44 protein-coding genes and 1 pseudogene (1 of these 45 running past the window's edge) are annotated in these 57,671 nt (G+C 75.2%); 22 read left to right on the top strand and 23 right to left on the bottom strand.

Annotation, left to right across the window (positions count from 1 at the left end; all coding sequences use genetic code 11):
* Positions 1-55: 55 nt before the first annotated feature.
* From ACFWIC_RS27265 to ACFWIC_RS27290, 6 genes are all read left to right on the top strand, one after another.
* The gene (locus tag ACFWIC_RS27265; protein WP_380520226.1) at positions 56-1,450 is read left to right on the top strand and encodes an amino acid adenylation domain-containing protein; all 1,395 of its coding nucleotides are present in this window, start codon (positions 56-58) and stop codon (positions 1,448-1,450) included.
* A 3-nt stretch (positions 1,451-1,453) separates the two neighbouring features.
* Positions 1,454-1,678, top strand: a complete 225-nt coding sequence (locus tag ACFWIC_RS27270) for an MbtH family NRPS accessory protein (RefSeq protein ID WP_329951317.1) — start codon at positions 1,454-1,456, stop codon at positions 1,676-1,678.
* A complete protein-coding gene (locus ACFWIC_RS27275) occupies positions 1,675-1,956 on the top strand; it encodes a phosphopantetheine-binding protein (protein WP_355403711.1) in 282 nt (93 codons plus the stop codon). The genes ACFWIC_RS27270 and ACFWIC_RS27275 overlap by 4 nt, the downstream gene beginning before the upstream one ends.
* Complete coding sequence (locus tag ACFWIC_RS27280; RefSeq protein WP_380520227.1) at positions 1,953-3,443, top strand: condensation domain-containing protein; 1,491 nt, start codon at positions 1,953-1,955, stop codon at positions 3,441-3,443. The genes ACFWIC_RS27275 and ACFWIC_RS27280 overlap by 4 nt, the downstream gene beginning before the upstream one ends.
* The gene (locus ACFWIC_RS27285) at positions 3,440-5,434 is read left to right on the top strand and encodes a N,N-dimethylformamidase beta subunit family domain-containing protein (RefSeq protein WP_380520228.1); all 1,995 of its coding nucleotides are present in this window, start codon (positions 3,440-3,442) and stop codon (positions 5,432-5,434) included. Before ACFWIC_RS27280 ends, ACFWIC_RS27285 begins: the two co-directional genes overlap by 4 nt.
* A 133-nt stretch (positions 5,435-5,567) precedes the next feature.
* Positions 5,568-5,963 (top strand): hypothetical protein, encoded by a 396-nt coding sequence (locus ACFWIC_RS27290; protein ID WP_380520229.1) that lies wholly within the window; start codon positions 5,568-5,570, stop codon positions 5,961-5,963.
* 70 nt (positions 5,964-6,033) lie between these two features.
* Here the strand turns inward: ACFWIC_RS27290 and ACFWIC_RS27295 are convergent, their stop codons facing one another.
* A complete protein-coding gene (locus tag ACFWIC_RS27295) occupies positions 6,034-6,777 on the bottom strand; it encodes a hypothetical protein (RefSeq protein WP_380520230.1) in 744 nt (247 codons plus the stop codon).
* Positions 6,778-7,278: 501 nt separating this feature from the next.
* On the opposite strand from ACFWIC_RS27295, the gene ACFWIC_RS27300 reads away from it, so the two are divergent.
* Positions 7,279-8,391 (top strand): hypothetical protein, encoded by a 1,113-nt coding sequence (locus tag ACFWIC_RS27300; protein ID WP_329951323.1) that lies wholly within the window; start codon positions 7,279-7,281, stop codon positions 8,389-8,391.
* A 69-nt stretch (positions 8,392-8,460) separates the two neighbouring features.
* Here the strand turns inward: ACFWIC_RS27300 and ACFWIC_RS27305 are convergent, their stop codons facing one another.
* Together ACFWIC_RS27305 and ACFWIC_RS27310 are read right to left on the bottom strand one after the other, a co-directional pair.
* Complete coding sequence (locus tag ACFWIC_RS27305; protein ID WP_380520231.1) at positions 8,461-9,864, bottom strand: cellulose binding domain-containing protein; 1,404 nt, start codon at positions 9,862-9,864, stop codon at positions 8,461-8,463.
* A 400-nt stretch (positions 9,865-10,264) separates the two neighbouring features.
* A complete protein-coding gene (locus ACFWIC_RS27310; protein ID WP_329951325.1) occupies positions 10,265-11,065 on the bottom strand; it encodes an endonuclease in 801 nt (266 codons plus the stop codon).
* Between the two features lie 585 nt (positions 11,066-11,650).
* On the opposite strand from ACFWIC_RS27310, the gene ACFWIC_RS27315 reads away from it, so the two are divergent.
* The gene (locus tag ACFWIC_RS27315) at positions 11,651-11,899 is read left to right on the top strand and encodes a DUF5302 domain-containing protein (RefSeq protein ID WP_329951326.1); all 249 of its coding nucleotides are present in this window, start codon (positions 11,651-11,653) and stop codon (positions 11,897-11,899) included.
* Positions 11,900-11,989: 90 nt separating this feature from the next.
* On the opposite strand, the gene ACFWIC_RS27320 is transcribed toward ACFWIC_RS27315, so the two are convergent.
* Genes ACFWIC_RS27320 through ACFWIC_RS27385 form a run of 14 tightly spaced genes read right to left on the bottom strand, consistent with a single transcriptional unit; the run spans position 11,990 to position 33,673 of the window.
* A complete protein-coding gene (locus ACFWIC_RS27320; protein ID WP_380520232.1) occupies positions 11,990-13,219 on the bottom strand; it encodes a hypothetical protein in 1,230 nt (409 codons plus the stop codon).
* A gap of 45 nt (positions 13,220-13,264) precedes the next feature.
* A complete protein-coding gene (locus ACFWIC_RS27325; RefSeq protein ID WP_380520233.1) occupies positions 13,265-14,977 on the bottom strand; it encodes a hypothetical protein in 1,713 nt (570 codons plus the stop codon).
* On the bottom strand, positions 14,974-17,544 hold the full coding sequence (locus ACFWIC_RS27330) for a GTPase-associated protein 1-related protein (RefSeq protein WP_380520234.1): 2,571 nt from the start codon (positions 17,542-17,544) through the stop codon (positions 14,974-14,976). Before ACFWIC_RS27330 ends, ACFWIC_RS27325 begins: the two co-directional genes overlap by 4 nt.
* A 1-nt stretch (position 17,545) precedes the next feature.
* Positions 17,546-18,727 (bottom strand): hypothetical protein, encoded by a 1,182-nt coding sequence (locus ACFWIC_RS27335; RefSeq protein WP_380354037.1) that lies wholly within the window; start codon positions 18,725-18,727, stop codon positions 17,546-17,548.
* Positions 18,728-20,980, bottom strand: a complete 2,253-nt coding sequence (locus ACFWIC_RS27340) for an Hsp70 family protein (protein ID WP_380520235.1) — start codon at positions 20,978-20,980, stop codon at positions 18,728-18,730.
* The gene (locus ACFWIC_RS27345) at positions 20,980-23,079 is read right to left on the bottom strand and encodes an AAA family ATPase (RefSeq protein WP_380520236.1); all 2,100 of its coding nucleotides are present in this window, start codon (positions 23,077-23,079) and stop codon (positions 20,980-20,982) included. Before ACFWIC_RS27345 ends, ACFWIC_RS27340 begins: the two co-directional genes overlap by 1 nt.
* Positions 23,076-24,734, bottom strand: a complete 1,659-nt coding sequence (locus ACFWIC_RS27350) for a hypothetical protein (RefSeq protein WP_380520237.1) — start codon at positions 24,732-24,734, stop codon at positions 23,076-23,078. Before ACFWIC_RS27350 ends, ACFWIC_RS27345 begins: the two co-directional genes overlap by 4 nt.
* Entirely contained in the window at positions 24,731-25,519 is a 789-nt protein-coding gene (locus ACFWIC_RS27355) for a 4Fe-4S single cluster domain-containing protein (RefSeq protein WP_380520238.1), read from the bottom strand. Before ACFWIC_RS27355 ends, ACFWIC_RS27350 begins: the two co-directional genes overlap by 4 nt.
* Positions 25,516-26,625, bottom strand: a complete 1,110-nt coding sequence (locus ACFWIC_RS27360) for a hypothetical protein (protein ID WP_329951335.1) — start codon at positions 26,623-26,625, stop codon at positions 25,516-25,518. The genes ACFWIC_RS27355 and ACFWIC_RS27360 overlap by 4 nt, the downstream gene beginning before the upstream one ends.
* A complete protein-coding gene (locus tag ACFWIC_RS27365) occupies positions 26,616-27,569 on the bottom strand; it encodes a protein phosphatase 2C domain-containing protein (protein WP_380520239.1) in 954 nt (317 codons plus the stop codon). The genes ACFWIC_RS27360 and ACFWIC_RS27365 overlap by 10 nt, the downstream gene beginning before the upstream one ends.
* Positions 27,566-28,351, bottom strand: coding sequence for a VWA domain-containing protein (locus ACFWIC_RS27370; protein WP_380520240.1), 786 nt, complete (start codon positions 28,349-28,351; stop codon positions 27,566-27,568). Before ACFWIC_RS27370 ends, ACFWIC_RS27365 begins: the two co-directional genes overlap by 4 nt.
* Positions 28,348-29,172, bottom strand: coding sequence for an RES family NAD+ phosphorylase (locus ACFWIC_RS27375; RefSeq protein WP_380520241.1), 825 nt, complete (start codon positions 29,170-29,172; stop codon positions 28,348-28,350). The genes ACFWIC_RS27370 and ACFWIC_RS27375 overlap by 4 nt, the downstream gene beginning before the upstream one ends.
* Entirely contained in the window at positions 29,172-30,011 is an 840-nt protein-coding gene (locus tag ACFWIC_RS27380; protein ID WP_380520242.1) for a hypothetical protein, read from the bottom strand. Before ACFWIC_RS27380 ends, ACFWIC_RS27375 begins: the two co-directional genes overlap by 1 nt.
* Positions 30,008-33,673 carry a CHAT domain-containing protein gene (locus tag ACFWIC_RS27385; protein WP_380520243.1) on the bottom strand — a complete coding sequence of 1,222 codons (3,666 nt, stop codon included), beginning with the start codon at positions 33,671-33,673 and terminating at the stop codon, positions 30,008-30,010. Before ACFWIC_RS27385 ends, ACFWIC_RS27380 begins: the two co-directional genes overlap by 4 nt.
* A gap of 919 nt (positions 33,674-34,592) precedes the next feature.
* On the opposite strand from ACFWIC_RS27385, the gene ACFWIC_RS27390 reads away from it, so the two are divergent.
* On the top strand, positions 34,593-35,408 hold the full coding sequence (locus tag ACFWIC_RS27390; RefSeq protein ID WP_329876985.1) for an alpha/beta fold hydrolase: 816 nt from the start codon (positions 34,593-34,595) through the stop codon (positions 35,406-35,408).
* Positions 35,409-35,497: 89 nt separating this feature from the next.
* Here ACFWIC_RS27390 and ACFWIC_RS27395 read toward each other — a convergent pair whose 3' ends face one another.
* Together ACFWIC_RS27395 and ACFWIC_RS27400 are read right to left on the bottom strand one after the other, a co-directional pair.
* Positions 35,498-35,704 (bottom strand): hypothetical protein, encoded by a 207-nt coding sequence (locus tag ACFWIC_RS27395; RefSeq protein WP_380520244.1) that lies wholly within the window; start codon positions 35,702-35,704, stop codon positions 35,498-35,500.
* Positions 35,705-35,796: 92 nt separating this feature from the next.
* Entirely contained in the window at positions 35,797-37,017 is a 1,221-nt protein-coding gene (locus ACFWIC_RS27400; protein ID WP_380520245.1) for a glycosyltransferase, read from the bottom strand.
* 501 nt (positions 37,018-37,518) lie between these two features.
* Between ACFWIC_RS27400 and ACFWIC_RS27405 the strand changes: the two genes are divergently transcribed.
* Complete coding sequence (locus ACFWIC_RS27405; RefSeq protein WP_380520259.1) at positions 37,519-38,154, top strand: DUF4360 domain-containing protein; 636 nt, start codon at positions 37,519-37,521, stop codon at positions 38,152-38,154.
* Positions 38,155-38,676: 522 nt separating this feature from the next.
* A pseudogene (locus tag ACFWIC_RS27410) lies at positions 38,677-38,853 on the top strand (helix-turn-helix domain-containing protein); the annotation flags it as partial.
* A gap of 78 nt (positions 38,854-38,931) precedes the next feature.
* Here the strand turns inward: ACFWIC_RS27410 and ACFWIC_RS27415 are convergent.
* Positions 38,932-39,684: a class I SAM-dependent methyltransferase gene (locus ACFWIC_RS27415; protein WP_380520246.1), complete on the bottom strand. Its 753-nt coding sequence runs from the start codon at positions 39,682-39,684 to the stop codon at positions 38,932-38,934.
* A gap of 212 nt (positions 39,685-39,896) precedes the next feature.
* Here ACFWIC_RS27415 and ACFWIC_RS27420 point away from each other — a divergent pair, with 212 nt between their 5' ends.
* From ACFWIC_RS27420 to ACFWIC_RS27430, 3 genes are all read left to right on the top strand, one after another.
* Positions 39,897-41,435, top strand: a complete 1,539-nt coding sequence (locus ACFWIC_RS27420) for a hypothetical protein (RefSeq protein ID WP_380520247.1) — start codon at positions 39,897-39,899, stop codon at positions 41,433-41,435.
* Positions 41,429-42,058, top strand: a complete 630-nt coding sequence (locus ACFWIC_RS27425; protein ID WP_355402648.1) for a hypothetical protein — start codon at positions 41,429-41,431, stop codon at positions 42,056-42,058. Before ACFWIC_RS27420 ends, ACFWIC_RS27425 begins: the two co-directional genes overlap by 7 nt.
* 203 nt (positions 42,059-42,261) lie before the next feature.
* The gene (locus tag ACFWIC_RS27430) at positions 42,262-43,281 is read left to right on the top strand and encodes an LLM class flavin-dependent oxidoreductase (protein ID WP_380520248.1); all 1,020 of its coding nucleotides are present in this window, start codon (positions 42,262-42,264) and stop codon (positions 43,279-43,281) included.
* 151 nt (positions 43,282-43,432) lie between these two features.
* On the opposite strand, the gene ACFWIC_RS27435 is transcribed toward ACFWIC_RS27430, so the two are convergent.
* The 3 genes from ACFWIC_RS27435 to ACFWIC_RS27445 form a co-directional block, all read right to left on the bottom strand.
* Complete coding sequence (locus ACFWIC_RS27435; protein ID WP_380354078.1) at positions 43,433-43,915, bottom strand: hypothetical protein; 483 nt, start codon at positions 43,913-43,915, stop codon at positions 43,433-43,435.
* A gap of 43 nt (positions 43,916-43,958) precedes the next feature.
* Positions 43,959-45,380 carry a hypothetical protein gene (locus ACFWIC_RS27440; RefSeq protein ID WP_380354080.1) on the bottom strand — a complete coding sequence of 474 codons (1,422 nt, stop codon included), beginning with the start codon at positions 45,378-45,380 and terminating at the stop codon, positions 43,959-43,961.
* A gap of 160 nt (positions 45,381-45,540) precedes the next feature.
* A complete protein-coding gene (locus ACFWIC_RS27445) occupies positions 45,541-46,959 on the bottom strand; it encodes a hypothetical protein (protein WP_380354083.1) in 1,419 nt (472 codons plus the stop codon).
* A gap of 896 nt (positions 46,960-47,855) precedes the next feature.
* Here ACFWIC_RS27445 and ACFWIC_RS27450 point away from each other — a divergent pair.
* The 8 genes from ACFWIC_RS27450 to ACFWIC_RS27485 form a co-directional block, all read left to right on the top strand.
* The gene (locus ACFWIC_RS27450; protein ID WP_380354085.1) at positions 47,856-49,124 is read left to right on the top strand and encodes a hydroxymethylcytosylglucuronate/cytosylglucuronate synthase; all 1,269 of its coding nucleotides are present in this window, start codon (positions 47,856-47,858) and stop codon (positions 49,122-49,124) included.
* 95 nt (positions 49,125-49,219) lie between these two features.
* Positions 49,220-50,209, top strand: coding sequence for a cytosylglucuronate decarboxylase (gene blsE, locus ACFWIC_RS27455; RefSeq protein WP_329951345.1), 990 nt, complete (start codon positions 49,220-49,222; stop codon positions 50,207-50,209).
* Positions 50,197-51,210 carry a CGA synthase-related protein gene (gene blsF, locus ACFWIC_RS27460; RefSeq protein ID WP_380520249.1) on the top strand — a complete coding sequence of 338 codons (1,014 nt, stop codon included), beginning with the start codon at positions 50,197-50,199 and terminating at the stop codon, positions 51,208-51,210. Before blsE ends, blsF begins: the two co-directional genes overlap by 13 nt.
* A gap of 151 nt (positions 51,211-51,361) precedes the next feature.
* Positions 51,362-52,528 (top strand): arginine 2,3-aminomutase, encoded by a 1,167-nt coding sequence (gene blsG / locus ACFWIC_RS27465; protein WP_329877012.1) that lies wholly within the window; start codon positions 51,362-51,364, stop codon positions 52,526-52,528.
* Positions 52,525-53,706, top strand: coding sequence for a DegT/DnrJ/EryC1/StrS family aminotransferase (locus tag ACFWIC_RS27470; RefSeq protein ID WP_380520250.1), 1,182 nt, complete (start codon positions 52,525-52,527; stop codon positions 53,704-53,706). The genes blsG and ACFWIC_RS27470 overlap by 4 nt, the downstream gene beginning before the upstream one ends.
* On the top strand, positions 53,703-54,944 hold the full coding sequence (locus ACFWIC_RS27475; RefSeq protein ID WP_329951348.1) for an ATP-dependent carboxylate-amine ligase: 1,242 nt from the start codon (positions 53,703-53,705) through the stop codon (positions 54,942-54,944). The genes ACFWIC_RS27470 and ACFWIC_RS27475 overlap by 4 nt, the downstream gene beginning before the upstream one ends.
* Positions 54,945-55,082: 138 nt before the next feature.
* Positions 55,083-56,375: an MFS transporter gene (locus ACFWIC_RS27480; protein WP_329951349.1), complete on the top strand. Its 1,293-nt coding sequence runs from the start codon at positions 55,083-55,085 to the stop codon at positions 56,373-56,375.
* Positions 56,376-56,652: 277 nt separating this feature from the next.
* Positions 56,653-57,671 carry the 5' portion of a hypothetical protein gene (locus ACFWIC_RS27485; RefSeq protein ID WP_380520251.1) on the top strand. 865 nt of this gene lie beyond the right edge of the window, so only the first 1,019 of its 1,884 coding nucleotides appear in the window; the start codon lies at positions 56,653-56,655; the stop codon falls past the right edge of the window.

Here is a 57,671-nt window from a genome sequence, read left to right on the forward strand (position 1 = left end):
GGGGGGGGCCCGCCGGCGCCCGGGCCCGGCGCCCCCGCCGGGGGGGGGCCCCCGGGTGGGGGGGGGGGGCCCGGCGGGGCCGGGCCCCCCCTCGCCCGCCCACCCCGCCTACGTCCTCTACACCTCCGGCTCCACCGGCACCCCCAAGGGCGTCGAGGTGCCGCACGGCGCGCTCGCCAACCTGCTCGCCGCCCTGCGCGACCGGCTCGGCAGCCGCCCGGAGGACCGCTGGCTCGGGCTCACCTCGCTCTCCTTCGACATCTCCACCGTCGAGCTGCTGCTCCCGCTGACCACCGGCGGCCGGGTCGTCCTCGCCCCCGAGGGCGCCCACCGGGACGGGCCCGCGCTGCTCCGGCTGATCGGGCGCGAGCGGATCAGCCACGTCCAGGCCACCCCCAGCGGCTGGCGGGTCCTGCTCGACGCCGGCCTCCGGGGTACGGCGCCCGGTCTGACCGCGCTCACCGGCGGCGAGGCGCTGCCCGCCCCGCTGGCGGCCGAACTGGCCGCCGCCACCGCCCGGCTGGTCAACGTCTACGGCCCCACCGAGACCACCGTCTGGTCCACCCTCGCCGAACCCGTCGAGACCGACGGCCGGGTCAGCATCGGCGAGCCGCTCGCCAACACCCGCGCCCACGTCCTGGACGAACGCCTGCACCCCGTCCCCTCCGGGCTGGCGGGCGAGCTGTACCTCGGCGGTGCGGGCGTCGCCCACGGCTACCGGGGCCGCCCCGGCCTCACCGCCACCCGCTTCCTCCCCGATCCGTACGGGCCGCCCGGCGCCCGGCTCTACCGCACCGGCGACCTCGTCCGGCTGCATCCCGGCGGCGCCCTGGAGTACGTCGGCCGCGCCGACACGCAGGTCAAGCTGCGCGGCCACCGGATCGAACTCGGCGAGATCGAGGCCAGGCTGGCCGAACACCCGGCCGTGGCCCGGGCCGCCGCCACCCTGTACGGCCCCGACGGTGACCGCAGGCTCGCCGCCTACGTCGTCCCCGCCGGTCCCGCCGGTCCCGCCGGTCCTCCGCCCGGGCCGGACGAGCTGCGCGCCCACCTCGCCGCCACGCTGCCCGCCGCCGTCCTGCCGAGCGCCTACGTCGTGCTCGCCGCGTTCCCGCTCACCCCGAACGGCAAGCTGGACCGCGCGGCCCTGCCCGAACCGGTCACCGTCCGGCCGGAGCCGGCCGCCCCGGCCACCGCCCCGGCCACCGGGCCGGACGAGCCCGACGACACCACCGCCGCCGTGCTCGCCATCTGGCGCGAGGTACTGCGGCTGGACGACCTCGGGCCGGACGAGGACTTCTTCGACCTCGGCGGCCACTCGCTGCTGATGACGTCCATCGCCGCCCGGATCCGCCGACAGCTCGGCGTCACCGTCCCGCTGGACGTCTTCTTCGACACCCCGACCGTGCGCGGCGTCGTCGCCGCCGTCGCCGACCTTCGCAAGGAGTAGCCCGTGAGCACCGCAACCGCGTACCAGGTGGTCGTCAACGACGAGGAGCAGCACGCCCTCTGGCCGTCCGGCGCCCCGCTGCCCGCCGGCTGGCGTGCCGAGGGGTTCGTCGGGACGGAGGAGGAGTGCGCCGCCCACGTCGACCGGGTCTGGCCGGACATCCGCCCGCTCAGCCTGCGCCGCCGCCTCGCCGAGCAGGCGGCCGCCACCGGCGGGGCCGCCCGGTGAACGCCGCCGCGCCCGCCCCCGCCGACGCCCTGCGTCGCCGCCTCGCCGCGTTGCTCTCCGACGCCACCGACGGGCAGCTCGGACAGGACGAACTCCTCGCCTCCGACGCCTCGTTGACAGCCCTCGGGGTCTCCTCGCTGGCACTGCTGCGCCTCGCCGACGGCCTGGAGGAGGAGTACGAGGTGCTGATCGACCTCGGTGACCCGGCGCTCCACGCGGAGGGCCTGGACGGCCTGGCCGAACGCCTCCGCCGACTCGGGGTGGAGCCCACCGGATGAGCGGACCCGCCGAAGCCGGGCCGGCCGTGGACGTGGACGGGTCGGCCGTGACCGACCCGCCCCCGGCCGGTCCGGGCGACCTCACCGTCGCCTTCACCGGCACCCGCACCGGCCTCGCCCCGCTCACCTGGGGCCAGCGCGCCATCTGGCACGCCATCGGCCGCACCGTGCCCAACGACCACTACTTCAACCTGGGCCGGGTGCTCCCGCTCGCCGACCGGGGAGCCCCCGTCGACGTGCCGCGGTTCGCCGAGGCCGTCGCCGCGCTGCTCACCCGGCACGAGGCGCTCCGCACCCGACTCGTCCTGGACGAGGACGGCGAACCGCGCCAGCACCTCCTCGACGGCGGCGAGATCGGCGTGACCGTCCACGACGAGCCCGATCCGGCCCGAGCCGGGCAGGCCGCCGAGGACCTGCTCGCCGTGCTCGGCGGGCGGCGGTTCGACTACACGCAGGAGTGGCCGGTCCGGATCGGCGCGGTCCGCAGCGGCGGCCGGATCACCCACGCCGTGCTGGCCCTCTGCCACCTGGCCTCCGACGGCCACGGCGCCGAGGTGCTGCTGCGGGACCTGCGGTTGCTGGTCCGGCGCGGCTCCGCGGGCCGGCCCTGCGCCGACACCCCGTTCGACCTCGCGCACGAGCAGCACGGACCGGCCGGCCGGCGCCGGGGCGCCGCCGCGCTGGCCCGCTGGGAGGCGGACCTGCGCCGGGTGCCGCCGACCATGTTCGCCGACCCGGTCGCCGAGCCGCGCACGCCCCGGTTCTGGACCGGCCGGCTGGTCTCCGCGGCCCTTCCGCCGGCGGTCGACGCGCTGGCCGCCGCCCACCTGGTCAGCGGCTCCACGGTGCTGCTCGCCGCCTCGGCGGTCCTGGTCGCCGCCGACCAGGGGCACCCGGCCGCGGCCGTCCTGCCCATCGCCGGGAACCGGGCCGCCCGGGACCACCGCGACCTCGTCGGCACGCTCTCCCAGGACGCCCTGGTCGTCCTGGACCTGCCGGCGGACCCGGACGGCCGGATCGTCTTCACCGACCTGCTCCCGGCCGCCTGGCGGGCCGCGCTGGCCGGCTACCGGGCCGCCGCCTACGACCCGGTGGAGTGGGACGCCCTGCTCGCCGGGATCGCCCGCGAGCGCGGCACCGAGGTCCACCCCTACTGCTGCTTCAACGACATGCGACTGGTCGAACGCCCGCTCCGCGAGGGGGCGTTGCCGGCCGGGGAGGAGCTGGCCGCGCTCCGCCGGCGGACCGTCCTCGACTTCCCGGCCACCCAGGAGCGGGTCGCCTGCCGCTACTGCCTCCACCTGACCGGGGACGACACGGCCCTCACCGTCACCCTGACCGCCGACACCGCCTACCTGCCCCCGGACGCCGTCCACGCCCATCTGCGGGCGATCGAGGAGGTCGTCGTCGCCTCCGCCGCCGGCCGGCCGCCCCGGCTCGCCGACCTGCCCGGGCTGCTCGCCGGGTACCGGGACGCGGACTCGTGACGGCGGGCCCGGTCCCGAGGCCGCTCGCCCGCGCGGAGGGCACCTCGTGCGTGCAGGGCGGGCGGCTCCGCTTCCACCTCGCCCCCGGCGACGACGGCGACGACGACGGGGGCGAGGGCGGCCGGGGCGGCCGGCCGTTGCGGGGGCGGGTCGTCGTCACCGACGCGGTGACCGGCGAGGTCCGGCTCAAGACGGCCGTCACCGGGCGGCTCTTCGACCTCACCGTGCCCGTCGGCTGGCCGAGTTCGCTCTACCGGGCGAGCTTCCACGACGAGCGCCCGGAGCAGCCCGCTCCCGAGCGGGACGCCGAGCACGAGGTCTGGTTCGTGGTGCGCGCCGCCCGGCCCGGCGCCGTCTCCGGCACCCTGGTCTCGATCCCGTTCGCCACCTGGCGCGCCTACCACCGGGCCGGGCAGCCCGGCCGGGGCCTCTACTACGCCGAACAGCCGGACCGCGCCGCCCGGGTCCCGCTCGACGCGCCCGGCGGCGGTCCGCCGCCCGAGCGCTGGGAGGAGCCGCTGCTCCACTGGCTGCCCCGGGCCGGATACCCGGTCGAGTACTGCTCCGGACTCGACCTGCACGACCGGCCCGGTGGCGCCGAACTCCTCTCCTCCTACCGGCTGTTGGTCGTCAACGGGCACGACGAGTACTGGTCCGCCGAAATGCGGGACACCGTCGAGGAGTTCGCCCGCCGGGGCGGCAACCTGGCCTTCTTCGCGGCCAATACGGCGTGGTGGCAGATCCGCCTGGAGGACGGCGGCCGCACCCTGGTCTGCCACCGGGACGCCGCCGCCGACCCGGTCACCGCCACCGACCCGCGCCGTGCCACCGTCGAGTGGTCCAGCTCCCCGGTCGACCGTCCGGAGAACACCATGACCGGCGTCAGCTTCCGTCACGGCGCCGGCGCCTGGGGCGACGGGATGGCGGTCATCGGCCGCGAGTCGTACACCGTCCGCTTCGCCGACCACTGGGTCTTCGACGGCACCGGCCTGGCCGACGGCGACACCTTCGCGCGCGGCGCCCTCGGCTACGAGACCGACGCCGCCGAACTCGACTGGTCCGCCGGCGTCCCGCGGGCCACCGGCCGCGACGGCACCCCCCGCTCCTTCGCCGTCCTCGCCACCGCCGACCTGCGGCACTGGCGTGCCCACGGGCAGGGTGGCTGGGCCACCATGGGCGTCCACCGGCTCGGCGCGGGGACCGTCTTCAACGCCGCCACCATCAACTGGGGTCGGGCCCTGGGCGATCCGGTGGTCGACCGGATCACCCGCAACGTCCTCGACCGCCTCGGCGGCGCCGCCGCACCGCGCTGGCACACCGTCGGTCCGGCGGAGGGGCTGCGCGCCCTCGCCGTGTGCGAGGGACTGCTCTTCGCCGTCGCCGGGGACGGCACCACCCTGCTCCACCGTGAGCCCGGCGACCAGAACCTCCCCTGGACGCCCTGCCCGCCCGTGTCCGGGCCCGCCGCCGGGGCGCGGACCGGCAGCGCCCCCGGGCCCGCCGCCGCACCGGTCGCCCCGATCCGCTGCCTCACCGCCCCGCGCGAGGCCGCAGGCCCGGTCCCGCTCGCCCTGCTGGCCGTCACCGAGGACGACCGGCTGCTCACCCGTGACCCCGTCCCCGGCCCGGCCCCCTGGGCCGCCGCCGGTCACGTCCCGCGCGGGACGGCGGCGCTCGCGGTCTGCGACGGCACGCTGTTCGCCGTCACCCCGCACGACGACACCCTGCACCACCGGTCCGCCCTCGCCCCCGAGGAGCCCTGGCGTCCGCTCGGTCCCGCCGCCGGGGCCACGGCCCTCGCGGTGCTGAACGGCCGCCTGCACGCGCTCACCCCGGCCGGCCTCGCCACCCGCCCCCCGACAGCCGGGCCGGGTGTCCCGTTCGTCCCGGCGGAGGGCTCGTTCCCGCCGGCCGTCGCCCTCGCCGCCCACGCCGGCCGCCTCCTCGCCGTCTCGGCGGACGGGCGTCTGCTCAGCCGTCCGGCGGGGTGAGCGCGGGGGTGCGGACCGGCAGGGCCGGGCGTGCGGTGAATCCGGCTGTACGCGGCCCTGCCGGACCGCTATCTTCGCGTTCCGAGAGGTGCTGCTCGCCGACCCACCGGCTTCCGACCACTGATGGAGTGCTGTGACCGACTACGAGACGGCCCGGCTGGTCAGCTTGATCGTCGGATCCGCGAACGTCCTCGTCCCGCTGGCCGGAGCCGTCGTGGCCGGCACCTTCCTGCGCCGCAGGGGGCGGAACGCCCGCCTGGCGATGATCGGCTGCCTCGTCATGGCGGTGAGCCCGATCGTCGTCTCGGTCGTGCTGGCCTTCGCGACGGAGAGCCTCTACGACGAACTCGGGCTCGCCATGGCGATCAACGCGCCGGTCCTGCTCGCCCTCCCGTTCCACCTGGCCGGACTCGGCCTGATCGTCGCCGGAGCCCTGGCCGCGCCCGCCCCCGCCCCGCAGGCGGTGTACCTCGCCGGGCCGCTCCCGGCCGTCGACCGGCCGCCCACCGACGCGGCCCCGAGCGTCTGACCCGTCGGACTCCCGTCCTGCCGGGCACGGAGCGGGCCCCGGCGTTCCCGCCGGGGCCCGCTACCGCCGGTCAGGACGGCGGCAGCCGGCGGGCGAAGGCGTCACCGAACGTGTTGGTGTCCCCGGGGACGAGCGTGCCGTCGGTGGACGCGAACAGCACGGTGGTGCCGAGCGCACCGACGACCGGTCCGGACGAGAGACCGGGGTTCTGGGCACCGTCGGCGGAGACGCTGACGCGCTCGGTGCGCCCGGTCCACAGGTCGTGGCGGAAGACGTCCTCGCCGCCGTTGGTGTCGCCGGCGACCAGGTTGTCGGCGTAGGACGTGAAGTACACCCAGCGGTTGCCCGACGCGATCACCGCGCCGAAGGAGTCGTCCAGCGTGGTGGTGCCGGGGAGGCCGGGCGGGATCTGACGGACGGTGCCGGTCCGCAGGTCGCGGACGCGGATCTCGTAGTGCCGGTCGAAGCCGCTGTCGCCCGGCCGGTTGGGGACGAGCTGGGAGTAGGCGGCGAAACGCCCGTCGGGGCTGAGCGCGCCCGTGGAGGAGCCGCTGAGCTCGCCGTTCTCGTCGAGGCTGCCTCCGACGGTCTTCCCGGTGGCCAGGGTGTGGACGTAGAAGGGGTACAGACGGGGCTTGAGGATCTCGGTGCCCGCCCCGGAGGCCCGGCCGTCGGCCCGGGCCCGGCGGGGGGCCCGCTCGGGGGCGTGGGCGGGCCGGCCGGGTACGTGGTCGTCGGGGGCCGGTACCGAGCCAACCGTCCGGGGAGGGACGCGGTCAATGGGCCGGCCGTGCCGCCGACGACAACGCGCCACGGCCCCGATTCCGGTGTGCCGGTGGCCCGAGCGGCGGGGCGCACCGGCTGCCGTCGCGCCCCGGCGGCCGTCCGTTTCCGGCCACGTCCGGGAGCCCGGGCCGGGCGCGCCGGCGCGGGACGCCGGAGTGGTGGTGGGGCGCGGGGGGACGGCGCGGGCGGGTGTGCCGGTGGCGGCCGGGCACGGGGCGCCGCGCGGCGCGGGCCGGTGGGGCCGCGGGGACGGAGGGTGCGGGAGGGACTGCCGGGGCCGGCCCGTGATCGGCCGACAACGCACCCGGCGGCCCATGCCGGAGGTCTGTGCCGCCGGATGACGCCCCCCTACGATGTGAGCGCCGTCGGGCCTGACCCCCGACACTGCCGGCCGAGGCCGGGTACCGCCGCGCCCGTGGGCCGGCCGTCCCGTCGGCCGCAGCCCGACCCGGCGACCGGGAACGGGCCCGCAGTGCAGGCAGCACCGCGCAGGCCGCCCGTCACTCCTCACCACCCAGGGGGTACGCCCATGCACGTCGGCACCGTCGCACCGTCGTTCAGACCCGTCCGCGCCGTCCTGCTCGTCCTCGCCGTGCTGGCCGCGCTGGTCGGCGCCAGCCTTCCGGCGGCCGGCCGGGCCCACGCCGCCGTGCCGGACCGGTGGGGCTTCGCGTTCCTCGACAACCCGACCCCGCCGCCCGGGTACGTCCCGGACACCACCCGGCAGTGGGGCAACTGGCCCTCGCCGGCCACCAACCCGGTGAAGGTCGACCAGACCGGCGTCGGTTCCTACGTCGTGCACTTCCCGCTGATCGCGGGCCCCGGCGGCATCGCCCACGCCACCGCCGTCGGCCGGACCGGCAACTGGTGCCAGATCAAGGGCTGGGGCTCGGCCGGCACCGGCCAGGACGTCGCGGTGGCCTGCTACAGGCCCGGCGGGGCGCCCGCCAACACCCTCTTCACCGTGCTCTACACCACCAGCAGCGGCACGCCGTCCCCGCCCGGCGGCGGCTACGGCTACGTCTACTCCAACTCCACCGGGGCGGTGCTGACCCAGTACAACTCCACCGGCGCGACCAACGCGGTGAGCTGGGGCGGTAGCGGGTCCGGCATCTGGAAGGCCTGGCTCCCCGGCCTGGGCTCGGCCGGCTACGACGGGAACATCGAGGTCACCGCCGTCGACGCGGCCCAGGGCGCGCGCTGCAAGGTGGCCGACTGGGCACCCGCCTCGTCCGGCCAGACGGTCGTGGTCGCCTGCTTCAACGCGGCGAACGCCCCGTACGACACGCGGTGGACGCTGAGCTACTCCCTGAAGCGGGCGGTCCACGGGCCGGCGTTCCCGCCGAACCGCTTCGGCTACCTGTGGTTCAACGGCGGCCTGCCCCCCGGCGGCAACTTCAACTCGACGGGCCCGGCCAACACGCTCGCCGGATCGGTGCCCTACACCGTCACGCTCCCGAACGTGGGCGTCCCCTCGGACACCGCGCAGGCCACCGCCTTCGGGCCCGGTCCCGACTGGTGCGGCCTGGCCCTGCCGTGGAACCGCAGCTCGGGGACGGTGAGCCTCTACACCATCTGCTTCAACGGCGGGGGCTCTCCGGTCCCGGGCCGCTTCTTCACCGCGTACACCTCGGCGGTCTGATCCCGCCGGAACGGGCCCGGGGCGGTTCGCCGCCCCGGGCCCGACCGCGTCCGGCAGCCGGACGGCGGGTCAGGGGGTGGAGGGGACCGAGTCGGTGAAGGTCGTGCCGGCGGCCCGGTAGGCGGTGACGGCGGCGCCGACCTGGGCGGGGGTCAGGACCCGGTCCTTGACGTGGAGGACGTAGTCGACGCTCTCCTCGTAGGCGCGCGGGGTCGTCGAGGCCAGGCCGGCGAAGTCGGTCAGCCACTGGTTGAAGTGGATCGCCACGGGCCGCTCCGGGAGGAAGCGCGCCTCGTGCCGGGCGAACTCGGCGCCGTCCACGTAGTAGACGACGGCCTCGTCGTCGATGGTCAGGACGAGGTCGTGCCAGCCCGCGTAGCCGGCCCGGACCGCGGTGTGCCGGTTGTCGGCGCCGTCGGGGCCGTAGGTCTCCCAGGAGGTGGCGTAGAAGACGTCGGCGGGCTCGCCCCAGCCGCCGTTGGGCAGGTACTCGAAGTCGTACTCGGCGTAGTCGTCGGCCATCGGGGCCTTGAGGTCGTTGATCGCGAAGAAGCTCTGGACCAGGTGGTCGCCGTCCGGGCCGCTCACCGGCGCGTCGGCGAAGCGGACCCGGGCCGCGTAGGTGCCGTTCCTGAACTTCTGCGCCCGGCTGTGGAACTCGGTCTGCCGGGTGGATTCGCCGGTCCCTGCGGTGGTGGTCCGCAGGGTCATCACCGAGTTGCCGCCCTCCTTGGCGAAGGAGACGTTCTCGGGCGCCCAGGTCGCGCCGGAGACCCCGGGCCCGCCGCCGCCGGAGCGCACGTTCCAGCCGTGCGCGCCGATCGCCGGGTCGGTGTGGCCGGTGTAGTCGAAGTCGTCGAACAGCGCGGCGCCGACGGGGGGCGTGGTCGGTCCGGGAGTGTTGCCGACGGGGGCGGTGCCCCACACCGCGACCCCGTTCACGCTCGCGGTGACCCTGGACCAGTTCGCGTACGCGGTCTGGGCCGGCCCGAAGGAGTAGTCGTCGCCCTGGTCGAGCGGGAGCCAGCCGGTGCGGTGGAAGCGTAGCTGGAGGTCCCCGCTGTCGGCGCCGGGGGCCAGCGAGCCGGCGCCCGCGGTGAAGCCGATCTCCAGGTAGCGGTCGGCGGGCGCGCCCGGCTCGACGATCGTGCCGAAGGTGCCGGTCACGTTGGCGCAGCCCTTCACGGCCCAGTCGCAGGCGAAGGAGTAGGCGGCCGGGGCGCTGTCCGCCCTGAAGTAGTAGCGCACCTTCACCTGGCTCAACGCGACCGCCGTGGAGCCGGTGTTGACCACCTTGAGCCAGGGCGCGGCCTGGGAGGCGCCACTGCCGCCGTTGCGGTACTGCACCGTGACGGCGTCGCCCGCCGCGGCCGCCGGCAGGGCGGTCAGTGCGCCGACGCCGAGCCCGGCCGCGACGGCGGCGGCGAGCGCCGCCCGGACGCGTGGGCGCGGGGTGGTCGTTCCGTTCTTCATGGGGGTTCCTCTCCTGCGGTGGGGGACGGTGCGCGGCACCGGCGGAGGGGAGCCCGGGTCACCTCGGGGGAGCATGGGGGAGGAGGCGGCGGGCCGCGCGATCAGAAAGTGGCATAGACCAATTTGGCCGTCAACCCCGTTCGGGCCCGATCGGCCGGAAGCCGGGCGCACGCCGCCGGGAGTGGCTGATAGTGCCCGCCGGACGCCCGCGCGGCCGACGCCGACCCGGCCCGCCACGGCAACGGTCTCGCCTGGCCCTCGTCGTCGCCACCGAAGCGCACCACGGCACCTTCCGGCCGGCGCCCAACCCCGCCGACGGCCTCACCGCCCGGCTGAGCCTCCCCCGTCGCTGAACCGCGGCCGGGCCCCGCCCGGAGGACGGAGGCCCGGCGCGGGTGGTCTACCAGATCGCCGCGACCCATTCCGGGTGGTCGACGAACGGGTTCCGGTTCTTCTGGTAGGTGTCGAAGACGATCTGGTTGCGGCGCTTCTCGAAGTCGCTGGGCGGGTCCTGCTCGTTCCACTGCTTCAGGACGGAGAGCCGGCCGTGGAAGCGGGTGCTGCCGTTGATCGAGTCGTTGGGCTCCAGGTCGGGCCAGGAGTCGTCGCCCTCGTAGCGGACGGCCATGTAGAGGATCATGCGGGCGACGTCGCCCTTGTCCGCGTCGCGCGGCTCGAAGGAGTCGGCGTCGGTGTAGCTGCCGGGTGCCCCGCCGACCGCGCTGCCGCCCTTGTCGAAGTCCTTGTTGCCGCGGGTGCTGTTGACCTGGACGTCGGCGGCACGCAGGTGGTGCAGGTCGGTGCCGGGGCCGGCCGAGGTGCCGAAGTTGCCGTGGGACTGGGCCCACACGTGCTCGCGGTTCCAGTTGCCGACGCTGCCGCCGTTGAGGGACTTGGCGCGCGAGGTGCCGCTGTAGAGCAGGATCACGTTGGCGGTGTTGTTCGGGTCCTGGTCGAGCACCTTGAGGGCGTTCCAGACCGCGTCGTAGGAGATCTTGGTCTGGCCGGTGCCGATGATGGTGTGCAGCGAGGCCTTGAGGCCGGCGCCGGTCTTGCCGATCGCGTTCTTGTAGTACGTGCTGTCGTACGGGCCGGCGGCGGCGCTCGCGGTGGGCGCGGCGACCGCGGGGAGCGCGAGGCCGACGAGGACGGTGGCGGCAGCCGCCAGCGCCTTCCATCTGCGTATCTGTGCAACGGACATGAGGGGCTGTCCCTTCCCGGACGACGCGAGCCGGGCCGCGGGCCCCGGGTGGGCCGGGCCGCGATCTACGCGTGTTGACGTGGCGTTAACGGGAGGATGACATGTCCTCGGGGTTCGCCGTGTAACCGGCAGGAGGCCGTTCCGTGACGTTCTCGCATACGGTGGCCGCGCTCGGCCCGGATCCTCCCGGTAGGCGTGCCCACGAGCGGTTCTGACGGTGCGTCCGGTCCGTCGGGGCCGGTGCGGGGGCTCCCGGGGGGGGGGTGGTGCGCGTGGTGGTGCGCGTGGTGCTGCGGGGCGGACCGGTGTCGTGACGGGTGCCCGGTCGGCGGGGGTGGCCGTGGGGGTGGGAGGTGGCGGGGCGTGGGGAGGGGCGGGAGCGGATCGAGCCGTGCCGCCCGCCCGCGGTGGTCCACGCCACCGTGCGGCGCCGTCCGGGTGCCGGGTGTCGGGTGCCGGAGCGGGGGACGGAGCGGGGGCCGGCTCCGCCGGTGCGGGGCGGGTGGTGGCCGCCGGGGGGTCCCCGGACGTGGGATGGTGTGTCCGGGGCCGTCGATCGGCTCCACCCGATCCAGGAGGTCATGTATGAGCAGCGACGCAGCGTCGACCGAGAGCGCCGAGAACCCGGAGAACCCGGAGGCGGGCCGGCCGGCCGAGGCCCCCGCGCCCCCGGCCCAGGATGATGTCAAGGCCCGCTTTCTGGCCGCGCTGGAGCGCAAGCACGGCGCCAAGACCGACGGCACCTCCGGCGGTCCGGCGGGTGACTCGAAGATCCACGGTGCCCACGGCGCGGCCGGCGGCAAGCGCAACTTCCGCCGCAAGAGCGGCGGCTGACCACATCGGTTCCCGGCGGGCCCGCCGGGCCGGGAGGTCCGGCCCTACCGGTCTCCCGCCCCGGCGGACCGGCCGGGGCGGCGGCCGGTGTCAGGAGGCGGCCGGCCGGAGCGGGGCGGTGTGCGGTGCGAGGAGATGGCGGGTGACCGTGCGGGCCCGCGCCGCGTCGCGGACCACGAGGTGGATCTCCCAGGGGGCGCCGCGGGAGAGTTCGGCCTCCACGGCGGCCCAGACCGCGGCGATGCTCGTCTCGGGCGGCAGGCCGCCCCGGCCGGCGCCGAGGAGGGGGAAGCAGATCGAGCGCAGCGGCGGGTCGAAGGCACGGTGCTCCTCGCCCAGGAGCGCGAGCGCGCGGGTGACGGACCGGGTGACGTCGGCGGGCTGGACGTCGTAGTCGTTGGTGCCGGGGCGGGGGACGGCCACGGCGGCGTGGTAGATCCGGCGGAGGCCCTGCCGTTCGAGCGCGCCGGCCCCGGTGGGGGCGACCGTCGAGGCGAGGACCGGACGGCCGAAGCTGCGGTACTGGTCGAGCCACTGGCGCAGTTCGGTGGAGATCCGGTCCTCGATGAGGTCGCCGGTGGGGCCGCGCACCGCGCAGGCCCGGCGCAGCACGGCCGACACCGAGTTCTTGTAGGCCTCGGCGAGCGCCAGGTAGACGTTGCTGGGGGAGACGACGACGTCCACGTCGCGGAGCAGGTCGACCGAGTGGGTGTGCAGGTGGACCGCGACGGTCCGGCCCCGGAGCGGCAGGTGCAGCACCTGGTGTTCGGCGGCCGGCGCCTCGACCGGCCCGGGTGCGGCCACCCGGCGGTCCGGCCCGGCGGGCGCCTCCGCGAGCCGGCCGATCTCGTCCGCGACGGCGGCCAGGACGAGGAGTTCGTGGTGCCGGCGGAAGCGTTCGACACTCACGTTGTAGACGGCGGCGGCGCGCTTGCGGCGGTCGGCGGCCGGCGAGTCGGTGGTGCCGGGGGCCAGGCCGAGGGTGTGCCGGGCGGCCTCCTGGAGGGTGCCGGTGTCGAGTTCGGCGACCGCGCGGCGCAGCAGGTCCTCGACGGTGCGCGGGTGCCGTGCTTCGGGTGCGGCGGCGAGGGCGCCGAGCAGGGGGAGGTCGAGCGCGCGCAGCCGGACGGGGCCGGCCCGCCGGACGGCCCGCAGCTCGGCGAGCACCGTGTCGTGGTCGAACGCCGGTGGGCCGGGCGCCGGAGCGTCGGACGGCGGTGGGTCGAACGCCGGTGGGTCGGGGGCCGGGGGAGCAAGAGCCGGAGGGTCGAGAACCGGAGGGCCGGATGCCGGAAGGTCGTCGCCGGTGCGGTGCGGCATGGCCCCAACGATGGCACGGAGCAGGGGGGTTCACAAGCCGGATCGTCAGGTCGCACGCGCCCCCGGGGAGGCGGTGCGGGCGTCGCTCCGGGGCCGGACGGCCGCCGCGGCGGCCCGCGCCCGGGCCCGCGCCCGGCGCCCGTCGGCGAGGCACCAGTCCAGCAGCGGGGCGACGCTCGGGTGGACCGACCCGTCCTCGGTGAGGACGGCGGCGGTGAAGAAGAACCGCGCCTCGCCGAACTCGTTGCGCATCGCCTGGACCAGGTTTCCCAGCCCGAGCGCCCGTTCGAGCCACTCCGCCGCGCGGTCGCTGTCCCGGACACCGGCGCCGGGCACGGGCCGTCCGTCGAACGGCCCGGTCCCGCCCGGCGGCCCGGTCCCGCTCGGCGGCCCGGTCTCCTCCAGCAGCCCGGTCCCGTCCAGCAGGTCGGTCTTGCTGATGGCGACGGCCAGCCGCGAGCGGTGCAGCGGGACCCCCATCGCCAGGATCGCCTGGACGGCCTGGTCGAAGACGGGCTGCGGCGGGACGCTGGAGGCGAGGGTGCGGTCCAGCCGGGCCTGCCGGTCGGGGTCGAGGAGCTCCCAGAAGTCCGGTACGGCGAGCGGGTCGAGGACGAACAGGAAGGTGCGGGCGGCACGCGCGTACCGGAGGGCGTCGGTGTCCTCGCGGCTGACGAAGTGTTCGCCCGCGGTGTCGAAGAGGTGCAGCAGGCGCGGGGGCCGGGCCCGGTCCAGGAGGACGGAGTGGGCCCGGTGCCGGGCCCGCGGGGTGCTGCGGGGGTGGCCGCGGATCTCCAGCACCTCGCGCTGCAGCCGGTAGCGTTCCGCCGTCTCCTCGTCGGCGAACCGGGCGTGGGCCCGTCCGTCGGGGTCGGTCCGCCGGAGGACGGTGAGCATGGCGGCCATCAGCTGGGTCTTGCCGGCGGCCCGGCCTCCGATGAGCGGCAGCGCGTGTTCGGCGAGCCGGCCGGTCTCGGTGCTCAGCAGCCGGCCGCAGTGCGGGTGGGTGCAGTACCCGGGCAGCCGGTAGCGGCCGGCCGGCAGCGTGGTGGGCAGCCGTTCGTCGCACTGGCAGCGGCGGCGGAGGATGCCGTACCGGCCGGGCCTCAGGTCGCTGTGGCGCCGGCGGCAGGTGGGGCGGGAGCACTCGTACGCGGGGCGGCGCACCCGCTCGAAGCAGTGCGGGCAGAGCACGCCCTGCCGCAGCCGCCGGGCGCCGAGGGCCGCGTGGTCGAGGCCGGTGAGGACGAGGACGGCGAGCCCGCCGCCGGTCCCGAGGGCCAGCACCACCAGGGCGTGCACCAGCAGCGCCGCGGCGAGCAGCGGGAGCGTGACCAGGGCGGCGGACAGGGCGCCGGTGTAGCCGGCGAGGGCGAGGAGGACGTCCCGGCCGATCCGCAGCTCGTCGGTGACGGCCCGCAGGGCGTCGGCCGTCCGGCGGCGGTGCACCCGCCGGCCGTGGACGGCGACCAGCCGCAGGTCCCGCCGGGCGGGGCCGAAGGCGTAGGCGCGGTGGGCGGGCTGCGGCTCGTCCTGCGGGCGGTGGACGGGGAGGGTCTGGTACTGGGGATCGCTGCGGCGCAGCACGTCCACCAGCACCCGGCCGTACGACCGGAGCAGCTGGTCCAGCAGCCGCAGGGCGCGGGCGGCTGCGACGAGCGGGGCCAGCACCAGGGAGACCGCGAGGCGGACGAGGAAGCGGACGAGGGGGACGAGCAGGTCGAAGAGGACCGTCACGAGTTCCGTCAGCGCGTTCACTCCGCCGCCCCGGGCCGCCGCGGTTCGGGGGGCGTGACGGGCGGGACCCGCGGTGCGGCGGCGGCGGGCGGAGCCGGGTCGGCCGCCGCCGGGCCGCCGGGGCGGGAGCCGCCGTCGGCCGGCGTCCGGCGGGCGGTCCCGAGCGGGGACGCCATCCACCGCAGGACCCGCCCCACGGCGGTCGACCGGCGCTCGGCCGACCGCCGCTCCAGCAGGTCGGCCTCGGCGGGGGCGTACGGGCGCAGCGCCCGCGCCAGGCGGTCGGTCTCGTCCGGCGGCCAGTGCTCCCGGGCGTGGTGCAGGGCGGCGACGATCAGGTCCAGCTGGGCGCCGGGCGGGCGGTGGTGCGCCAGGTAGCCGGCGGCGGCGGCCAGGTGCCCGAGCAGGGTGTCGGAGGGCGGGCCCGACCGGCCGACCCGGGCGGCCTCGGTGCGGATCCGTTGCAGGTAGGCCCGCGCGGCCCCGTCCGACAACCGGGTCAGGAGGTGCAGGCGTTGGGCCAGCCGGTCGGGCCGGACGACCGGCCGCTCGGCCAGCCCCCGGGGGAGCCGCCGGAGCAGCAGCGCCCGGGCCGGCGGCCAGCGCACCGGCGGCAGGTCGTCCAGCACCTCGGCGAGTTGATCGGCCGTCCTCGCGCGGTCCAGGCGGTCGCGGACCTCCAGGGCGCGGGCGACGCACGCGGCGCTGTCGGGGTCCGGCCAGCCGGACCGGGGCGGGTCGGCGAGCAGCTCGTACAGGCGCAGGCAGTCGTCGAGGCCGGCGTCGTCGGTGATCTCCCGGATCAGGCTCCGGCCGAGCCACCGGCGGGCCCCCTCCTCCCAGGGCAGCCCGGGCGGCAGCGCCGGGACGGCGGCGAGCGCCTCGGCGTACGACCAGTACGTGCGGGGCGGCCAGAGGCGGTGCAGCAGCGACAGGTCGAGCGGGACGTCCGGGCCCCGCAGGGCGACGACCCGCCGCAGGGTGGCGACGGCGAGCTCCGGGCTCCGGTGGGCCCGGGCCACCAGGAAGTGCTCCAGGAGCCGGGCGTGGCCGGCCACGTCCTCCTCGCGCAGCAGGCCCGGCGGCAGGCCGAGGAGGAGGTCGGGGAGCTGGCCCCGCTGCGATTCCGCCAGCACGCCGAGGGTGTGCACCAGGCCCTGCCGGAACTCCGGCCACTGGCGGGCGGCGGTCGTCAGCAGCTCCTCCAGCCCCCGGAACGGCCGGCCGGTGACGGTCGCCCCCAGCAGCTCCGAGGTGAGCTCGGCGCTGCGCCGGACGAGTTCGCCGGACGGCGGGCGCAGGCCGGCGGCGGACGCCCACCCGAGCAGGCGCAGCGCCCCGGCGGCGTCGGCGCGCCGGAACCGGTCCAGCCACCGCCCGGTGACCCGTGCGCGCCGGACGGGGTCGGTGAACCCGACCGGCGGGAGGGCCTGCCCGTCGCCCTCCTCGCAGCGGAGCATGTCGGACTCGTGGACCTCGTCCAGCAGCTGCTCGGCGAGTTCCCGGTCGTCGCCGCGGGCGGCGGCCCGGCCGAGCGCCCTCAACTGCTCACGGTCCAGGCGGTACTGGCGGTGGACGTCGCGGACCGCGGCGGTGAGCGCGGGAGCCGGCGGCGGCTCGGGGCCGGTCAGCCAGGCGATCAGCGCGACGAGGTCGGCCGGGGTGAGGGGGGTGCCGCCGGCCGTCGCCGCGGCCGCCGCCGGGCCGTGCCAGTCCTCGGCGGTGCGTTCGCGGCCGCTCAGGTAGTCGTCGGCCCAGGACCAGAAGGCCCGGGCGGAGGACGGGCCGACCCGGGCCAGCAGCCCGGTCAGCGGGTGCACGGGCAGCGCGGGGACCAGACCCCGGACGAAGTCGAACAGGTAGTAGACGTCCTGGTCGTCGGGCCCCAGGTCGATCCGGTTCTCGGGGAGGCTCCCGATCAGGTGCAGCCGGCCGCGCCCGGGCCGGTGCAGGTAGGTGGCGAAGGAGAGCCGCCGGGCGAGCGGGGGCGGGAGCAGGAAGCAGACCGCGGCGAACCAGTGCGCGATCCGGTCGGTTCCGGTGTCCACCACGAGCACCGACCGGTCCTCGGCCAGCGCGGCCCGGGCGGCCTCCAGCAGGGCGGGCAGCAGCGCGGCGTGCGGGTGGGAGGCCAGGAAACGGCCGACCGAGCGCGGTGTGAGCGGGCCGGCGCCGGGCCGGGCGTCCAGGGCCGGGAGCCTGGTCCGGTCGGCCGGTCGGGACGACCAGACCGGCGAGCCCCAGAGCTCGATGCCGAGCAGGCCGCCGGCGTCCCGGGCGAAGTCGGGGCTGGTCAGGGCATGGGCGAAGTAGTTGCCGAAGCGCTGGGAGGAGTCCCGTCCGACGTACTGGACCCGGGCCGCCAGGGCCGTCGCCCCGGGGACGAACACCAGGTTCACCGGGCACCGGGCCAGCTCCTCCGGAGCCTGCGCGTACAGCAGCGAGGCCGGCGGCTCGTACGCGGTGAGGGCCTCCACCTCGCGCATCGTCCCGGCGGAGACGTCCGCGCTGACGGCGTTGAACTGGTAGCCGGCGAAGCCGCTCAGGCCCTGCTCGCACGAGGTGTAGTAGAGCTGCTGGAACGGCATGTCACCCCCGCCCCCGGCGGGGCACGGCCCCGAACTCGCTGAGCAGCCACAGCAGCGGGTCGGCGACCCGGTAGGGCTGGATGCCGGTGGGCGCCACCAGCGCGTCCGGGGTCGGTCCGGCGCCCAGCGCGGAGACCCCGAAGTAGCGGTAGCGCCGGTAGTGGTTCTCCAGGTCCTGGTCGATCCGCACGCCCTCCCACTCCCTGAGCAGCCGGCGGACCTCCTCGTGGACGTCCAGGCTGTCGGCCGTGTCGAAGCGGTCCCCGGCCGGCGGGTGGCTGCGCAGCGGGCTGCCGGGATCGAAGGTGTCCCAGAAGGCGTCGAGCTTGGCGAAGACCACCGCGAGCGGGGTGGTGATCCGCCCGGAGGAGCCCTGCTGGCGGGCCATCAGCATGTTCGTTACCCGGCTGAGCACGTTGACCGGCTCGTCGACCCCCTCGGACCCCGGCAACACGGTGCCGGGCCGGGCCAGCGGGCGCGCTCCGGGCATCTGCAACGGGTCGAGGACCAGGATGACGCCGTCGGCACTGGCCAGGTAGCGGGTGTTCAGTTCGACGTTCTCCCGCGAGTTGAAGTCCTCGCCCGCGGTGTCGAAGAAGGACAGCACGCTGTGCTGCGGCCGGGACCGGTACAGCCGTCCGCGGCTGCGGCTGAACCGGAACACCAGCGGCTCCACCCGCCCGTCGTTGGCCGCGGCGGTCCTCGTGCCGTGGAACAGCCGGCCGTGCCGGTACAGCTGCTCCTCGTAGTCGCTGCCGAACCGGCGTATCGTCGCGTCGTCCGAGGCCATCAGTGCCGTCCCGAGCCCGGCGCCGACCCGGTTCATCAGTTCGTGCAGCAGCACCGTCATGTAGACCGTCTTGCCGGAGGCCTTGGCGCCGACCATGGCGATCAGCCGGTGGCCGACCGCGCCGAACTGGACCGGCAGGGTGCTGCGGCAGACCGGGCAGATCCGGTAGGTCGTGTCGCCCTCGCAGCCCGGGCAGACGGCGGAGGACTTCCGCCCGTCGGCCCGGAAGGCCGGGCCGACGTCGCCGCGCCGGCCGGTTCGTTCGGCGAGCACCGGGTCGCGCTCGAAGGCGCAGCGCCGGCCGGTCCGGCCGGGCCGGCCGCTGCACCGGAACCAGATCTCGCGGGCGGTGAAGGACTCGTAGCAGTAGGGGCAGGCCAGTCCGGCGGCCATTCAGCTCACCTTCAGTCGGTGCAGGGAGGCCGGACGCAGCTCGGCGGCCGGGTCGTCCCGGGTGAGCGGCAGACAGACCAGCCAGGAGGTGCCCCGGGTGGCGGGGAAGGGCAGTTCGACGGTGAACGGGATCCGGGCGTCCAGCCGGCGGGCGGGCAGTTCGCGCAGCACCGTCCCGTCGGTGGCCTCGGCGGGGCAGATCCGGCCGCGACCGTGCACCACCTGGAGGGCGGGCAGTTCGCAGGCGGTGTCCGTGACGAAGGTCAGCCGGGCGGTCCGGCCGCGCAGACCGCGCCTGACCACCGCCTCGTAGCGGACCAGCGGCGGCCGGGCGGGCAGGATCAGCGCCGACGGCTCGGCGAGCGGGTCGGCGGGGTGGGGGGTGAACGCCTCCACGGTGACGGTGACGGCGCCGCGCCCCACCCGCAGGTCGAGGCCGCCGTCGTGCTGGTAGGACCGGCGTCCGCAGCGGACGTCCCCGGCCCGGGGGAGGCCGCCGGGGTCGGGGAGGTCCAGTGTCCAGCGCACGCGGGCCTCACGGCCGTCGGGGGGCCAGGCCCAGACGATCAGGAGGTGGTCGTCCCGGCGGGTGGCGCGCAGCCGGCCGACCGGGACGGGATGGAGGGCCCGGCCGGTGGCCCCGGTGACCCCGGCGGTCTCGGCGGCGGTCGGAGCGGTCGGGGCGGTGGGGGCGGGGCCGGGCGGCGGAGGCGGTTCCTCGGGTCCGTCCGCGTCGTACGGTCCGTCCGCGTCGTACGGTCCGTCCGCGTCGTACGGGCCGTCCGCCCCGTACGGGCCGTCCGCCCCGTACGGGCTGTCCGTCCAGTCCGTCATGTCTGTCATGTCCGTCCCGTCCGGCTCGGGTGTCCGGGACGTCCGGGGCTGCGGCACCGGCTCGTCCGGACCGGACGCGGGGTCGGCGCCGGGACGGCCGTAGTCCGGGGGCGGAGCGGTCCGCACCCCGGACGGTGCCCCGGGCGCGCCGGCCCGGTCGTCCCCGACCGGGGCCTCCTCGGGGCCCGGCTTCCCCGGGTACGGGTCCTCCACCCCGGGCCGGGCCGCCGGTTCCCCCGGCCCCCCGCCGTACCCGCCGTACCCGCCGTTCCGGTCGTTCGCGCCGCTCCGGTCGTAGGGGTCGGGGTCGTGGCCGCCGGGTCGCGGCCGGGCGGCCGGGTCACCGGTGAACACCCGGAGCAGGCCGAACTCCCCGGTCAGCGCGAGCCCGCTCGCCACCGCGGCCCCCGGCGTCCGGGCACGGACGGTGAGCCCGAACCGCTCCTCGAACCACCCGGCCGCCCCCGGCGTCGCGCTCAGACCACCGGCCAGCAGCAGGGTGCCCGGGACGTCCCCGCCGCGCTCCTGGACGGTGTCCAGCAGCCTCCCGACCACCGTGCCGCTCGCCTCGCGCAGCGGTTCGACCAGCCGGGCCAGGGTCTCCCGGTCGAGGGCGACCTCGCGGTCCGCGCCCTCCCAGTGCACCCGCTGCCACGCTTCCGGCGCCTCGCCGAGCGCGAGCCGGAGCCGCTCGGCGACCGGGAGCAGCGGCCCGACCGGCCCGCCGGGGGAGCCGAGCCGGCGCAGCAGCTCCCCGGCGACGGCCTCGTCCCAGTGGTCGCCGCCGAGCGGGTGCGAGACCGTCTCCAGGACGCGGACGGTGCGGTCGCCGTCGACGGCCAGCAGCGTCAGGTCGGAGCCGGTGGCGCCCTGGTCGTACACCAGGACGGAGAGGGCGACGCCCTCGCGGACCGCGCCGTAGTGCAGGGCCGTGGCCACCGGCTCCGGCAGCACCCGGCCGACCCGCAGCCCGGCGTGTTCGGCGGCCCGCCGCAGGGCCGGTTCGCTGCCTCCGGCGGGGGGCAGCGCGAGCGCCACCTCCGCCGGCTCGCCGCCGCCGCACTCCCGGCTGCGCCGGGCGAGGGCGGACAGGACGAGGGCGGTGAGAGCCTCCGGGCGGAGGTCGCCCGAGGCCCCGGAGCGGTGCGGGCCGTCCGGACCTCCCCGCAGGCCCGCGGCGAACGGGCCCGCGGCGAACGGGTCGGTGCCGAACGGGTCGGCGGCGAAGGGGTCGTGGGTGGCCGCGAAGAGCGGGGCGCGGGCCGATCCGGCACCGGCCGCCCTCACGAGCCGGGGGCCGTCCGGCCCGGTGACGTCGACGGTGGCCGGGACGTCGGTGGCGCCGGTGACCACCGGGACTCCGTCGGGGCCCGGCCAGGCGATGCGGGCGTAGCTGTCGCCCAGGTCGATGCCGTGCATCAGCCCGTCCCCCCGTCCGCGCCCTTGACGGCGTCGGGTGTCACGCACACCGTGCCGTCCTCGGCGATGCCCAGCCGGATCCGGCTCCCCCTCGGCGGCGCGTGCCCGATGACGTGCCGGACCACGGCGCCCAGCACGGGCTCGAACTCGTTGCGGATCTGCCGCCCGCCGTAGGCCTGCCGCTCGGGGTCGGCCATCCGTCCGGTGATCCAGGGCCGGATGCTCGCCGGGTCGTGGACCAGCTCCACGCCGTGGCGTTCGTGCAGCGATTCGGCGAGCTGGCCGAGCAGCCGGTCCGCGATGCCGACCACGTGCTCGGTGCGCAGCATGTCGAAGACCACCACGCCGGGCTTGAGCCGGCCGTAGATCTCGGGGCGGCCGATCGCCCGGAACTTCTCCTCGACCGCGGCGGTGAAGTGGCGGTGGAGCACCTCGTACGGCAGGTCGCCGCCGTGCTCGGCCAGCAGGGCCGGGAGCCCGCCCGCGCCGGTGTTGGAGGTGAAGATGATCAGACTCTGCGAGAAGTACGCCGTCCGGCCCTGCCCGTCCGTGAGCCGGCCGTCCTCCAGGATCTGCAGGAACTTGTCCAGCACCGCCGGGTGGGCCTTCTCGATCTCGTCGAAGAGCAGCACGCTGAACGGCCGCTCCCGTACCCGCCGGGTGAGTTCGCCGCCCTGGTCGTAGCCGATGAAGCCGGGCGGTGCGCCGGCCAGCCGCTCGGCCGCGTGCTCCTGCTGGTACTCGCTCATGTCGAAGCGCGCGTAGGCGCTCGGGTCACCGAAGATCAGTTGGGCCACCGACTTGGCGAGTTCGGTCTTGCCGACGCCGGTCGGGCCGACGAAGAAGAACGAACCACGGGGCCGGGCCGCCCCCGAGCCGCCGAAGCCGACGCCGACGTAGGCCGCCTGGAGGGCGCCCACCACCGCGTCGACGGCGGTCCGCTGCCCGATCACCCGGGCGCCGAGTTCCCCGGCCGCCTCGGCGACGGTGCGGCGGTCGATCTGGCTCCAGGGGTCGACGTTGAGGTTGATGCGGTGGCGTTCCAGCAGCCGGCCGGGTTGGTGGACCGGGACGCGGCGGATGTGCGAGGTCCTGGCGAGCGCGTCCAGCTCCCAGCCCGCCATGCCGTCGGTGGCCCCGACCAGCGCCTCGAACTCCGCCGGGCCGGCGTCCGCACCGCCGTTGAACTCCCCGCCGATCATGGCGAACCAGCGGCGGCGCTCCGCCTGGTCGGGCGGACCGATGTGCAGGACCACCGTGCGCGGGTCCTCCCGGTACAGCCAGGCGGGCACGCGGGAGAGGTCACCGACGACGGCGACCACGGCGTTGCGGGCGCGCGGCGGCACCTCGGCGCCGGCGCGGTCCGTGTGCGGGCCGGCGCCGTCGCCGCCGACGGCGGGGGGCAGCGGGGTGGCGGCGTCCGCCATGGCGGCGCGCAGGTGCAGGTAGCCCTGGACGGACGAGGCCTCGTTCAGCGGCAGGGCGAGGTCGATGTCCTCGAACACGAAGGCGGTGGCAGCCCGGGGGGAGGCCGCCCGGCGGTGGGCCTCGGCCAGCGCGTCGTCCACCGAGGCCAGCCGGCGGGCCGGCCGGGCGGTGAACAGTTCGTCCGAGGCCACCTGGCGGAGCCCGCCGCGCCGGGTCGGGTTCTCCTCGGCGAGGGCCCCGCCCGGGGCCGGGACCCGCGCCGGGTCGTCGGCGCCCCCGGGGGCCCGTCCCGGAGGCCGGGTGGCCTCCGGGACGGGGTGCGCGGCCCGCTCCCCTGTGACGGGCCGTGCGGCGGACGTCCTCTCGGACGACCGCTGGTCCAGTGCGGCGTAACGCTCCTGATCGCCGTCGAGCGGGAAGGCGAGGCCACCCACCGGGTCCCACCAGGCCACCGTGTCGGCGCCGCAGCCGTGCAGGGCGTGGGCCAGTACGGTGCGGAACGGGACCGGCCTGCCCCGCCACCACCAGCGGTCCCTGACCTGCCCGGTGAGGATCACCTGACGGCCGCGCCAGAGCTCCCAGCGCAGCGCGGCCGCCCAGAGCGGCGCCTCCTCCCGGGCCACGCTCCGGCTGCCGGTCCGGTCGGCCCCGGCCTCCTCGCGGGCGTTCACGCGGTGCCGCCCGTGGTGCCGCCCGTGGTGCCGTTCGCCCCGTTGCGCGAGGTGCCGCGGTGCGAGCTGTGGTCGGTGCCGAAGGGGCGGGCCGACGCACCGCCGCCCGGCCGCGCGACGCCGCCGCGCGGCGGCTTGCCGTCCCAGTCCAGCTCGCCCGGGTGGTAGCCCTCCTCGCCCATCGCCTCGTGCACCCGGTCCAGCAGCGCCTCGGTCCGGTCGCAGGTCACCTCGCCGCGCTCGGGCACCACGACGACGTCCGACTCGCCCTCCACCGTGTAGCTGAGCACGGCGGTGCCGTCGGTGGCGCTGCTGACGCTCGTCTCGTACCGGGCGCCGTTCGGCCGCTCGAAGATCAGCACGAACTCCTGCCCCAGGTCGCCACCGCCGGAGAACGCCAGCCCCTCGCCGGCCATCGCCTCCTTCAGCACCCCTGCCAGCGCGGCGCGCCGCTCGAACGCCAGCAGCAGTTCGTCCAGCCGGGCCTCCGCCTCGGGCAGCAGCCGCTCCAGCTCCGCGACGGCGGTCAGCGCGGCCCCGCCCCACGAGGAGTCGATCGCGCCGGCCACCCGGTGCACGGCGGCGAGGAGCCTGCCCTGCAGCTCGGTCTCCCCGAAGTCGGCGGCGTCCCGCGCGGCGTCGCGTGCGGTCTGCTCGACGACGGCGAGCCGGTCGACCGCCTCCGCCAGCTCGGCGGCGAGTCTCGCCGCCTGCCGTTCGGCCTCCACCCGGATCCGCCGGGCGGTCTGCTCCTTCGCCTCGCGCTGCAGTTCGGCGGCCCGCCGCTGTGCCTCCCGCCGCCGTTCGGCGGCGAGTTCCTGTGCCCTGCGGTGCCGCTCGTCCGCCTGTCGGCTCGCGGCCTCGGCGAGGGCGGCGGTCCGCGCGGTCTGCACGGCGAGCGCGTGGCGGGCCAGTTCGTGCTCGGCCGTGCCCATCAGCGCCTCCACCCGCAGGGTCTGACCGTCCATCAGGGCGCGGCGCAGGTCGTGCAGCAGCTCGGCGCACCGGCGCCGGCCGGCCGCGTCGACGTCCGCGCCGTTCGCCGCGAGCATGGTGAACTGCCGTTCCAGCGCGCCGAGCTGGTACTCGTGGCCGGCCTCGGCGGGCCGGCCGTGGTCCTGACCGCCCGGTCGCAGCGCGACGGCCCGGCCGCGCAGCTCCTCGACCTCCGCACCGAGCGCGGCGTCCGGGTGGTGCAGTGCGCGCGACCGCAGGTCGGCCAGCCGGCCGGTCAGCTCGCTCACGGTGCGGGGGTCGGCCGCCGACCGCGCCGCGTCCAGCAGGGCCGCCACCTCGTCCAGGCCGCGGGCCGCCGCCGTCCCCTGCTCGCGCAGTGCGGCCGTCACCTGCCCGGCCCGCTCGGCCTCCTGGAGCCGTCGCCGCTCGTCGGTCCGGCGCTCGGCCTCCGCCAGGGCCTGCGCCACGCGCTCCCGCTCCCGGCGCTCCGCCTCGGCACGGGCCCTGGCCCTGGCGGCGGCGCGGCGTTCCGCCTCGGCGTGGCTCCTGGCCCTGGCCGCCGCGCGGCGCGCCCGCTCGCGGGCCCGCTCCTGCTCCAGCCGGCGGCGCCGTTCGGCCTGCCGCCGCCGCTGCGCGGCCTCGGCGGCGAGCCGCGAGGCGCCGACCGAGACGCTGCTGTACATCGGTGATCCGCTCACTGTCCCCCTCCTTCGGTGTGCCGGCCCCCGTGCCGGGGGACCTCGGTGCTCGGGGCCCCGACCGGCCGCCCCGGCCGGTGCGGGCCCGGGTCGTGCGGGTCCGGGCGGCCGTGCCGGTCCGGTGGTTCCGGTCGGTCCGGTGGGTCCGCCGTGGTGCGCAGGGCGAAGCCCCGGGCCTCCACGCGCCGCTCCAGCTCCTCGCGGAAGCCCGGCACCGCCGGCACCCCGGCCCAGGAGAGCGACCCGTCGAGCCCGACGGAGAACTCGATCCCGGCACCGGTGTCGGGATCCGCCGGCAGGTCCGCGTAGCGCGGCGACAGCCGGTGCAGACGCTGGTTGGACGACCCCCGCCAGCGCAGGTCCGCGTGGAGCGACGCCACGTACGGGCCGTCGACGAGCAGGTCGAGCCGGCCCAGCAGGTCCCGCTGCGCCGGGGTGCCGCGTCGCAGGGTCTCGATGCGGAAGCCGGAGTACGCCATCGCGGACAGCTCAGGCCGCTTCGCCCGCAGCCCGTCGAGGAGCGCGACCAGCGCCGCGGCCTGGGCGAACGGCTCGCCGCCGGAGATCGTGATCCCCTCGATCCCGGCCAACCCGGCCATCCGGTCGACCAGTTCGGTCACCGGTAGGCCCGGCCCGTCGGTGAACGGCAGCGTCTCCGCCGCGACGCAGCCCCGGCAGCGCAGCGGGCAGCCCTGCACCCACAGCACCGCCCGGCGGCCCGGCCCCAGAACGGAGCACCGGTCGAGGGTGCGCGCCACCGACAGCCGCAGGTCCGCCCCGGTCATGTGGTCCTCCCCGTGGTGTCCGCCGCCCTGGCCGCCCGGGACGCCCGCCGGTCCGGCGCCGCCCCGGCGGGTGCGCCCGGGTACGCCTCGCCGCCGCGCCGTGCCAGGTCGCACCACGGACACCACGGCCGCTCCACCGTGAACACGTGGCGGCTGTTCCCGGCGCAGCCGCGCAGCCTGCCGTCCGCCAGCTCCGCGCCCAGGGCCGCGGCCCAGACCGCCGCCGCCGGACGGCTGCCGGGGCTGCCCCGCCCGGCGGGGCCGAAGGCGGCGCGCAGGAGCGCGGCGATCCGGCCGGGCAGCAGGTCGGCCGGGGGCAGCGGCCCCCGCAACGCGACGGACCGGTGGTCCGTCAGCCGGCAGCGTCCGTGCGCCAGGTTGTCGTCCAGCGAGACGTACCGTTCGCCCCGCCCGGGGTGCCCGGCGAACGGGTGCAGTCCGGCCATCAGCAACTGGTGCACGACGACGGCCAGGACGAAGTCGTCGCCCGCCCGGGTCGGGGCGGTCACCGGGGCCGCCACCGCCTCCGGCGCCGTGTACCCGGCCGTGCGCATCCGGCAGGCGAACACCCGCCCGCCGTCCGTGAACTGCCAGGAGTCGACGTCCGCCATCCCGACCGCGCCGTGCCCGTCCACCCAGAGGTTGTCCGGCTTGAGGTCGCCGACGAGGTACTCCTCCGCGTGCACGGCGGCCAGCAGCGCCGCCAGTCCGGCCGCCGCCCGCAGGGCGGTCTCCCAGGTGGAGTCCGGCAGCCGGGTCCGACGGCCGGACTCCGACAGCAGGTCCTCCATCGGCCGGTACCGGCCGCGCAGATCGCCCATCAGATAGCCGTGCACCCCGCCGCGCGCCGTGGTGACCGGGACCCGGGGCCAGGCCACCCCGCCGCCGGCGCCGGCGAGCAGCCGGACGGTGCGGGGCTCGCGCCGCCGCCGTACCAGCCGCTCGATCCGGTCCCGGTACGCGGAGGGGTCGGGCGGGCGCGGCACGAGCTTGGCGACCAGCGCGGGGGAGTCGTCCACGGCGTAGACCACGCCCTCGCCGCCCTGGCCGATCCGTTCGGTCAGCCACCACTGCCGGCCGTCGTCGGCCATCACCTTCAGAGCCATCGGGCACCGTCCGGACGCAGGGCGCAGAGCACCGTCAGGTCGTCGCCGCTGCGGGCCGCCGCCGGGCCGGAGAGCAGGGCTCGCAGCGGCTCGGCGTCGCCGCCGTTGGCGCGCAGCAGGGCGGCCAGCGGGCCGAAGAAGTCCGGTGCGGCGAGCGGGCCGTGGTCGTCGGGGAGGCCGAGCACCGAGGGGTGGTCCAGGGCGAGCGGCGCGCAGCCGTCCGTGGCCAGGACGACGCCGCTGAGGTCGGGCTCCCGCAGGACGAGGGTGGTGACGCTCGCGCGGGCCCCGGGCGTGGAGAGGAAGACCGCCGGGGTACGCGGCGGCAGCACCAGACGGCAGCGTTCGCCGTGGCCGCCGTGGCCCCGGTCGCCGTTGCCGTCGTCGCCGGGCCGGGTGCGGGTGAGGACGGTGGCGAAGCAGTCGCCGAGGGCGAGGAAGGCCACCCACGGGGGCCGGAGCACGGCCGCCACCAGGGTCGCGGCCAGCGCACCCTCGTCCGCCTGCGCTGAGTCCACCGTGCCCGCGGCACCCACCGTGCCCGCGTCGTCCGCGGGGTCCGGGTGGTCGGCGGCGAGGACGGCCCGCACCGCCCGCAGGTACGCGTCCACCACGGCCACCGAGCGCTCGCCGATCCAGCCCCGCCAGACCGCCGCGTCGCCGTCGGCGGGCGGGATGTCGGTCGCGAGCAGCCGGCAGGCCGCGTCCACCGCGAGGTGCGCCCCGAGCGCGCTGCGGTCGCGGCTGCCCGCGCCGTCCGCGACGGCCAGCACGAGCGGCCGGCCCCCCGTCGTCGCGGGCCCGTCGCCGCCGTGCCCGGCCGCCGCCTTGAACGCGTCCTGGCAGCCGCGTCCGCTCGCCAGGTGCCCGGTGCCCTGCACCACGGCGCCCGCCACGATCGGCGCGCCGCCGCCGGCTGCCGCCCGCCGGGCCGCGGCGGTCACCGGTGGTCCCCTTCCAGGCTGTCGAGGGTGCGGGCGTTCTCGGCGTGCGTCCTGAGCCGGTCGGAGATCTCCGTGGCCCTGAGGTGGCCGGTGCGGTCCGAGCTCTGGAACACGATGTCCAGGATCCGGCCGAAGTCCAGGTCCTCCAGCAGGTGGGTCGCCTGCGGTGCGAGGACCTCCAGCACCTCCCGGTCGGCCCCCCGCACCCCGATCACGAAGAGCACGCACTCGTCGTCGTGCTCCGCCTGCCGCAGCTGTTCGGCGGTGGCCGCGATCTCCGCCGCGCCCAGCCTCGCCCCGGCCTCGTCGCTCGGCGCGCCGTCGGTGAGCAGCCAGATCAGCGGCCGGACCACCGGCACCTGCCGGACCGAGAGGTCGCGCCGGCGCCGGCGGGCCAGGTCGAGGGCGAACCGCAGGGCGGGAACCATGCAGGTGTAGCCCCCGGCCGTCAGCTCGGGCGGACGCAGCCCGTCCAGCGGGCTGAACAGCGCCTCGCGGTCGGCCTCCTCCGGCGGGCGGAAGGCACCCGCCGCGATGTCGAAGACCCGCACCCGCGAGTCGAACGCGACCAGGCAGACCTCCACCCGGGACCGCAGGCGGTCCCGGTCCCGGACGGCGTCGAAACCACGGGTGAGGGCCCGGTTGAGGCTCGCGATCGGCGGGTCGTGCGCGGGGCGGTTCATGGAGGCGGAGGTGTCCAGCAGGACGATGACCGGCTGACGTTCGTCCCAGCCGCTCCCGAACCCGATCCGGGTGCCCGTCGCCCCGGTGGCCGTCGTCATGGCGCGCCCACCGCCTCCGCCGCCCCGGGGCCGCGCGAGGCACCGCGGGCGCCGGGCGCGCCGCCGTTCGGGCCGCCGCCGTTCGCGGTGGTGACGGCGTCGACGGCGTTGACGGCGCGGTGGAGGCCGGCGGCGTCGACGAGGCCCTCGGTGCGCGGCCGGGGCGGTACGACCGCGGCCCGCAGCGGGGCGAACAGCCGGTTCACCTCCGTCACCCCGTCCGTGGTGTCCAGTTCACGGGTAACCCCGGAGCCGCCCTTCAGCGACTCCTCGCCGCAGCGGTCGCCGAACAGCACCAGGGCCTGCCGGGGCCGGTGCCGCCGGGACTGCCAGACCAGCCCCTGGGCCTCCGGCACCCGCGACCGCAGCTCCGTGGCCCAGCGCCGCGTCTGGGCGTACCCGGGGCCCTCGGTCTCCAGGAGCCAGGAGTCCTGGCAGACGGCGGCGAGGTCCTCCTCGGTGATCAGTTCGACGAGGCACAGGTCGGCGGTGGTGTGCAGCGCGGTCAGCGAGCGCTGTGCGACGGCCCGGTAGGGGACCAGCCGCATCCCGGTGTCCGCGTCGAAGGGCATCGCGCGCAGCAGCACCTCGGCCAGCGCGGTGGCCGGCTCGGGCGCGGCGTACAGGAAGGAGTAGGGGTCGGCCACGGTGCCGTCGAAGCGGCTGCCGCCGAAGTGGGAGTCGGCCGGCACCGGGTTGAACCCGGCACCGGGACGCCCCGTCCGGTGGCAGCGCCACAGCTCGGTGCCGGCCGGCAGGGTCCGCAGGTTCGGGCGCATCCGGAAGCCGTCGGACTCCCGGGGCGGGGGGTACGCGGGCATCAGTCCCCCTCCACCATGGACAGGGCGGCCGCGGTGAGCAGCTCGTCCGAGACCAGTCCGAGCAGGGCGGCCGGTGTGCCTCCCAGCCAGCTGTTGCCGGCGAGCCACCAGTCGGCAGCTCCCCAGGGGTCCGCCTCGGCGAGCAGCAGCCGGTTGATCCGCGTGACGACCGGCAGCGGGCCGCGGCCGGTGCCGGGCTCCGCGCCGGGGGCCGGTCCGGCGAACTGGAAGGCGGGGTAGCGGTGTTCGCCCGCCTGGTCGATCAGGCGGATGATCAGACCGGCACCGGCCAGTGCGGGCGCGTCCAGGCCGCGCGCGTCCAGGTCGGCGCGGCCGAGCGAGGGCTCGGCGAGCAGGCGGCGCTGCGCCGTGGCGATGATCTCGGCGGTGTCCGGAGCAGCGTGCGGCGCGGCGTGCGGAGGGGGTCCGTGGACGGGACCGTGATCACGGCCGGGGCCGGGGCCGGGGCCGGGGCCGGAGTCGGAGTCGGGGCCGGAGTCGGGTGAGGGGAGACCGAGGGCAGACTCCGTGAACGCGGACGCGGCGTCGGTCTCCGCCAGCCAGGCCAGCAGCTCCCGGGCCAGCGAGGCGGTGGGCCGGGGATCGGCGGCGACCAGCCGGGAGGAGTCCAGCGCCGCGCGCACCGGGTGGTCCAGCGGGAGCGGCAGCAGCGCGAGCTTGACCCCGTGGAAGGCCCTCCGGATGGCCCGCTCGTCACCCCGCGTTCCGGCGAGCTTGTTCAACCGGGCCACCAGCACGCCGTGTTGGGTGTCGTCCAGGTCGGCCCGTATCGCGGCCCAGTGCCGGCGGATCAGCGCCAGCAGCTCCTCCGGGTTCATTCCGTCCCCTCCGGTTCCGTCGTCGTGCCGGTCGTGCCGGTCGGGTCGGGTGCGTCCGTCGCGTTCGGCGGCGGGTCCGCGGCCCCCGGGTGGCCCTGGTGGATGAAGGCCGCCCAGAGCGGCAGCCGGTCGAGGTGGGGATGCGCGGCTTCACGGCGCAGCTCCCCGCCGAGGCTCTCGGGCGGCTCGCGGCGCGGGTCCAGCATCCAGAGCTGGGCCGCGCGCAGCGCGTCGGCCGGGCTGAGTCCGGTGACCGCCACGTGGTGGTGGAAGACCGCCATCATCAGCGCGGACGCGCCGTCCCGGGTGGTCCACCGCGAACCGACGACGTCCTTCGCGCCGGCCGCCAGGAAGGCCGTGGCGAGGGTCAGCGCCTCGTCGTGGTCGCGGGTGGAGAGGTCCGTCTCACAGGCGCTCAGCACCACCAGCGGGCCGGCCCGGACGGCGCCGGTCGCGGCCGGCCGGTCCAGCAGCCTGGTCACGGTGAGCATCCCGGCGTCGGGGGCCTCGGTCGGCCCGTTCGTGGACGGGGCGGACGGGTCGGACAGGTCGGACGGCGGCGTGGAGAGGGAGCGCGGCTGCGCCGGGTCGGGTGGGGCGAGGTTGAGCGCGGACACCGTCGGGCGGACGCCCGCCGAACCGTGCGAGGCGATGTGCAGCAGCGAGAGCGGCCGGGGGGCGCCCGCGCCGGGGAGCAGCGCGAGCACGTCCTCCGGGGTCCCGAGGCCCGCCGGATCGCCGTCCAACTGGTAGTACTCACCGTAGAGTTCGGCATCCGGGTAGTAGCCGTCGCGGAGTGCGAGGACCTCAAGCTCGGCCCGGGTCAGGTCCATCCGGGGGTCGGCCACCAGCACCGGACGGGCGCCGGGGGCGATCCGTTCGCGGGCCGCCGCCCGCAGGAACTCCCGGCCCGAGGCCGCGTACGACAGCACCATGATCTCGCACGCGTAGCGGTGCCGGGCGTCCTCGGGCAGCCTGGCGGCGTGCCAGGGCACGGCGCCGAGGTTGCCGCAGGGGATCAGCACGAACCGGGGCGGCCCGGGGCGGCCCCGGTGGCGGCCGGGGTTGGCCTCCAGGCGCTCGGCGATGCCGAGGAGGACCGGGCCGACGACGGCCGGCCAGGCCCAGTCGCACAGGTCCGTCAGGGCCTTCTCCCAGGGCGCGTCGAGCGCCCGGGCGGCGGCGTCCGCCTCGCCGGTCGCGCCGGTCTCGGCGGCCCGGGCGGCCGTACGGCGCAGCCGCGAGCGCTCCGCGGACACGTCGAGGAAGGACTCCAGCGGCGCGCGGCCGGCCAGGGCGAGCTGCGGCAGGGCGAGCACCCCGGGTTCGAGGTCCGGCCCCAGGATGACCGCCATGCCGGGCGTCCCCTCCGCGCCCGGCAGCAGGTACACCAGGGCGTCGGTCTCGCCCGGCCGCAGCCCGGCGGACAGCTCCGCCGGGGTCGGCGGCTCGAACAACCCCGGCCCGCCCCGGAGCGCGTCCAGGGCCCGCCGCCGCAACAGGCTCGGGACCGGCTGCGCGGCGCCGCCGCCCTGCGCCGACCCGGCCTGCCGCCAGGCGTCCGCCAGCTCGCGGTGGCCGCGCGCCGCCAGCAGTTCGGGCACCTCGGCCGAGGCGGCGGCCGCCTGCAGCACCATCGACCGGCCGAGTTCCAGCATGGTCACCGCCCGTTCGACCTGCCCCTGGGAGCCGGCCCACCAGGCCGCGTCCAGGGCGCGCGAGGCCCCGTCCCGGGCCTTCATCAGCCGGTGCTCGGCGCCGACCTCCAGCAGGACGTCGGCGGTCAGGACCTCGAAGGACTCCACCATGGCCTGCGCCGCGGACGCCTGATCGCCCGCCCCGGCGTCGCCGCGCCGGCGATGGGCCTCGGCCAGGGCCCAGAGGAGGTCGGCGTGCTGCCAGGTGCCGCCGTCCGCCGCGTCGCGGCAGGCCGCCGCCAGCTCCTCGACGGCACGGTCCTGGTCGGCGCGGGAGCGGGTGAGTTCGGCCTGGAGGTGGCTGACGAACGCGTCGAGCGGCAGGCGCCGTCCGCGACCGTTGAGCAGACTGGGCGGATGCTCGGACGACTCCGGCCCCGGGTGGGCGCGGATGAGCCCTGGGTCGCCGTCGACCACGGCGCGGATCGCCGAGAGGTTGACCCGCAGCGGCTCCAGCAGGCCGCCGTTGCCCGGCCCGGTGTCCAGGAGGCGCGCGCCCTCCTCCATGAGCTGCGCTCCGGTCCGCAGGGTCTCCGTGTCGCGGGTCAGCGTCCAGAGGTCCTGGTAGGACGATCCGAGCATCAGCAACGTGATTCCCAGCGCGCTGTCCTCCCCGGACAGGCCCTCCCGCACGGCGCGGAGCTCCTCGATGCAGGACGCGACGCCCGCCCGGTCCTCGGCGCGCTGGAACCGGCGGCTCCGCTGGCACGCCGCGAGGGCCCGTACCTGGGCCGTGAACGAGAGCGGCAGATCGCCGAGTCGCCCCAGCACCTCGGTGAGCTGCCGCTCCGCCGCCTCGGCGTCGACCAGGTTCCCGCCGAGGTACTGCGAGGCGGACAGGACGGCGGGGCCGATGGCGCCGAGCAGCTGCTGCCAGTCGCTGCCGGGCGGCAGGCCGTCGGCGGCCCGTTGCAGCGAGCCGAGGGCGTCGGAGAGCAGGCCCTGGTCCCGCTGCTGCAGGGCGGGGACCAGGACGGTCATGGCGTAGGCCAGCGCGTCCTGCGCCGCGTCCGCGGGGTCGCCGGTGCCGTGGGCTCGGCCGGGCCGGAGCTGCTGCGCCAGCTCGGTGAGCTGCTCCGGTGCGAGGGAGCCCGGCATCGACATCTCCACCATGGCGAGCGTCATCGCCATGGTCCGGTCGAACTCCTCGCGTTCGGTCTCCGTGTCGATCGGCACCCGGGGCCGTGACGGCTCGGCGGGCGGCGGGGCAACGGGCGCCGGGGCCGAGGGCGTCGGTTCGGCGAGCGGTCCGGCCGGGGTCGGTGCGGTCGGGGCCGGGACGGTCGGGATGAGACTCATCAGCATGCGCAGCTGCTGGAGGCCGGGGAAGTCCGCCGGCAGCGACTCCACCAGCGGCCCGACACCGGCGGCGAAGTCGGCGGTGTCGCCCTGGGCCAGCCCGAGGACCGTGGTCATGGTGTCCAACTGCGCGCGCAGCTCAGGCATCAGCCGGACGTCGCGCAGGTCGTCCAGGAGTCCCCGCAGCTCGGTGACCTCCGGCCCGCGCGGGTCGAAGGCTCCGGGGTTGTCCCGTTGCCAGCCGATCAGGGCGGAGAAGTGCCCCGTGCCGCCGTCGGGCCGGCCGGCCGGGTGGGGGATCACCAGCATGACGAGGTACAGCGCGGCCCGGTGGGCCTCCCAGCCGGTGAGCGGCACCTGGTGGGCCCGTGCCTCGCGCAGCAGCCGCAGCGCGTGGGGGCGGTCGGCGGGTGCCCCGCCCCCGCGCAGGTGACGTTGCGCGAGCAGCCCGCCGAGCCGTGCCGCCAGGACCGGCCCGGTCGGCTCGTCCGGCGCCAGCAGCCCCTCCAGCCGGTCGAGTTCGTCGATCAGCCGGTCGTGGGCCACCGGGTCGTCCAGCCGCAGCCGGGGCGGCCCGGACGGGTCGGGCAGCAGCAGGGCCTCGGCCCGCCCCGTCGCGTCCAGAGCCCAGGACCGGACCCCGGCGAGACCGCCGGTACTCGTCAACTCGTCTCCTGGAGGGTCATTCTGACCAAGCGTCATGATCCGACTCCGTCATCCGTGCGCCTCGTGGCGTCCACATCATGGCCTGCCGGGGAACCGGATGAACCCTGCCCGGGACCGGCGACCGGATCTCGACCGGCAATCAACCGCCTTCCGCCCGCAGCCGGGTCCGGACCGGCGGTTTCGCACCCTCGGGCGCCCTGTCGCAGGGGCCGGCGCAGGGGCCGGCGGCCTTCCGTCGGCGGGGCGGCGGCCGTGCGCGGGACCGTGCGCGGGACCGCCGTCCGGCGGCGGCTCCCCGCCCGGGCAGGGCTTCTCGGCGGACCGCCGGTGGCGGTACGGGTGGGCACAGTCGGCTGACCGGGCGGCTCCGAAAGGCTGACGATTCACCCTGGACCGGGCCGTTCGGACCGTCCGGGCGGCCGGGCCGGCGACGACGGCCGGGCCCGACGCGGACGTCCCGGCGCTGCTGCGGACGGAGGTCCTGCTCCGGCACGCAGCCGTACGGCTCTTCCCGGACGTCCTGCCGGCGGGGCCCGGGGAACCGGGCGCATCCGGTGACCGGCCCGGGGAGTTGGGCCGGGCCGAACGGCCGGCCGGGTCGGCCGGGTCGGGCGGGGATCCTCGTCGGCCACCGGCAGGGTGCCGTGCCGGTCGAGGAGGCCCGGCGGCAGGCCAAGGTGGCGCGGCGCTCGGCGTTCCGACGTCGAGCGCCGGTGGCGTGGTGGTCCGCGAGGGCGGGCCGGCCCGGGTCCTGCTGTCGGCCGCCGACCGGGACCGGGTCCGCCACGCGGCCGAGCCTGACCGTCCGACAGCGGATGATCTGCTTTACGGACCTGATGCTCTACCGACAGACTGCCCGGAGCGTGATCCCGCCCCGTCCCCCGGGTACGACCCGAACCACGAGAAACGGACCCACCGCATGCCCGACCTCCTGGAGCTGAGCCGACTCTGGCTCAGGCAGTACCACCCGGCCCCCGGGGCCGGCCTCACCCTGGTCGCGTTCCCGCACGCCGGCGGTTCCGCAAGCTACTTCCAGCCGCTGTCCGCCGCGCTCTCCCCGGACGTCGAGGTGCTGTCCCTGCAGTACCCCGGCCGGCAGGACCGCAGGTCCGAACCGTGCCTCGACAGCATCGGCGGACTCGTCGAGGGCATCTGCGAGGTACTGAGCCCCCGGACCGAGCGCCCGGTGGTGTTCTTCGGGCACAGCATGGGCGCCGTCCTCGCGTACGAGACGGCCCGGCGCCTGGAGAAGGAGTCCTCCGTCCGGCTGCTGGGCCTGGTCGCCTCGGGCCGCCGCTCCCCGACGACCGCGCGCGAGGAGACCGTGCACCTGCGCGACGACGCGGGCATCCTCGCCGAGATCCAGCGGCTGAACGGCACCGACTCCGCGCTGCTCCAGGACGAGGACATCCAGCGGATGATCCTGCCGAGCCTGCGGGCCGACTACACGGCCGTCGAGACCTACGCCCACCAGGCCGGACCGGCGCTGCGCTGCCCGGTCACCGTGTTCACCGGGGACGCCGACCCCCAGGTGACCCGGGCGGAGGCGGAGCGCTGGTCCGAGCTCACCGACGGGGGGTTCCGGCTCCGGAGCTTCCCCGGGGGCCACTTCTACCTGGCCACCCGGCCGGGCGCGGTGACCGGGGCCCTGACCGAGGAGATCGCCGCCTTCCGCACCCCCGGCTCCCGGGCCGCCGCGGCCGGGCCGGGCGACGCGGGCCCGGGCGCCGGCTGAGGCAGGCCGGACCGCGCACGTCTCGCCGAGGCCCTCCCGCTCCCCGTCCGTCGGACGACGGGGAGCGGGAGGACCTCGGTCACCGACTGCTACGGGGTGCCGAACCGGGTGTTCTGCGCGCGGACCGCCGCCGTCTCCGGGCCGCCCTCGGCGGTCCGGTCCCGCGACCGGTGGCCCTCGAAGACACGCTGCACCGGGACCCGGCCCAGGCAGGAGGGCGGCTCCCGGCCGGGCGGGACGGCCACCTCGTCGACGGCCAGGTGGTCCTCGACCCTGACCGCGTCCCAGGCGTGCACGACCCGGCCGTCGCCGGCGCGGAACCAGGCGTGGCCCCGGTTGCGGTGCTCCCCGGGCGCCCCGCCGACCCGGCCCCCGCCGCCGGTCGTCCTCAGCCGGCCGTGTCGAGCAGGAGCCCCGCGGCCGCCGCCGCCCCGTCGGTGCGGAAGGCGCCGGCGACGGCGGTCGCCCGCTCGCGGGTCTCCGGGGCCAGCGCGATCGCCAGCGCGGCGGACAGCGAGGCGGCGGTCGGGGTCGGGCCGTCGTGGGCGGCGCCGATGCCCAGGCCGGTCACCCGGCTCGCGAAGTACGGCTGGTCCGCCCCCTGGGGCACCACGACCTGGGGCGCGCCGGACCAGGTGGCCGTCGTCGTGGTGCCCGCGCCGCCGTGGTGCACGACGGCCGCCGACCGGCGGAACAGCGCCTGGTGGTTGACCTCGCCCACGACGAAGCAGTCGTCCCGGTCGTCGACCAGGGCCAGGTCGGCCCAGCCACGGGAGAGGACGGCCCGGCGGCCCTGCGCACGGACCGCCTCGACGCACGCCCGGGCGACGCCCGCCGGGTCGGGCAGGGGGATGCTGCCGAAGCCCACGTAGACCGGCGGAGCCCCGGCGTCCAGGAACGCCGCCAGGTCGGCGGGCAGCGGGCGCAGGTCCGGCAGGACCCACGCGCCGGTCTGCACCACGTCGAGGTCCGCCGGCTGCTCCCAGGGCGCCAGCACCGGGTCCGTGGCCAGCCAGGGCCGGTCGGTGAAGACGTGGTCACGGACGTCGTCCACCGGCGGCAGGCCGACCGAGACCCGGTGGGAGTTGATCGCCTCGCCGAACACCTCCTGCGCGTCCCGGGCGTCCCGGTCCCACAGCACCCGGTTGTCGGTCACGTCCGGCGGGAGCGGCCGGCCCGGCCGGGGGATCGGCGGGTGGTGCGGCGAGGGCAGGCTCACCGGCTGGTAACTCGCGTACACGTAGCGGATGCCCAGCTTCTCGGCCACCGACTTCACCCCGGCCACGGCCGGGACGAGGCCGGTCGCCACCAGGACGTCGCACCCCCCGGCCGCCGCCGCGGTGACGTTCGCGTGGAACGCGGCGACCATCTCGGCGGCGCGCCGGGGCACGCCGCCCGGCGAGGGCGGCGTCCGCCCGGTCACCAGCTCCCGCACCGACCTGCCCGTCGGCACCAGCTCGACGCCGACCCCGGCCAGCCGCTTCGCGAACTCGTCGTCCGGCGGTGCGCACACCGTGACCTCCGCACCGAACTCCCGCAGGCGTACCGCGAGGGCCACCAGCGGCTCGACGCCCCCGCGTGAATCGTAGGCAGACAACAGCGCGCGCATTTCCGTCTCCAGTTCTCGCAGGTCCGGAGTCGCAGTTCCGGCTTCGATCGGAGATTGTGGGCCGGTACGGGGGCCTTGCCGCAAGCCCTCTGATGGGCTATAGGTTGAGAGTGGCAAGGAGCGGATTTCTCCCCTTGCCCTTTTCTTCGCCCCGAATTCGGCCTTCCGCCGACCCTGCCGACTCTGCCGACTCTGCCGACTCTGCTGATTCCGCCGTTCCGCCGAATTCCGCCGCGGACGGTGGTTCTCCGGCGGGGCGGAGGAGAACCACCGTCCGCGGCGGGGTGGTGCGCCCTTGGGCGGGGCCCGGCGTGAACCTGCGGCCGAGCGCCGGGGTGGCTGCTCCGGCGCTCTGAGGTGCGCCCGGTCGCGCCCCTGTACGGGCCGTACTCAGCGTGCTGACATGTACGTGACAAAGCCGTCGGTCGGGTCCGCCCGTGGGGGTGCGTGACCGGGAGCCCGGCGGCCGGACGGAAGGAAACTCCCGTGACCGTACGCCTCATGGCCGTCGGCGGCGCCGCCGCGGTCCTGTTCGCCACCCCGTTGGCCGGCACCGCCGGCGCCTCCGGCTGGACGACGCCGCCGCCGGACAAGATCGTCATCGACGTCGCCACCGTCAACGGCTCCGGGTGCCCGGCCGGCTCGGCCGCGGTCGCCATCTCCCCGGACAACACCGCCTTCACCGTGACCTACAGCCAGTACGTCGCCCAGGTCGGCGTGGGTTCGAAGCCGACGGACTTCCGGAAGAACTGTCAGCTGAACCTCAACGTCCACGTCCCGCAGGGCTTCACCTACGCGATCGCCTCCGCCGACTACCGCGGCTTCGCCCACCTGGAGAAGGACGCGAGCGCCGTCCAGAAGGCCAGCTACTACTTCCAGGGTTCGCCCGAGACCGCCTCGCTCAGCCACCGGTTCACCGGGGCGCTCGACGACAGCTGGCAGGCCACCGACACCGTCGCCGTCGCGGCCCTGGTCTGGTCGCCCTGCGGCGAGCTCCGCAACTTCAACATCAACACCGAGATCCGGGTCGGCGCGGGTACCTCGGACACGACCAAGACCACCAGTTTCATGACCATGGACTCCACCGACGGCAGCGTCAACACGGTCTACCACCTCGCCTGGAAGCACTGCCCCTGACCGGTCCGCCCACCATCCGGTGGGCGGGGGCGAGGTCGGCCCGTGGTGCCGGGGCCGACCTCGCCGGGGCGTCAACCGGCTGGCAGGATCGGGGACATGGGGGCAGGGAGGGAACCGGTGCGGGGCTTCGCGGTCGGCCACGGGTACGCGTGGTTCCAGGGACCGGCGGCATCCGACAGCACCCTGCACCGGCACGCCGCCTTCCAGATCGCCGTCGCCGCCGAGGGCGAGGTCGCCATGGTCGACGCGGACGGCGTCCGCCACCGCGCCGAGGCGCTGCTCGTCCCGCCGATGGTGCGGCACCGCCTGCTCGCGGTGCCGCACCTGCGGACGCTCTTCGTCGACCCGCACTGCGCCTTCGCCGACCGGCTGCGCGACCGCTGCGGTGCCGGCGTCACCGAGGCGTCCGAGCTGCGCGACCTCCGCGAGGCGGACCTGCGACCGGCCGACGGGCGGCCGTCGAGCCGGCTCGACCCCCGGCTGTCGGCGGCGCTGGACCTGCTGGCGGACCGGAGCCTGCCGATGCCGGACCTCGCCGCCCGGGTCGGACTCTCACCCCAGCGCCTGCGGGCCCTGGCCCGGCTGCAGTTGGGCCTGCCGCTCGCCCGCTGGCGCATCTGGCGGCGGCTGGCCCGCGCGGCCGAGGCCATGCGGGAGGGGCAGTCGCTCGCCGACGCCGCGATCACGGGCGGCTTCGCCGACCAGGCGCACCTCAGCCGGCAGATGCGCGAGATGATCGGCTTCACCCCCTCCGCCGTCCTGCTCGCGCTGCGGCCGTCAGCCCCGCCGGGCGACGAGGACGGAGATCGAACCGTTGACCGTCGAGACCACCTCGGCCTCGCGGACGTCCCGGAAGCCGGCCTCCGAGATCAGCCCGGGCAGGACGCCGTCGGCGTTGGGCCGGGTGTCCTCCTTCCCGTCCGCCAACTGCACGATCCGGAAGGCGAGGCGCATCAGCGGCGTCCGCTGGAGCCCGAAGTCGGCGATCACCAGCCTCCCGCCGGGCCGCAGCGCCTCGGACATCGACGCGAGGACGGACCGCTTCACCGCGAGGGGGCACTGGTGGAGCACCAGGCCGGAGACGACGGTGTCCGCCGAGCCGGGATCGAGGACGTCCGCCAGCGCGTCGCCCATGCCCACCCGCCACTCGACGTCCGCACCGGCCGCCTTCGCCTTGCGCCGGGCCAGCGCCAGCACCTCGCGATCGGGGTCGACGGCGACCACCCTCGCCCGCGGCTCGACCCGCTTGAGCAGCAGGGCCAGTGAGCCGGTGCCGGTGCCCACGTCGACGATCACGTCACCGGGCCGCGGTGCGGCGTGCATGGCCAGCAGCCCGCGCCACAGCCGCTCCCGGGTCAGGGCGATCAGGGGGTCGTAGAAGCGGACCGGGGCGAACCGGCCCGTGGCCGGGGTGAAGGCCCGGCCGGTCGCCTCCCCGGTCGCCCGTCCGGTCGTCGGGTCGGTCGTCGGGTCGGCGGCGTGGCCGGCCGAGGGTTCGTCGGTCGTTCGGTGGGTCGTGTGCTCGGTCATGCGAGCAGTCTCGGAGCGGCGACGCCCGCGGTCTTGAACGAACCGCTCACGGTCCGACCGGGCCTGCCGGAGCCCGGCGGGGCCGTCGAGGAGGGTGGTGCCGGCGGTGTCGGTGGTACGTGCGAGGCTTTGCCCCGTGGCCGGACGGTGGCCCGGCAGCGGCCGGGCCGACACCGCACGGCGGCCCGGAACGGGCAGGACGAGGGGGCGGGATGACGACGGATCTGCTGGTGGACGAGGCCTGGCGCCGCGCGACGCCGCCGGCGCGGCTGCGCGAGCTGGCCGCCGACCCCGCGCTCGCGCGGATCGTGGCGTCCCGGATCGGCCTGCCCGCCGACCTGGCGGAGGAACTCGCCGTGCGGGCCGAGGCGGGCGGTGACGTGCCGCGGTGGACACCCGTCGCCCGCGCGCTGGCCGCGCAGCCGGCCACCGCTCCCGCACGGCTGGCCCGGCTTTCCGCCCACCCCGACGAAGGCGTGCGGCGGGCCGCCGCCGTGCACCGTGCCACGCCCCGGCGGGCGGTGAAGGCGCTCGCCGCCGACCCCGCGGTCGCCGTGCGCCGCGCACTCGCCGCGCGCGAGAAGCTGCCCCGCTCGGTGGCCGCCGTCCTGGTCGCCGATCCGTGCGCGGACGTCCGGCTGACCGTCGCCCGCCGGGTCGGTGCGCGGCCCGAGGAACTCGACGCGCTGGCCGGGGACCCGGACCCGCGCGTGCGCCGCGTCCTGACGGCCCTCGGACGCAGCAGCGCCGCCGACCTCGCCGACCCGGACCCGAGGGTGCGCCGCACGGCCGTCGAACGCCGCGGGCACCGCGACCTGGCACCGGTGCTGGACACCCTCGCGGGCGACCCGGACCCGGCCGTCCGCGCGCTGGTCGCCACCCGGTGGCGCAACCACGACCCCGTCTCGCTCGCCCGGCTCGCCGAGGACCCCGACCCGCGGGTGCGGGCCGCGGCGGCGGACAACTGGTACACCCCCGTCGCGCAGCTGACCGCGCTCGCGGCCGATCCCGACCGCAGGGTGCTGGCGGAACTCTCCGACAACCGCCTCGCCCCGCCCGCCGCCCTCACCCGCCTCGCCGACACGCTGGCGGGGCTCGCCGCCGACGACACCGCCGCGGGCCGGGAGCCCGACCCCGAGGAGCGGGAGGAGCGCCGCCGCCTCGTCCACGCCGTCCTCGGCCACCCGGCGACCCCGCCCGAGACGCTGCGCCGCCTGCACGCGCTGGAGCTGAACCCGTACTTCCACGAGGGGAACGCGATGTCCCAGCCGAACTGGCCGGCCGACCTCCTCATCGGCTTCGCGCTCGACTACAGCGGGCGGAACGTCGAGGGCGAGGCCGAACGGGCGAGCTTCGACCGGATCGAGCGGGCGGTCGGGACGCAACCGCCGGAGCAGGTCCTCGCCGCGATGGTCGGGAGCCCGGTCTACTACCTGAGCCGGGCGGTCGCCAACCGGCACGTCCCGCCCGAGGCGCTGGCGGAGTACGCCCGCGCGGCCGCCCTGTCGCCCGAGGGCCACGACCTGGACGACCTCGCGAGGAACCCGGCCGCCCCGCGCGACGTCCTGCTCGGCTGGGCCGCCGAGAACCGGTACTGCTCGACCATGATGGAGAACCCCGAGCTTCCGGTGCCCGTGCTCGCCGCGATCGCCGGGTGCTCGGACGACGACCACGCCGCCGAGGCCCGCGACCTGCTGGAGGTCCGGACCCTGCGCGCGGCCGCACGAGGGGAGACGGGGAACCCGTGCTGACCACCTCCGACTGGCGGGCCCGGTTCGACCGCCTGTCCGACGCCGGCGCGTACGCCGAGCGCATCGGCCGGCACACCCAGATCGCCGACTACCTCGACGACCCCGACTACGGCTGGTACGTCCACCACGGCGACCTGGTCGTGCCGGAGGACCTCGACCACGACGTCGCGCTGATCGTCGACGGCGACCTCGTGGTGCACGGGTTCGTGGACGACTACGTCTCCCGCATCGGCCTGCTGGTCGTCCTCGGCGACCTCGTCGTGCGCGACCTCGTCTCCTGGGGCTCGGTGTACGTCGGGGGAGACCTGCGGGCCGAGGGCATGGTCTGCGGCCACTACAACGACTTCGTCTTCGAGGTGGCGGGCGCCGTCCACGGGCGGGCGCTGGTGCTGAGCGACAAGTCCTCCTCCTACGGCACGGGTGAGCTGGAGGTCGAGATCGACTCCTACGACCCGACCCGGGAACAGCTCAGGGCCGCGCGGGAGATCCTCGTCCCGCAGCTGTACGACGGGGGTGCGAAACGGGCCCGGGAGGGCCGGCCGCCCAAGCTGGGGCGGCCGAGCTACCGGCGGATCTGCCGTCGGCTGCACGCCGGCAAGCCGCTGTTCCGCACCGCGGACTGACGGACGCCGCGCGGCGCCGGCGCGCGGCCGACTGCTGCGGCGACGTCACGGGCGTGTTGCCCCCGATGGCGTTACCCGTGCGGCACTTGATCGCCTCCGGCCCACGTGTGAGTGTGGGTCGGACGCCCGGCGATCGGTCCCCGGGTCGTGACAGTCGAACCGCGCCGCTCCGTGCCGAGCCCGTCGCGGAAACGGAGGAACCGGTGCCGCTGCCCTCGCAGCCCCTTCGCAAGCTGGGGTTCCTGACCATCGGGCTGTTCGACCCCGCCGACCCCGGCCGGGGTCACGAGTCGACGCTCCAGCTCATCGAGCTCGGCGAGCAGCTGGGATTCGACAGCGCCTGGGTGCGACACCGGCACCTCCAGTACGGGATATCCTCGCCCGTCGCCGTGCTGGCGGCGGCCTCGCAGCGCACCCGGCGCATCCAGCTGGGCACCGCGGTCATCCCGCTGGGGTGGGAGAACCCGCTGCGGCTGGCCGAGGACCTCGCGACCACCGACATCCTGTCCGGCGGCCGGCTCAACCCCGGCATCAGTGTCGGACGGCCCGGCCACTTCGACCAGGTCGCCCCCGCGTTGTACCCGGACACCGCCGAGGCCGAGGAGTTCGGCTATGAGCGGGTACGGCGGCTGCTGGACTTCGTCAAGGGCGAGCCGGCCACCGACTTCAGCGGCGTCGAGGGCATCGAGGTGTTCTCGGACCGGGTCCAGCCGGTCGCGCCCGGCCTGGCGAGCCGCATCTGGTACGGAGGCGGGAGCCTGCGCTCGGCCCGGTGGGCGGGGGAGCAGGGGCTGAGCCTGCTGACCAGCAACGTGGTGCGGGCGGAGGAGGCGGAGGACTTCGCCGAGATCCAGCGTTCGCAGATCGAGGCCTTCCGCGCCCACCACCCCGAGGGCGCGCGCGCCCGGGTCTCCCAGGGACTCGTGGTCATCCCCACCGACGGCGCCTCGGCCGAACAGCGCGCCAAGTACCGGGAGTACGCCCTGGACCGGCTCCCGCGCACCACCTCCCCGCAGGGTCCGGCACGCGTGATGTTCGCGCCGGACCTGGTCGGGACGTCCGAGGAGATCGCCGAACAGCTCTACGCGCACGCCGCGTTCCGGGAGGTCGACGAGGCCGTCTTCGCGCTGCCGTTCACCTTCGGCCACGAGGACTACGTGCAGATCCTCACCGACATCGCGACCCGGCTCGCCCCCCTGCTGGGGTGGAAGCCGACCGTCTGACCCGACGCGGCGAGCGGCGTGGCCGATGCGGCCGGCGTGGCCGACCGCGCTGACCTCTGGGCTTGTTCGCCGCCGCACGGCGTCGGACCTGAACTGTCCTCACCGTGAGTGCTGTTGCAGGACCGGCCGTTCACGCGGTGACGCCAGGCCGTCACTTGATCTCTCTCCCGCTCAGGTAGTAGACCTCGACGATCAGGGATCCACTCAGGTACTGGATGTGCAGGGCCTGGTGGAGATTCCCGTTGTTCCACGACTTCTGTGCCGTGAGTTTTTCTGTTCCGTATGTGTAGGACTCGTTCAGCTTGTCCCCGTAAGGAAGAACAAGTCCACCGGGTCCTTTGTACATCCATGAAGGGATCGGGTCGGGCTTGAGGAGGAACCTCTCGATATCGGCCCGGGCCTCGGTTGTCCTGGTGTCCGCGAGTGAGAACGTGAGGTATCGGTGCGGGGGCAGGCTGCTTCGATCCTTGAGGGCTCTTCCCGACAGCAGTGTTTCAAGATCTGCGCGTGACTTCGCGTCCCAGGGGATGTCCTTGTGGTGGACCTTGCTCCACGAAACCCCGGTGGCCGCCGCCCTTTCGGCGGCGTTGAGGTCGCTCTGAGAAATATCCTTCAGTACAAGATTACCCGCCATGACTTCCTCCTTGGATGGCCTTCGCCGCTACTTCCAGGTGGTACTAAGCTCCTTGGGAGCTCAGGCTCTTGACCACTCCGGCAAGGACGTGCGCCTGTCGGTCGAGGAGACTCCCGACCTCGAAGGGGGCTTCGAAGACGATATCGAAGCCTTTATTGCTGCCATGGTCATGGAATGACGTGACCTTGTAGGAGTAGCCGGCCGCGCCGATCGGGGTGCCGAAGAGGTTCACGCCCACGGTCGGTTCGGACCTCAGATCCTCGACGATCTGGCTGGCAGCCCCACTGGTGTAGCTGACCGCGATGGACGGAAATCTGCTGATCGCCAGTTCCTGGAGTGCGTTGATGCCGTCGTCCTGCGGGAGCGGATCGAGCGTCGATCCTGTCTTGGTCGGAACCGGGCCGTCTCGCAAGGCGTCCTTGAGGGGATCGAGGTAGAACCAGCCCTGATGGCTGTCCGCCTGGTACGCGAGAGGCTTGCAGTAGACCGTGGTGAGCCCTTTGAATGCGATCTCCATCGTGCATTCGGCGGGCGTGGTGTTGAACTGACCGAGCGATACCCCGGCGGAATCTCCGGTGATCGCCAGAATAGCAACTACGGGAACATTTCCGACTTTCTGGCCATTGATCGAGAGGTCGGCGTAGTCCCCCTTGGGATTAGTGAGGTCGAACTTCACCTGAACTCGCTTCGTGCCCGCCCTCACGCTTTCGTGAATCTTTTCGGGAATCGGCTCGATGTCGTACCCCGCCCGATAGGAGGTTTCCCCGGTGGCGGTCTCCACGCAGATCCCGCCGTTTCCCTCCTCAGGGTGCCCGGTGTTTCTCAAGAGAATATCCCTCAGCCCGAGCGCGCGGGTTCTCCCGTTCATGAGCGCCTTGACGGGGAGGTAGTGTTTCAAGACCTTGCCGAGCGGATCGACCAGGACCTTGGCGCCTTTCGGGAGTTTCGGGAGATGGCTCTCCAAGTTGTCCAGTACGGCCTGGTCGAGCTCGAATGCACCTGACTCGGACCATGCGTTCAGCCGGTCGACGAGGATGTACTCGACCTTCTCCTCGACCCGGGCTCGACGCAAATCTTCAGGAGTGATGGCAGAGATTGTTGCCTCATACTTCATTACCAGGTCGACGGTCGCCTGACCGGCCTTTTCGGCTACCTCGTGGACCTTCTTCCAATCGGAGAACGAGAACGCGAAATCCAGGGCCCTGAGGTATTTCAGATAGCGTTCGGTGAGAGGCTCCCCGGCGGTCAGCCCCTCGCCTCGGACGGTCGCCGAGATGTTGTGGTCGATAAACTCCCAGGTGGCGGAATAGAAGTTGTTGTTGGGGGTGAGGTAGTGGTACGGGAGGTTCTTCGTGCCGAGGTCGAATGCTCTCATCGCCGGCTTCGAGAGGGCAGCGGCGACGCCCTTCGCTACTTCATCATGGAAGGCTTTGGTGGCGGCCAGAAGATCAGGGGTGGGCTTCACGATGCTTCCTTAGACGGCTTGGTGGCGGGGGCTTGACGGTGATCGATCTCGGCGTGCGGCGGGGGGAGGAGTGCGTGACGGTGCCGTCCGGTCCTGCGGCGAGGACCGGACGGCACCGTCGCCCGGCGCGCCCGGCGGACGGACCGCCGGGCATCGCAGGTCAGGGGGTCAGGGAGGTGATGCCACCGCCGATGACGTGGGCCCGGCGGTCGAGGATGTTGCCGGTCACGTCCATGGGTGTCTCGAAGACGATGTCGAAGCCCTCGTTCTCGCTGCGCTTTTCCAGTGAGGTCGACTTGTACTCGTACCCGGCCGAGCCGAGCGGGATGCCGAAGAGGTTGACGCTGACGCTGCTCTCGGAATGCAGCTTTTCGAGGGATTCGCTGGTCGAGCCGCGGCTGTAGCTGATCCTGAAGGACGGGAATCGACTGATGACCAGATATTGCAGTACCTTGATGCCGCCGTCGCTCGGGTAGGGCGTCATGACGAAGCCGGACTTGGTGGGATCCGGGCCGTTGTCGATGGCGTCCTTGATCGGTGACAGGTAGAACCAGCCGGTGGCACTGTCCACCTGGTAGGGCCGGGGCTTGATGTAGACGGCGGTGGGCCCTCCGTAGGTCAGTGTGACCGAACACTCCTCGAAAGAGGTGTTCAGCTCGTGCAGGGAGTAGCTGGTACCGGATTCGGTGCTGATCGTCAGGACCGAGAAGAGATTGATTCTGCCCCCGGCCTGGCCTTCGATCTGCAGGTCGGCTTCCTTCTCCGCGAAGTTGCTGAAACTCAGGTGAACCGAGACCTTGTTGTCACCCTTCAGTCGGGTGTCGATCTGCTTGGGGCCGGGTTCGACGTCGATTCCCGCATGGTAGGCGGTCTTCCTGTGATCGTCCTCGGTGATGACCCCGTTGTTCGCTTCGTTGGGATGCTCGGCGTTCTTCTTGACGTTTCTGATCTCACTGTCGGCCTGGTAGATGCGATTGACGATTCCACTCACCGCCAGGTACGGCTGCAGGGATTTTCCGATCAGCGGAATGAGAACCCGAGCGGAGCTCGGCATTTTGGGCAGGAAGTCCTCCAGGTTGTCCAGGGTCTCGTCGCTCAGCACGAAGTGCCCGTTCTTGGCCCACGAGTTGACCTTGTAGTCGAGGATATAGTCCTGCTTGTTGGCGACCTCGGCCTTCGTCATCATTTCTGGTGTGATCTTGCCGTACAGGCGCTCGTATTCCTTGACGAGCTCCGAGCTGACCTCCTGCGCCGTTTCCTTGGCGGCGTCGAGCTTCTTGCTGTCCTCGGCGGAGAGCTGGTAGCCGAGGAGGTTGTAGTACTTCAGGTACTGGTTGGTCAGGGGCTCGCCGAACGCCAGCCGATCAGTGTCCTTTACTTCCTCGAGATTTCGGTTGAGGTACTCCCAGGTCTTCAGGTAGAAGTTGACGTCAGGAGTCGCGTAGCTGTACGGGAACTCGCCGCCGCTGCCGATCTGAATCGGCTTCATGTCGTGCTTCTCCAGGGCGTCTGAGACCAGCTTTCCGGCCTGCTCGTAGAAAGTGTTGATCGCCGGAGGGGAGGGCTTGATTCGCTTCATTGCGGACTCCTTGGTTGCGTGCGACGGATGCGGTTCGTCGGACCCTCTAGAGCGCCGAGGGCGTCGCCGATCGGCCGATTCATGCTTCGGATTCACTGTTCCGCAGCTGCTGGAGGTGCAGGACGGCGAGGCGAGGGGCGTTCGGCGTGGACGGGACCCCAGTGGCGGATGATCGTGCCACGCATGACCGGCCGCGGGGATGCCTGCGCCCTGGGGCGATCGTCCGGATGCGAACCAAATACTTGCACCCGGAGGGCCGGTGGGTCATGCGGTCAGGGCCGTCGGACCGCGATGTCACTCGAATGGTTGATCATTCCGTGGCGCGGCGGATCCCGATGTGCCTCGGCTCGGCTCGGGGAGGTCGTGGCGGTGATGGCCTTTCCGGCCCCGGGTGCGCCCTGGCTGTTCGCCCGCCGCACCGTGCCGCGTGGACCTCGCGGGGGCGGTGGTACGGGAGTTGTTCCGGGTCGTGCTTCATCCGGAGGTCCACGACCGCTGCGAACGCCGCATCGTCGCCCAGGTTCGCGGTCCCGCCGCCCTGCGGCCGCACCCGGGCTGCCGGCAGCAACGGTTCCACCGGATCCCGCGACCCGGCAGGAGTGAACCAGCGACCCGATCACCGCACGGGGCGCGCTGCTATCCCTGAGAGATCATCAACTCCCGATCTTCGGATGATAGTTAGTCGCCAGATCGGGATATTCACTCGTGAGCATGAATGTCGAATCGGGCCCTTGTGCCGGTCGGCCGTATGCGTAACGGTTGTGGTCGAAGGAAGCCTCGCCGCGTCGACCGCACGGTGGGGTGCGTGATCCCTCCCGGGGCTGCTCCGTGCACGCGTGCGGCGGATGTCCCGGTGCCAACCCTGCCGGCCTTTTCAGGAATGCGGGAGACAACCGATGCCGTCCGATGTCGCTGCGCCCGCCGAGAACCCCGCCCCGGGGTCCGGCCCCGCCACCGTCGCGCTCGTGGGGGCCGAATTCGGATGGGGCAGTTCGGGGAAGCTCAGCGCCGTGCTCTCCGCGCTGCGGCGCCGCCCGACGACGCCGCTGCGCTTCGTGGGCCTGGCCTCCGGGCTGGGCCGGCCGCTGCTCGCCGAGCACACGGTGGACGGCTGGTACGACCTGCCGGCCGATCCGGAGCGGCTGGCCGCGGCGGTCCGGGAGATCGTCCGCTCGCAGGGTGTGCGGGCCGCCGTGGTCGTCCTGGACGGCGCGGCCGCGAAGGCGCTGCTGGCGGCCGGCGTGCCGACGGTGTTCGTCGACAGCCTGCCCTTCCTCTGGTCCGAGGGCGACCGGGACGCCCTGCCGCTGGACACGACGGTGTACTGCGCGCAGCGGAGCGTCGAGCTGCCGTCCGAGTGCCTGGACGTTCTCGCCGGCGCCCGGGCCCTGCGCTGGGTCGAGGCGGTCATCGCCGCGCCGAGCGCCTTGGGGTCCGCGCGTGCCGCCGGGGGGCCCGCGGGCGGGCGGCGTACCGGCGGCCCGTACCGCAGGGCGCTGATCAGCCTGGGCGGGCTGCGGGCCCCGCGACTCGGCGATCCGGGCAACTACCCGCGCCTGGTCGTGCCGGCCGTCCTGGAAGCCCTCGCCGCCCACGGCGTCGAGGAGGTGCACATCGCCGGGAACCTGCCCGCCGACCTGGCGGGCCGGCTGGTCGACGCGTCGATCGCCCCGCCGCGGACGACCACCGGCCCGCTCGGCCACGGGGCGTTCCTGGAGCGCCTGGCCGCGAGCGACGTCCTGCTCACCTCGCCGGGCCTGACCACCCTGCTGGAGGCCGGCGGCCTGAACGTCCCCACGATCTGCCTGCCGCCGCAGAACCTCAGCCAGATCTTCAACGGCCGCTACCACAGCCAGGCGCTCGACGCCCGGCTCCGGGTGCCCTGGCCCAAGGACGTGCTCGCCGAGGACGAGGCGCTGGCGCTGCGTTCCGAGGGGGAGGACCACGCCCTGGAGCTGATCTACGGCGCGATCGAGGCGGCGGCCCGGGGCGACGACCACCGAGCCGTCGGGCGCGTCCTGCGGGACGGTGTCCTGGAGGCGCTGCGCCGGTCCGCGGAGGTCGAGGACTGGGGCGCGCTCACGACCGCGGTCGGCACCGGAGGCGCGGCCCAGGTGGCCGACGCCCTGCTCGAAGTCCTGGACGCGGCGCACCCGTCCACCTGACCCGGCGGCCGGGTCCGGCCGTCCCCGCCCCTGCTCCGTCCGCCCTCGACCCCGCCCCGCCTCCGTCCCGTGAACCGCCTGGAAGGTCCCGCCCCGTGCGTGCACGTGATCGCTACCTCTTCATCAGGATCCTGGAAGCCTGCAACGCCGACTGCTTCATGTGCGAGTTCGCCCTCTCCCGCGACACGTTCCGGTTCTCCCGGGAGGACTTCGACGACCTGCTGCCCAAGGCCCGGGACGCCGGCGTCGGGTACGTCCGGTTCACCGGCGGGGAGCCGCTGATGCACCCGGACGTGGTGGAGCTGGTGCGCTCGGGGACGGCCGCCGGGATGAGGATGTCCCTGATCACCAACGGCTCGCTGCTGCCCCGGCAGGCCGCCCGGCTGGCCGAGGCCGGCCTGGCCCAGGTGATCGTCAGCCTGGACGGCTCCTCCGGTGCCACCCACGACGTCTACCGGCGGTCCCCCGGCATGTTCGACAGCGGGCTGCAGGGCCTGCGCGACGCCGCCGCGCTCGGCGTCCTGCCCAGGGTCAACACCGTGGTCGGGCCGCACAACTACACCGAGATGCCGCAGCTGCAACAGGTCCTGACCGAGGCGGGGGTGCAGCAGTGGGAGCTGTCCGCCCTCAAGCTCGACCGCACCGTCACCTACCCCGATGCCGACCACGTCCGCACCGTCTGTGATCCGCTCTACGAGGCGGACCCGGACGCCGTCCTGGTCCCGATGGGCAAGCGCTTCTACGGCGACACCCCGGAGGAGCAGGAGCGGTACTTCACCCGGTCCGTCACCCCGCGCGCCGCCGAGCCGCTGTGCCACGTCGCCGACGACGTCATCTACGTCGACGGCAAGTACGGGCGGATGTACGCGTGCAGCTGCATCCCGCACCGGGACGGTGACGACGGGCCCGGCGGCGCACCGCTGCGGGAGCAGGGGGTGATCCGGCTGGACACCCCGGTCTTCCGGTCCCACGCCGACTACTTCCGCGAGCGCGGCCCCGAGGTGTGCAGCGGGTGTTCCACCACGGCCGCCGGCTACAGCGACGACGTGGCCCGGCTCGGGACGGTGGGACCGTGGCACTACTGACCTCCGGTCCGGAGACCGCCCCGCCGGGTGCGGAGACCTCGTCGGTGGAGACTTCGCAGGCTGCGGAGGTCCGGTCGGCTCCGCACGCTCCGGACGGCCGTGCCCCGTGCGGCCCCGGGGTGCTGCTGAGGGCCCGGGAGGGCCAGTTGGACTCGACGCTCGCCCTGCGCCGGGTGGCGGCCCACCTCGGGGACCTCCACCGGGTGGACGGGCCGGACCCCGACCCGCCACCCGTCGTGGCACTGGTCTGCGACGACCTGGCGGCCACCGAGCGGCTGCTGGCCCTGGGCGTTCCGGTGGTGCACCTGGCGTCGGGCCATCCGGGGCCGTCCGCCGCCGACGCGCCGCCGGAACGCGCGCTCGGCCGGACCCACCGGCCCGGGTGGCTGCCGCGGTCCGGGCCCGCCGCCGGGGCCGCCCGCCCGACCGGGGTCCTCGCGCCGCACCGCACCGGCCGCAGCCGGACGCGCTCGGGCACCCTCCTGCTGCTGTCCCTCTGGGGCGTGCCGGACGCCGACGCGGAGGCCTTCGCCACCGGACCGCTGCCGCAGCTCGCCGACGCCGCGCTGCGGCGCACCGGAAGCTGCACCGTGGTCGCCGACACCGGGCTCGACCTCCTGCGGTCCGCCCTGGAGGGCCGCGCGGAACGCCCGGGTCTCCGGGTGGACCGGGCCTCCGAGGTCGACCCGGACGCGCTGCACGCCGGGGCCGCCGTGTTCCTCGCCTCGCCGGTGCTCGGGGTGCTGGCCCTCGCCCAGGCGCGCCGGGCTCCCCTGACCCTGCTGCCACCGCTCGGGCCCGCCCAGCGGGACCTGGCCGCCCGGGTCGCCGCGGTCCTGCCCCTGCCGATGGCGGAGGACCCCGACGACCCCGGCCTGTGGGAGCCGTCCGAGGCGACCGCGGCGGGGCCCTGGCACCTGCTCGATCCGGCCCTGGACGACCTGCGCGGCGCACAGCGCGTCGCCCGCACCGTCCGCCAGCTCGCGCTCGCCCCACCGTGAGCCCCCCCCGCGCGGTGAACCCGCCGCCCCCGAGAGCGCCCCGCGGTGAGCTCGCCGCAGCGGTCCGTCCCGTCACCTCGTCAGCCCGCCGGTCCGGCCACGCCGGTACCGCCCCCCTCGCCCACGTCGCCCGCCTCGTGCTGGAGCCGCCATGTCCGACACCCTCCGCGAACCCACGGCTGCCACCCGCCCCGAACTGATCCGCCCCAGGGTCCCCGAGACCGACTGGGACGACTGGCGCTGGCACATGCGCCGGCGCATCACCACCGCCGACAAGGCCCGGCAGTGGATCAACCTCAGCGTCGACGAGGAGAAGGCCATCACCGGGGTGGCGGGCAAGTACCGCTGGAGCGTCACCCCCTACTACGCGTCGCTGATGGACCCGGACGACCCGGCCTGCCCGGTCCGGCTGCAGGCGGTGCCGGCGCTCGGCGAGCTGATGGAGTTCCCCGGGGCCGAGGTCGACCCGGTCGGCGACACCTTCTACCGCAAGACCAACCGGGTGGTGCACAAGTACCCGGACCGGGTGATCATGCTGGTCACCGAGGCCTGCCCGGTCTACTGCCGCCACTGCACGCGCAAGTTCCACACGACCGACGTCGAGGGCACCTACTTCCGCGACGACGAGGGCGGCTCGTACGACGAGGACCTGCGGTACATCGCGGACCACCCGGAGATCCGGGACGTGCTGCTGACCGGCGGCGACCCGTTGTCCTACCAGGACGGCAAGCTGGAGGAGATCATCGCCGGGCTCCGCGCGATCCCCAGCGTGGAGATCATCCGGATCGGCAGCAGGTTCCCGGTGCTGTTGCCGCAGCGGATCACCGAGGGGCTCTGCTCGATGCTCGCCCGGTACCACCCGGTCTGGCTGAACACCCACTTCAACCACCCGAAGGAGATCACCCCGGAGGCCGCGGCGGCCGTGGACCGCCTGCTCCGGCACGGGATCCCGGTCGGGAACCAGACGGTGCTGCTGCGCGGGATCAACGACGACGTCGACACCATGCGCACCCTGATGACCGAGCTGCTGCGGATCAGGGTCCGGCCCTACTACCTCTACCACTGCGACAACGTCACCGGGGTCTCGCACTTCATGACGTCCGTGGAGAAGGGCTGGGAGATCATGGCCGGCCTCCAGGGCCACATCACCGGGTTCGGCGTCCCCCAGTACGTGCTGACGACGAAGATCGGCAAGATCCCCATCGCGCAGCCCTCCTACACCCCCACCCCCGACGGCCTGCTGCTCCGCAACTACCGAGGCCAGGAGATGGTCGTCGACGGTACGGCGCAGCCGATCACGGAGTCAGACACCCCATGAGCTCTCTCGACAAGCGGCTCGGGCAGCGCTTCCTGCCCTACGGAGCGAACTACCTCGACTGGTCCGACATGGCGGAGCTGCAGGAGGTGATCGAGCACCAGGTCCTGTTCCGCTACCAGACCGAGACCGAGAGCATGGCCTCCCGGCTGGAGCGCAGCGTCGTCGAGCGGCTGGGCGCGGGCCACGCCCTGGCGGTCCACAACTGCACGGAGGCGCTGCGGCTGGCGCTGATCTCCACCCGGCCCGCCATCGGCGACCTGGTCCACATCCCGGCGGTCACCTTCGTCGCGGTGGCCGGCGCGGTGCTGTCCTGCGGTCTGGTCCCGGTGCTGGTCGACGCCGACGACTCGCTCTCGATGGACCCGACCCTGCTGCCGCCCGACGCGCAGCGGGTGATCACGGCCCACATGGAGGGCACCGTGGCACCCCTGCCGGTGGGTGTGCCGTACCTCGTCGAGGACTGCGCCCAGTCCCTCGGTGCCCGGTTCCCCGACGGCCGGTACGTCGGGACGGCCGGGTACGCGGGGACGTTCAGCTTCCACCACAACAAGGTCCTCACCTCGGGCGAGGGCGGGCTGCTCGTCACGAACGACGAGGACGCCTGGGCGACCATGCGCCGCTACCACGACCACGGCTCGGCCCGGGTGCCGGGGCACTACCCGACGTGGAACCGGGACGCCCACTTCGGCGAGAACTTCGTGACCAGCGAGCAGGTCGCGGCCGTCCAGTGCCAGCAGTTCCGGCACCTCGACGAGCTGCTCGCCGGCCTGGAGCGGATGTACGCCATCGCCATGGCCGAGCTGCCGAACCGGTCCGACCTGGTGGTGCGGCCCCGGGCCGCCGGGGACGTGAAGGTCAGCCTGCGGTTCCGGTGCGAGAGCAGGGAGTTGCGGGACGCCTCGGTGGCGGCGCTCACCGCGGCGGGGATCGCCAACTGGACGCTCGGGAAGTACCTGCTGCCCGACCATCCGGTGCTCACCGGCCGGCGTTCGCTCTACCGCGACGGCTTTCCGTGGAACCACGCGCCCGAGGGCCCGCTCGCGCTCAGCCGCGACGGTTTCGCACGGACCAGGGACCTCCTGGACCGCACCCTGTGCGTGCCGCTCTCCCCGGAACTGTCCGAGGAGGAGCAGGCCCTCGCGGCCAAGGCCGTCCGTCAGGCGCTGGAGGCGGTGTGACCGACGCCGAGGTGCTGCTGATGGTGGACGACCGGCCGTCCTCGTTCACCCGCTACGCGGCCCGGGAGCTGGCCGGCCGGCTGGTCCTGCTGAGGTTCGCCGGGACGGCGCCGGACCTGCCCGAGGACTACCTGCTGGAGACCGCGCACCTGCCCGCCTTCTGGGTGCGCGAGGACGTGCCGGCGCAGGAGGAGGCGAAGCGCTACCGGGAGTGGGCGGCCGGGCTGCCGACGGCCCCGAGCCGGTTCTGCAATCCGTCGGAGCCCCGGCAGGCGGTGGCCCAGCGGTTCGCGGAGCTGGCGGGCCTCCCGCACCTGACCGAACAGCAGGTGGTCCTGGTCCGGGACAAGGCCGCCATGAAGGAGCGCTTCCGTGAACTCGGCCTGCGGACGGCGGAGTTCGCGCGGGTCCGGTCGGCCGAGGAGGTCGGGCGGTTCGCCGCCCGGCACGGCTGGCCGGTGGTGCTCAAGCCGGTGGACTCGTTCGCCTGCGTGGACACCCACCGGCTCACCGGGCCGGGCGACCTCGCGGGGATCGACCTCGGCGCGCGGAACTGGATGGTGGAGGAGCACCTCGGCGGCACCGAGTGGGAGGTGTGCGCGCTCATCCTCGACGGCGAGGTCCTGGACGCGTGGCCGAGCGCGATGCCCTGCCGCCCGTTGGACATCGTCGACGGGGCGATGAACGCCAACATCAGCGTCGGCACCGGGGACGGCCCGCCGGTCGACCTGCGGGCGCTGGTCCAGCGCATCGTCACCGGGACGGGCGTCGACCACGGGTACGCGCACATGGAGTTCTTCCTGATCGACGGCGAGGTGTACGCGGGGGAGATCGGCGTGCGGCTCGCGGGTTGCGAGATCCCCGCCAACCACGGCCACGCGTACGGCTTCGACGTGTTCGGGGCCACCCTGGCGGTCTACCTCGGCCGCCGCCCGGACCTCGCCTACCGGGAGCGCCGCTGTGCGGGCGACCTGCTGCTGCCGCTGCCCGGGTCCGGCAGGGTCGGGCGGATCACGTCCCGCGAGGAGATCCTGGGGATGCCGGGGGTCGTCGACGCCGTGCTCAAGGTCGCCGCCGGTGACGCGGTGACGGCCCGTCGGGCGTCGCACAACGCCTCGGGTTACGCCCATGTCGTGGGAGGGTCGGTGGAGGAGGTGGAGGCCCGGATGCGCGAGGTGCTCGACCGGTTCACCATCGAGGTGCTGCCGGAGCGGGAGACCGACCCCGTCCCGCTCTGATCCCACGCGCGCGCGAGCAGTGCCACCCGCACCACCCGCAATACCCGCACCACCCGCCTCGCTCGCGTCGTCCGCGGGCAGGGGCCGCACCACCGACCCCCGCCGCCCCCGGGCGGCCACGGAACGGAGACCGACCACGTGACCAGCGGCCTGCCCCGTCGCTTCCTCGACCTGCTCACCCGACCCCGGGTGGCCGGCGCGGCCTGGTGGAGCGTCGTCTCCAGGCTGCCGGTCTACCTGATGTCGCTGGCCGTCGTGCTGACGGTCCGTGAGCAGGGCGGCAGCTACGCCCAGGCCGGTCTGGTCGCCGCGCTGTACACCCTCGGGATGGCCCTCGGCAGTCCGCTGATCGCCCGCCGCCTCGACCGGCGCGGGCGTGCGACGGTGCTGACCGCCACGGCTCTCGCGTACCCGGCGGCGCTCGCCGTCCTGGTCTGGGTCACCCGCCCCGGCGGGTGGGCGCAGCCGGTGGTGGCGGTCGTCGCCGGGGTGGTGCTGCCGCCGGCGAACGCCTGCATGCGCTCGCTCTGGGCGCGGCTGCCCCTCCGGGAGGAGGAGCGCGAGACGGCCTACCTCTGGGAGGCCCTGCTCACCGAAGTCCTGGTGATCGGCGCGCCGCTGATGCTGGCGGCGCTGATGCTGGTCGGTTCGGCGGGCCTGGCGCTGACGACGGTCGCGGTGCTCGGCGGCCTGGGCACGCTGGGGCTCGCGCACACCCGGCTGCCCCCCGGCACCGACGGCGCCGAGGCGTCCGCCCCGGACGGCCCGGACGGCCCGGGTGGCCCGGGTGGCGGGAACGATCCGAAGGACCCGGGCGGCCCGAAGGACCGGGGCGGCCTGCTGGGTCCGCTGCGCGAACCGGCCCTGCTCGCGCTGGCGGCCGTCATGGCCGTCTCCGCGGTGCCCGTCGGGCTGCTGACCCTGGCGATCCCGGCCTTCGTCGCCCGGCACGGGGCCCCCGGCGGTGCTGGCGTGGTGTACGCGTGCTGGGGGATCGGCAGCGCCCTGGGCGCCCTCTGGCTCGGCCGCTCGCAGTCCCGGGTGCCTCCCCAGGTGCGCTTCCCGCGCCTGCTGCTGGCGTACGCCCTCGGGACGGGGCTGACGCTGCTCGCCGGCTCCCAGGTGGGCCTGGCGTTGGCCCTCGCGGTGGGCAGCGCGCCCATCGCCCTGGTGTCCGCCAGTGAGATGACCCTGGTGAGCGCCATCGCCGACGGCCGGTCGTTGGCGGAGGCGTTCACCTGGGCGTCGCTCGCCACCGTCCTGGGCGACGCACTGGGCCAGCAGGTCGGCGGCCTGCTGATGGACCCGTTCGGGCCGCGGGCGGTCTTCGCGGTGGCGACCTGCACCGCCCTGGCCGCCGCCGGACTGGCCTTCGCCTGCCGGGGGTTGCTGGCCCGTCGGCCGGCCCCGCTGGTGGAGTGTGCGGCGTGACGGCCGGGCCCGCGACCCCCGTGGTCGGCCGCCGGTCCGGCCCCGCCGGCCTGTGCGGCCCGCGCCACCCGTGCGGGGCCCGCGGTCCGCGGAGCCCCCGCCGGCCCCGCAGTCCCGGCCGTCCCCCCGGCCCGCACCGTCCCCCCGGCTCCCTCCGGCCACGCAGGCGCTCCCGCCTCCGCCGGCCCGTCGACCCGTTCACCCGTCGTCGGCTCGTGCCCCGAGCCGCTCCCTTCCCTCCCGCCCTCCCGGCGCGGACGACCCGAGGTGGTCCCTCATGAGTACAGCCCTCACCGACCGGCGGCCCGACGGGCCGTCCGCGCCGAAGCCCCTGTTCCGCCAGGTCACCCGGCAGCAATTACCCCAGGCCGTCCGGGAGTTCCTGGACGCCCCGGAACTCTCGCCGGTGCCCGTCGCGACCGAGGACCGCGCCGACCTGGCAGCCGGTGTCGAGCTCGCGGGCCGGCTGTACGGCGGCCTGCGGCGACCCCACCCGCTGGACGTCGGAGTCGTCCTCGGCGCGGCCGACCTGCCCGCGGGGCTCGCCGAGCTGGCCCGCCCGCTCGCCCGGACCTGGGTGTCCGAGGAGGAACTGGCGGACCTCCCGGCGTTCCGGGCCCGGCACGCCGGCTCGCTGCTGGTCGTCGGCTGCTACGACCGGCTCACCCTCGACCCCGTCCGGGCCCTGCTGATGGCCACCTACCGCGGCCCGCGGCACGGGCTGACGCTGCTGAGCGGCCGGGACGGCTACTCGGTGGTCTGGAACGTGGCCAAGCAGTACGCGGAACCGGCCCTCGACGTCGACGCGCTGGGCCTGTTCACCGACACCGACCGGCCCCCGCGGCTGCCCGGCGTCCAGGTCTTCGACGACCGCGACTTCGAGCGTTCGGACATCCAGGCGGAGATCCTCGGCACCCGGTGGCGGCGGGTGGCCTTCCAGGGGCACGGCAAGGACGACAGCGTCAACCTCGGCGAGTTCACCATCTGCGGCCTCAACGGCACGGCCCGCGCCGTGCCCGGACTGCTCGGCCCGCGCTGCGCGTACGGACTCCCCTGCTACAAGCCCGAGGACAAGCTGGTGCCCCTCAACCGGGTGGAGGCCGTCGAGGTGGTGCTCAGCGCCTGCAACAGCGGCCCGCTCGCGGACCTCGCCCTGTACGACCCGAAGTACCAGCTGCTGCTCAACGCGCTCGACGGCCCGGCCCGCACGGTGGTGTCGGCCGTGTCGGTGCACGACTCCGACCGGCCGGAGAACGTCGCCTGGATGCACGGCGCCCTCCTCGGCGCCGACTCCGT

This window comes from Kitasatospora sp. NPDC127035, assembly GCF_042726075.1.
In the GTDB taxonomy this organism is placed as follows: Bacteria; Actinomycetota; Actinomycetes; order Streptomycetales; family Streptomycetaceae; genus Kitasatospora.

Excerpts from the sequence above, each read along its gene's own strand:
- ACFWIC_RS27450 (WP_380354085.1), top strand. The coding sequence starts at position 47,856 with ATGCCGTCCGATGTCGCTGCGCCCGCCGAGAACCCCGCCCCGGGGTCC.
- ACFWIC_RS27400 (WP_380520245.1), bottom strand. The coding sequence starts at position 37,017 with ATGCGCGCGCTGTTGTCTGCCTACGATTCACGCGGGGGCGTCGAGCCG.
- ACFWIC_RS27305 (WP_380520231.1), bottom strand. The coding sequence starts at position 9,864 with ATGAAGAACGGAACGACCACCCCGCGCCCACGCGTCCGGGCGGCGCTC.
- ACFWIC_RS27310 (WP_329951325.1), bottom strand. The coding sequence starts at position 11,065 with ATGTCCGTTGCACAGATACGCAGATGGAAGGCGCTGGCGGCTGCCGCC.
- ACFWIC_RS27420 (WP_380520247.1), top strand. The coding sequence starts at position 39,897 with ATGACGACGGATCTGCTGGTGGACGAGGCCTGGCGCCGCGCGACGCCG.
- ACFWIC_RS27415 (WP_380520246.1), bottom strand. The coding sequence starts at position 39,684 with ATGACCGAGCACACGACCCACCGAACGACCGACGAACCCTCGGCCGGC.
- ACFWIC_RS27470 (WP_380520250.1), top strand. The coding sequence starts at position 52,525 with ATGAGCTCTCTCGACAAGCGGCTCGGGCAGCGCTTCCTGCCCTACGGA.
- ACFWIC_RS27315 (WP_329951326.1), top strand. The coding sequence starts at position 11,651 with ATGAGCAGCGACGCAGCGTCGACCGAGAGCGCCGAGAACCCGGAGAAC.
- ACFWIC_RS27370 (WP_380520240.1), bottom strand. The coding sequence starts at position 28,351 with ATGACGACGGCCACCGGGGCGACGGGCACCCGGATCGGGTTCGGGAGC.
- ACFWIC_RS27300 (WP_329951323.1), top strand. The coding sequence starts at position 7,279 with ATGCACGTCGGCACCGTCGCACCGTCGTTCAGACCCGTCCGCGCCGTC.
- ACFWIC_RS27445 (WP_380354083.1), bottom strand. The coding sequence starts at position 46,959 with ATGAAGCGAATCAAGCCCTCCCCTCCGGCGATCAACACTTTCTACGAG.
- ACFWIC_RS27390 (WP_329876985.1), top strand. The coding sequence starts at position 34,593 with ATGCCCGACCTCCTGGAGCTGAGCCGACTCTGGCTCAGGCAGTACCAC.
- ACFWIC_RS27330 (WP_380520234.1), bottom strand. The coding sequence starts at position 17,544 with ATGCCGTTCCAGCAGCTCTACTACACCTCGTGCGAGCAGGGCCTGAGC.
- ACFWIC_RS27355 (WP_380520238.1), bottom strand. The coding sequence starts at position 25,519 with ATGACCGGGGCGGACCTGCGGCTGTCGGTGGCGCGCACCCTCGACCGG.
- ACFWIC_RS27340 (WP_380520235.1), bottom strand. The coding sequence starts at position 20,980 with ATGCACGGCATCGACCTGGGCGACAGCTACGCCCGCATCGCCTGGCCG.
- ACFWIC_RS27320 (WP_380520232.1), bottom strand. The coding sequence starts at position 13,219 with ATGCCGCACCGCACCGGCGACGACCTTCCGGCATCCGGCCCTCCGGTT.
- ACFWIC_RS27375 (WP_380520241.1), bottom strand. The coding sequence starts at position 29,172 with ATGCCCGCGTACCCCCCGCCCCGGGAGTCCGACGGCTTCCGGATGCGC.
- ACFWIC_RS27335 (WP_380354037.1), bottom strand. The coding sequence starts at position 18,727 with ATGGCCGCCGGACTGGCCTGCCCCTACTGCTACGAGTCCTTCACCGCC.
- ACFWIC_RS27380 (WP_380520242.1), bottom strand. The coding sequence starts at position 30,011 with ATGAACCCGGAGGAGCTGCTGGCGCTGATCCGCCGGCACTGGGCCGCG.
- ACFWIC_RS27360 (WP_329951335.1), bottom strand. The coding sequence starts at position 26,625 with ATGGCTCTGAAGGTGATGGCCGACGACGGCCGGCAGTGGTGGCTGACC.
- ACFWIC_RS27280 (WP_380520227.1), top strand. The coding sequence starts at position 1,953 with ATGAGCGGACCCGCCGAAGCCGGGCCGGCCGTGGACGTGGACGGGTCG.
- ACFWIC_RS27405 (WP_380520259.1), top strand. The coding sequence starts at position 37,519 with ATGGCCGTCGGCGGCGCCGCCGCGGTCCTGTTCGCCACCCCGTTGGCC.
- blsG (WP_329877012.1), top strand. The coding sequence starts at position 51,362 with ATGTCCGACACCCTCCGCGAACCCACGGCTGCCACCCGCCCCGAACTG.
- ACFWIC_RS27435 (WP_380354078.1), bottom strand. The coding sequence starts at position 43,915 with ATGGCGGGTAATCTTGTACTGAAGGATATTTCTCAGAGCGACCTCAAC.